The organism is Catellatospora sichuanensis, from assembly GCF_007483665.1.
Lineage (GTDB): Bacteria > Actinomycetota > Actinomycetes > Mycobacteriales > Micromonosporaceae > Catellatospora > Catellatospora sichuanensis.
Genome location: NZ_VIQO01000012.1, coordinates 112,746 through 168,897, shown reverse-complemented (window position 1 = coordinate 168,897; position 56,152 = coordinate 112,746). Strand labels below are relative to the sequence as shown.

Below are 56,152 nucleotides of genomic sequence, written 5' to 3'. Positions count from 1 at the left end.
TGATCACCGTGGGTGCCATCGTGTCGACCGTGATCGGCACGGTCATCCAGCTGCCAGTGACGATGTTCCAGTTCGCCGGCATCCTGCTGGCCTACACCGAGCAGCGGGGCTACGAAGGCGCGACGACCGCGCACCTCAACGCCGAACTGCGCTGACCGGTAGCGCTGCCGTCGCGAAGGCGGCCTCCGCAACCGTGGAGGCCGCCTTGCCTGCCGCCAGGGCGACGAGCCGGGCGTGGGCGTACTCGTGGATCACCGCGTGCTCGTACACCGCACGCGGCACGTCCAGGCCGCTGTCCACCCGCACCACCACCCCGCCCGGCCGCCAGCGCAGGAACGTGTCGTCACCGGTCAGCTCCGCCAGCACCGTCAGCAGCGACTCGTCCAGCCGCATCGAATGCACCGCGCGCCGGTACTCCTCCGGGGTCAGGCACAGCGCGAACGGGATGTTCATCAGGCACAGCGCGGTCTGGATGTCCAGGCGCAGCAGCCGCCGCAGCCCAGGCGACGCGTCGACCGGGGGCAGCGCCAGCATCGAGAAGTCCAGCGGCCCGCGCGGCCCCGGCCGCCCGGCGCCCAGCGCGATCAGCACGTCGTACACGTTGACGTCGTGCTCGATCACCGCCCTGTCACCGAGCCCGGCGAGCGTGGTGGGGCGCAGCCCCGGTTCGGTCACCCCGACCACGCCGCTGTTGCGGGCGATGAACGCCAGCAGGTTCGTCTCGATGAGGAAGTGCCGGATCAGCAGCTCACCGGCCCGCGGTGAGACGAACCGGCGCAGGAACCACACGCACAACCGGTCCATCGTCGTATGCGCCGAGAACGTCCACGGCAGCAGCCCCTTGACCACCCGGATCAGCCACACCGCCACCCGCGACACGATCCGGGCCGGCGGGTACAGCCAGCGACGGGTCCACTGCCGCTGGTCGGCCACCACCATCCGCAGCACGTCACGGTCGATCGGCACGGTCGGATCGGCCATGATCGCCGTCCACACGGTGGGGCCGTTCACGCGTCCACCTCGGCCAGCTGCATCGCGTACAGCCGCGCGACCACCTCGGCGGTGCGCACCACCCGGGCCGCGGCCGCCCGGTCCGGGACCGCCTCACGCAGCAGGTGCGCCAGCTCGGCGAAGTGCGCGTCGTCGGCCTCGCCGTGGTAGCTCAGGAAGCTCACCTGGTCCTCGCGCAGGTCCAGCTGCTCGCGCAGCGCGCGGGCCCAGCCCAGCACCAGCCCGGCGCCCAGCCCTTCGATGACGAACATCGCGCCCAGCAGGTCCACCGGGTCCGGCTGGCTCGCCTGGTGGAACACGTACGCCGACAGCGCCTCCGACCCGATGTTCTTGCGCGCACCCCGGATCTGCTCCAAACTGCCGCCGACCGCGCAGAAGTCGCGCTCGAGCAGCTGGTAGTCGCGGTGCTCCTCGGCCGCATGCTTGATCGCCGCGCTGCGCAGCGCGAACATCTCGACGGAGAAGTTCGACGCGGCCCGGCTGATCCAGCGCCCGCCCTCGACGACCTGCTGGCGCAGGTGCACCAGCAGCCGCCGGTAGTCGTCGAGCGTCGCCGTGCCGGTGTCGATCCGGCGCACCAGCGGGGTGGCCCGCACCTGCCGCTCGAACGCCTCCCACACCCGGGCCAGCTCCAGCACCGTCCACCGCACCAGCTCGCCGTCGCCGTCCTGCGCCACCAGCGGCGACGGGGTCCCGGAAAACTCCGCGGACTGCTCCGCCGCGCCCGCGGCCGCCGCGGCGACCCGCACCGGACCGCCCATCCGAGCCGGTGCCGCGGTGCCGCCCACGCCGTCCGCCTCACCGGCGGCGACACACGTGAGCTGTGCAAACGCGAGCGAGTAGCGGCCAGACTCCGGCACGATCAGCAGAATCCGCTCGCCGGGGGTGAACCGGCCCGACCGCCACGCCTCCTCCAGCATCACGAAGATGCTGGCGGCCCCCGTATTGCCGCGCGTGTGCAGGTTCGTGAACCAGCGCTGTTCGTCGATCATTAGGTCCGCCTCCCGCAACAGCCCGAAGATCTCGCCGCGGAAATGCTCGGCACTGTAGTGGCACAGCACGTGGTCGATGCCGTCCGGCGTGAACCGGCCCGCCCGCACCAGCCCCATGTATTCGCGCAACCCCAGCCGGAACAGCGCGGGCAGCGACTTCACGTCCTGGCGCAGCCGCACCAGCCCGGCCCGCTCGGCCGTCGCCACATCGGGTCCGTCCAGCCACGTCCGCCCGGCCACCGGCTCGCCGCCCGCCGACATGCACACCGGCCGCTCCCCGGCATACGACACCAGGTGCATCCAGTCCAGGCGCAGGCTCAGCCCGTCCGGGCGCGGGCGCGGCTCCAGCACCACCGCGCCCGCCCCGTCCGACAGCGTCCAGCGCAGGAACTCGGCGTCGAAACTCGCCCGGTCACCCTCGTACCGGCTCTGCCGCAGCGAACGGCTGACCAGCTCTGAGCCGACCACCACCGCCGCGTCGTGCTCACCCAGCCGCACCGCGCGAGCCGCGGCTGACAGCGCCGCCATGCTCGACGCGCACACCCCGCCCGCCGACAGCACCTCCATCGGCGGGCCGCCCAGCCGGCCGTGCACCATCGAGCCGAATCCCGGCACCAGCAGATCGCCCTGGGTGGTGCCGGCGGCCAGCATGCCGACCGACTCCAGCGGCAGGTCCCGGTCCTTCAACGCCTCCTGCACCGCGGCGGCGGCCAGCTCCTCGTTGAGCATCGTGACCGCGCCGTGCTCGTCCAGCGCGTAGTGCCGGGTCCGGATGCCGTTGGCGGCCAGCACCCGGGCCCGCAGGCCCGCGCCGCGTGCGCCCGCGCCGAGCCGCTGCGCGATCTGCTCGGCGTCCAGGGGCTCGCCGGGCAGGTATGCGCCGAACCCGGTCAGGTACACGTTCGGGAAAGCAGTCATGCACCCGATTCAGCCAGCCGGGCGGCGCGGGCGAATCCGCTCAGGCACTCAACCGCGATGTGCGCAGTACTCAGCGCACGCTCAGTCGTCCAGGCCCTGCTCGATGGCGTAGCGCACCAGTTCCACCCGGTTGTGCAGCTGCAACTTGCCCAACGTGTTCTGCACATGGTTCTGCACCGTGCGGTGCGACAACGTCAGCCGCTCGGCGATCTGCCGGTAGGTAAGCCCTTTCGCAACCAGGCGCAGCACCTCGGTCTCGCGTTCGCTGAGCCGAGGCGCGTCCGGGCCGTCCCCGGGCGCGGCGGCCAGCCGCCGGTACTCGCCCAGCACCAGGCCCGCGAGCCCGGCCGTGAACACCGCATCGCCCTCGGCGGTACGCCGCACCGCGTCCAGGAACTCCTCCCGCGCCGCCGACTTCAGCAGATATCCGGCCGCGCCGGCCTTGACCGCGTCGAGCACGTCCTGCTGCTCGCCGCTGGCCGACAGGACCAGCACCCGCACCTGTGGCAGGACCGCGACCAGGCCACGGATGACCTCCACCCCGGACAGGTCCGGCAACTGCAGGTCGAGCACGACGACGTCGGGGCGCACCGACGGGCCGATACGCACCGCCTGCCCGCCCTCGCCCACCGCGGCGACCACCGTGTAGCCGGCGTCGGTGAGGTCACGGGCCACACCGTCGCGCCACATCGGATGGTCGTCGACCACCATCACGTCCACCACGACGGTCAGCCTAGTCGGGGCAGCGGCACGCGCAGTTCCACCTCGGTGCCCTGGCCGGGTCCGCTGGTGATGGCGACGGCCCCGCCGAGGTCACGGATGCGGCCCTGGATCGACTGCGCCACCCCGAGCCGGCCCGACGCCGCGGCCTCAGCGAGCCGGCCCGGCGCGATGCCCGGCCCGTCGTCACGGATGGACACGGTGACCGCGTCCGGCTCCTGCTCGACCAGCACCCAGGCCCGCGCCCCGGGACCGCAGTGGGTGGCGACGTTGTCCAGCGCGGTGCCGGCAGCCGCGGCCAGCTCGGCCGCGACCGCCGCAGGCAGCAGTACGGGCGTCGCGGGCATGGCGACGGTGACCCGCGGCGAGCCGTGCCGTCCCAGCAGCAGCCGCAGATCGGCGCTGCCCGCGGTCGGGGCCGTATCGTGCACGCCCACCAGCGCGCGCAGCACGGCCTCCTGCTCCCCGGCCAGCCGTCCCAGCTCGGCGGCCTCGCCGCCCAGTTCCGTGCCGCGCCGCTGGACCAGCGCCAGCACCTGCAGGACCGAGTCGTGGATGCCACGGGCCAGCCGCTCGCGCTCGCGGGTCGCGGCTTCCAGCTCCGTGGCCCGCTGCAGCCGCGTCTCGGCGTCGTCGGTCAACCGGGACACGTAGCCCATGACCCCGCCAGCGAGCAGCAGCAGCACCGTGCCGTTGACCGTGGCGGAGGTGACCTCGCCGCGCAGGAACAGGTCGGCCGCGCCGATGATGAGCGCGGCGATGCCGCCGGCGCGCCGTCCGCCGCGTAGCGCCCAGACCAGCACCGCTCCGGCGACCCAGGCCATCGGCAGGGTGGGCCCGCCGGTGCCGAGTTTGGCGGCCGGCACGACCAGCGTGGACGCGAGCAGGCACACCAGGGTGACGGCCAGGTCGGCGGCCAGCCAGGTCCGGTTGCGGCCCGCGGGATCGTGGTAGCGCACGCCGGTGACGGCGGTCCAGGCGATCATCGCGGCGAGCACGGCCCAACCCAGCCAGGGGCGGGTGAAGTCGCGGAAGCCGGCGAGCATCAGGACGGTGGCGTACACGAGCGCGGCCACCCGGAACACGGTGACGGCCCGCCACAGTGGCGCCTGCAGTCCCATCGGCGATCTCCCGTCTCCAGCCGTTGCCTGCCGCACCGGTGCTGGATCATCGTCGGCAGCCAGACAAGAGGATCCGTCGTCGCGTGTCAACCGGGCCTGGTCGGGCGCGCGCCCGTGCCTGGTTTGCAAAAGCGGCCGTCAGGGCACTGCCCGTACATGGGTGAGCAGGTGGACGCGGTGGTCATCGGACTCGGCGTGGCCGGTCAGGACGTCGCCCACCGGCTGCGCGACGGTGGGCTGACGGTCGTCGGCGTCGAGGAGCACCTGCTCGGCGGGGAGTGCCACAACTGGGCCTGCGTGCCGACGAAGATGATGGTCCGCGCGGGCAACGTGCTGGCGGAGGCGCACCGGGTGCCGCGGCTGGCCGGTGCCGCCACGGTCGCGTCGGACTGGTCCATGGTCGCCCGGCGTATCCGCGACCAGGCCACACACGACTGGGACGACGCCGAGACGGCCGCGGAGCTGACCGGCAGCGGGGTGCGGCTGATCCGGGGCAGGGCCCAGGCGCCGGTGACCGGCGAGCCCGGGTACGACTCGCCTTCCGATCGTTTCCGGCAGACCTGTTCGGCGTTGATCCACCGAACGTTGCGCGGCGGACGGTATGCAAGCGCATGTGCGGGGTAACTGGAGCGCAGGAGGTGGAGCGATGTCGCTGCGTTCGGAGGAGCAGGAACTTCTGGAAGGGCTGGCCGAGTACACCCGCGCCAGTGATCCGGTTTTCGTCGCGGGTATGAGCAACGGTGTCGCCTTCGCACCGGTGGAATACCGCAGGCAGCACCTGGTGCGATTCGGGCTCGCCATGACCGCTGCCGCGGTGGGGCTCTTGATCGTCATGCTGGCGGTGGGCACGTTTGGCGCAGGGCTGGTCGGCCTGTTCGTCGAGACGAGCTCGGGCATCGCGGTCAGGGTGTGAAGGGCTCGCATCGAGCGGGGCTTGCCGGGTCGTAGTGGTTCGGCGGCGGTGCGGGCCCGTGGGAGTGCGGCAGGCCCGCACCGGTCGGTGGTGGCCGGACTCAGAGTCCCAGGAAGGCGGCGATGCCGCGGGCGTGCCCGCGGGCGGTCGCGGTGATGAAGTCGGCGCGCTTGAGCAGGTTGGCGTTGGCGACCGTGTCGATGAACAGGTTCTCGGTGAGCACGGCGGGCATGTTCGACTCGCGCAGCACGTGCAGGTTGGCGGTCTTCTGGCCGCGGTCGGTGACCGCGGCGACCGAGCGCATGTTGCTGAGCACGTTGCTGTGCACGAGGCTGTGCAGGCGCTGGGTGGTCGCACCGGTGCCGGGATAGCGGTAGCTCTCGAAGCCGGTGCCGCCGCCTGCGTTGATGTGGATGCTGACGAAGATCGTGGCACCCCAGGCGTTGGCGTCGTCGGTGCGGTAGGCCAGGCTGCGGGTGATGTCGGTGGTGCGCGACATGCGCACGTCGACGCTGTAGCTCGCCTTGAGGATGTCGCGGGTCTGCAGGGCGATGTTGAGGGTGAGGGTCTTCTCCTGCAGGCCGTTGGCGACCGCGCCGCCGTCGGTGCCGCCGTGGCCGGGGTCGAGGTAGACCTTGGGCACGGCCGCGAAGGCCGGTGCGGCGGCGAAGGGTGCCGCGGCCAGGCCCGCGGCCGCGGCGAGCAGAGTGCGCCGGCGCAGGCTGAAGCTGCCGTTCATGTGTTCACCTCTGGGGGAGAGGGACGGGGACGGCGTGAATCTATTACATGTCAATCCATCTATGAAGATGTCTTACGTAAAAAGTTTGCCGTATGGCGATTTCCTACACACCGCGGACGGTTCGGTGGGACGGCCAGGACAAGGCCCGCCCCACCGGACTCAGGTCAGGGTCCGGTCAGCTGAGACCACAGGTCTTCAGGGACTTCTCGTAGCCGGAGAAGAACGCATCGGTGCGCTGGGCGACCGTGCCATGGGATTCGGGGGCGAACCAGGGCTGGTCTTCGGGGTCGCCGACGGCGAGCAGCCCGCTGCGGAACTCGTCCAGGTCGCCGTCGGCAAGGCTGAGGTCGCCGCGGCGGACCGAGTCGCCCAGGTAGGCGCCGGCCATACAGTCGGCCTGGAGTTCGTGGTCGATGCCGTAGCGGTGTTCGACACCCAGGCGGGCCTGGACGGCGTGCGCGTACTCGTGGCCGAGCAGGTAGAAGACGAACGCGTCGCCGATGCGGCGGAAAGCGGTGACGGCCCAGTCGGCGTCGTAGGCGATGAAGTCGCCGGCCGGGCAGTAGACGGCGTTGTCGGCGGGGATCGGTTCGCGGCCGCAGGCGAGGTCGCCGCTGTCGCGATACGGCCGGACGGCGCCGACGGGCCGGAAGGTGACGCCGGAGGCGTCGAACACGGCCGACCAGTAGCTCTCGGCGAGGTCGACGGCGTCCTTGGCGTCCTCCTGGAACTCCGCGACGGTCTTGGTGCCGTCGACCTTGGCGGTCGGGGTCGTCTGAGGCGCGGTGGGCGGGGAGGTGGGGTCCTCGGGCAGCGTCGGGTCAGGCAGCGTGCCGCAGCCGAGGGTCAGCACGGCGGCTGCGGTGAGCGCGACGGTCCAGCGGGTGCGGGAACGGGCGGGCATCGGCTCCGTCCTTTCACGGGGAGTTCCATGTTGCAACCCGATGCCCACTCTGGCGCGTGTTCAGTCGGTTGCAGTGCGGTGAGATGCACCGCTGCCATACGCTCGCGACGTGAAGGGGTTCGCGCGGCGGGAGTTCCAGCTCATGCTGCTGCGCCGCATGGCCGATTTCCAGCCTGAGCTGGTCGAGGCGGCCTGTGCTGAACTGTCGGCCACGCATGCGGAGTACATGGCGGCGCACAACCGGTGGCAGACGTTGCAGCGGTCGAGGTCGGCGCCGAAGGGCCTGGCGTTGTACGAGGCGGTGCTCGGCCCGGCCGAACAACGGCGGCAGGTGCCCTACGGGGACGCGATGCTGACGGCGCACCAGTGGCGGCTGCCGGGCCTGTGGCCGGACCTGCGCTGGGAGGCGCTGGTCGGCACGGAAGGCTTCGTGCTGCACGGGTGGCTGGTCCGGTCGGCGGACGCACTCGTGCCGGAACTGGGCGCGGTGGACCGGCTCGCGCCGTGGTCGTGTGTGGTGGGGGACGTGCTGGCCAGGTTCCCGGACGCACGACAGCGCGATCCTGAGGTGCCGGCCCGCTGGGGAGTGGACGTGCCCGACGCTGCGGGCGCGGTGCACCGGCTGATGTTCGTGCACGGCTTGTTGCAGCAGGTGGCGCGCTAGGTCTCGCGGCACCTGGCACCCTGCGCCCGGCGCAGCCGCGGGCCGTCGTACCCGGCTCATAGGATCTTGTTCGTTTCCTGGCGGGTGGTGAGAGGACGGGTCCGGATGGCGATCGTTTTCCCGGTCGAGGTCGATCGGTTCATCGTGGCTGCCACGCAGTTGAGCGCGGACGACATCGACCGCGTCGACGAGGCGCGGATGGAGGTCTTCCGGGCGCACGGCAGACTGCCCGCGCCCAAGCTGTCGGCGGCGGCGTTCAGCAAGCTGGACGGTCGCATCCGGGCCGACCTGCGGGCGCGTGGGCCGCAGTTCTGGTCCTACCGGGTCGGTGCGATCAGCGGTGCGATCGGTGCCACGCTGAAGGCGGCCGCCGCGCTCTGGAAACCGGAACAACTGACCGCCGAGCAGTACCGGTTGACCGTCCACCCGTTCGAGCTGGTCGGGCTGCCCGTCCGGGCACATCCGGACGAGTCCGCCGACGATTGAGGCCGGCGATGCTGCGGGCGGCTGCGGGCACGCCGTGCCGACGCACCCGGCTGGGACGGCCGCTGCGCTCGGTTCGCGGCTCGGCGATGATGGCGGGCAGGTGCACCGTCCGTACACAGTCCGACATGGAGGCCGACCGTGCCGAAGAAGATCGTCAATGCTGAAGGGGCGGCGCCGCCCGGCGGGCCGTACTCGCACGCCGTGGTCGCCGGCGACTTCGCGTTCCTGGCCGGCGCCTGTCCCGTGCTGCCGGACGGCACGTGGGTGACCGGCGGCTTCGCCGAGCAGGCCAGAGCCGCTTTCACCAACCTGGCGACGGTGGCGCGGGCCGTCGGCGGCGACCTGAGCCAGGCCGTGCGGGTGGGGGTTTACCTGCGCGACTTCGCCGACTTCGCGGCCATGAACGAGATCTATGTCGAGTTCTTCGGCACCACGAACCTGCCCGCCCGCACCACCGTGCCGGTGGCGCTCGACGGGTTCGACATCGAGATCGACGCGGTCATCTACCTCGGCGGCTGACCGCCCGCCACCGCTGATCCGTGGACCGGCCGCGAACGGCCGTAGTGAGGCCGTGACCGTCCACGGGTCAGCGCCGTCGGTGCCGGTGGTGTGGTTCTCAGCTGATTCCCAGGGTCTCCTGGCGGGGTCTGGAGAATCGCCGCTCACCCTGGTTCGCGTTGACCTGCTGGACATCCTGGGTCCATCAGCCGTTCACCCGGTGCCGGGTGGTGGCGGGCCCTCGGACGAGAGGAAGGCACACGCATGCGTCTGCGTCCCCGCTCCGCGCCGCCGGGATCCGGCCCTGACCCGCTGCCCCGGACGGCCGACGACCGCGGCGGCCACGCCCTGCGCGCGCCGAGCACGCTGCACGCGTTCAACCGCTACGAGATCAAGTATCTGGTGCACACGTCGCGGCTGCCTGCGATCCGCGACGAACTGCGGGCCAGGCTCGATCTCGACAGCCACGCCGTCGGCGGCGGCTACGGCGTGTGGAGCGTCTACTACGACACCAGGCTGCTGCGCTTCTACTGGGAGAAGATCGAAGGCCTGCGGTTCCGGCGCAAGTTGCGCGTCCGGCACTACGGCGACCGCGTCGCGATCGACGACGACACCACGGTGTACGTGGAGATCAAGCAGCGGGTCAACCGGGTCACGCAGAAGCGCCGGGTCGCGCTGCCCTACGGCGATGCGCGGCTGCTGTGCGACGGCCGGCAGATGGTCCGGCACCGGCCCGGGGAGACCGCCTTCGTCCAGGAGGTTCTCGGCCTGCTGCAGGGGCTCGACCTGCGGCCGGTCGCGATGACCGGCTACCAGCGCGAGGCCTACGTCGGCCACGACGCCGACCTGGGTCTGCGGGTCACCCTCGACCACCGCGTGCGCGGCCGCGACCGCGAGTTCCACCTGGGCTCCGACGCGCAGAACCGGCTGATCATCCCGGCGTCGATGTCGGTGCTGGAGGTCAAGGCCAACGACCGCGTGCCGTACTGGCTGACCGACCTGGCCGCCCGCGCCGAGCTGTCCGTGGCGCGGGTGTCGAAGTACTGCCAGAGCGTCGAGGCGTTCGGCCGGGCGCCGCGCTCGGTCTTCCATGTGCCCGACCACGACGCCGACCCGCCCGAACCGCACCTTGCGACCCCCGACGCCGCCGCCGCGGCGGCCCCGAGCACGAAGGCATGATCGGAATGAACTTCGAACTGCAGGACCTCACCGGCACGTTCAGCGTCACCGACATCGTCCTGGCGATGGCGCTGTCGTTTCTGCTCAGCGCGGTCATCGGCTGGGTGTACCGGGCCACGCACCGCAACGTGTCCTACAGCCAGTCCTACGTGCAGACGCTGGTCGTGCTCGGCATGCTGGTCTCCCTGATCATGCTGGTCGTCGGGTCCAACATCGCGCGGGCGTTCGCGCTGGTCGGCGCCCTGTCGGTGGTCCGGTTCCGCAACGCGATCAAGGAGACCCGCGACGTCGGGTTCATCTTCCTGGTGATGGCCGTCGGGATGGCGGTCGGCACACGCTTCTACAGCCTGGCGGTCATCGCGACCGTTTCGATCTGCCTGGTCATCTTCGTGATGTTCCGGTTCAGCTGGTTCCGGCTGTCGGTGCAGCGGCAGGTCGTCAAGGTCCAGGTGCCGCCGGAGGGTGAGTACACCGCTGCGATCTCCGACGTGCTCATCCGTCTCACCACCGAGTTCGAGCTCGTCAGCATGGAGTCGATCCGCGGCGGGGCGCTCACCGAGCTGATGTACACGGTGCGGCTCAAGAAGGGCAGCGAGCCCGGCGACCTGATCAGCGCGCTCGGCGAGCTGACCTCCGGGCAGCGGGTCACCGTGCTGACCGGATACGACCAGACGGATCTGTGATGGCCGAGCCCGGATCCCGGCCGCCGTCGGCGCGGCTGCGGCACCGCATCCCGGTGCGGGTGCGCCACTACTGGAAACTGCTGGCCACGTGCGTGGCCGCGATGGCTGCGCTGGTCCTGCTGGCCGGCAACGTGCAGGTCACGCCGATCGTGACCAGCCAGGCCGCGGGCTCGCACGACAAGGTGGCCTTCGACGTCCCGGGCAGGGTCGACCTGTTCGACGCGTCCATCGCACACACGCTGACCGTCACCTACACCGAAGCCGACTACCAGCGCATGTTCGACGAGTACATGGCGACGGGGGAGAAGGAGTACGTGCGCGCCGACGTCACCGTCGACGGCACCCTGATCCGCGACGTCGGCATCCGGCTCAAGGGCAACTCGACGCTGATGGGCCTCACCCATGAGGGGCAGACCGCCTCGTTGCGGGAGGACCGCGGCGGTGTGCGGGTGGACGGCCCGCCCGGCGGCGCACCGCAGACGCGGCCCGGCGGCGGCCGTCGCGGCGGGTTCGGCAGGGTCAGCCTCGACAGTGCCAGACCCGAGGAGCTGCCGTGGCTGATGAGCTTCGACGAGTTCGCCAAAGGCCGCCGCTACCAGGGCCGCAGCGAGATCGCGGTCCGGGTGTCCGGGATGGGCGGCGGCGGCGCGGTGCTCAACGAGGCCGTCTCGCTGGCCGTGCTCGCCGCGGCCGGGCAGCCCGCGCAGCGGTACGCCTACGCCGGGTTCCAGGTCAACGGCCGGCCAGTCAAGGCCAGGCTGCTGGTCGAGCACCCCGACGAGAACTTCGCCGACAGCCTCGGCGACGGCGTTCTGTACAAGGCGCTGAGCACCGGCCGGTTCGCCTATCAGGGCGATGATCCGACCGTGTACGCCGACGACTTCAAACAGGTCGACGACAAGGGCAGCCACGACCTGAAACCTGTCATCGAGCTGCTTCGGTGGGTCGACGGGGCGTCCGATGCGGACTTCGCCGCGCACCTGGCCGACCACGTCGACGTCGGCTCGTTCGCCGCCTACGTCGCGGCGCAGAACCTGCTGCTCAACTTCGATGACATGGCCGGCCCGGGCAAGAACTACTACCTCTGGTACGACCTGCGCACCGCGCGGTTCCGGGTGGTCAGCTGGGACCACAACCTGACCTTCAGCGGGAGCGCTGCCTCGGGCCCGCACGACGCCCTCGGCATGGGCGGCCCGGGCGGCGGATTCGGCGGCCCGGGCGGCGAGTTCACCCCGCCCGAGGGCACGCGGCTGCCCGAGGGGTTCAACCCGCCGGGCGGCGGCCGGGGCGGTTTGATGGCCGGCAACAAGCTCAAGGAGCGGTTCCTGGCCGCGGACACGTTCCGAGACGAGTACGAGGCCGCCTACCGCGACCTGTACCGGGTCATCTACGCGCAGCACAGCGCCGAGAAGGCCCTGGACCGGCTCGCCGCCACGCTGACCGGCGTGGCGGGCAACGACGCCGCCGCGACCGGCAGCGACGTGGACAGCTTGCGCTCACTCATCCAGGAACGCGCGAAGGCACTGGCCGAGCACGAGGTGATCAAAGGCTGATCCGCTGCGTACGAGGAAACAGGAAGAAACGGCGGCAGGTGTCTAATATGGGCCGATGATCGAGCCGAGCGCCCCACCGTCTGCTTCGTCCACGGCCACACCGATCGAGCGTCCGCCGTGGACGCTCATCGCGCCGGGCTTGAGCGCGATGTTCGCGGCGTGCCAGCTCGCCGTACTGCTGAGCCCGGTGCGCAGCGCGCTCCAGCGCGACCTCGACGTCACCGCCGCGGGCCTCGCGGTAGCCGTCGTCTCTCAGCTGGTCGCCGCGATGCTCGGTGCCGCGCTGGGATATGTGCTCGGTCGGCGCGCGCCGACGTCGGTGGTGGGGGCGGGTCTGACGCTGATGCTCCTCGGAGCCGTGGTGACGGCGCTGTCGAACACGTCGGCCATGGTGGTGGCTGCCGGGCTGGTCGTGGGGTTCGGCGCGGGTGCGGTGCTCGGTGCCGCCGCCGGTCTGACCGGTCAGGTCGGCGAGCGGCGGGGGCAGGTGCGCCTCGCACTCGGGCTGGCCGTATGCGGTGGGCTGGTCGGCGGGCTGTTGCTCGGCTGGTTCGTCTCCACCGTGCTGAGTTGGCGGTTGGTGTATCTGTCGACGGTGGTGCTGATCCTGGCCGCACTGGTCGCGACGGCGGTAGGCGGTGTGGTCGCGTCGACGCGTGCTTCCCGGTGACGGGGCGCTGGAACCATCCGGCGCACGCACGGCCACCGGCGGTGCCGGCCGCCGCCTACACTACGTCGCATGGTTTTCCGGAAGCGGACACGATGCAGTTGCTGATCAACGGCCGGCACCACGAGATCGAGCACGGCGACGAGCCGTTGCTGTGGGTGCTTCGCGACGAGCTCGGTCTGACCGGCACACGTTATGGCTGTGGCGTCGGGATCTGCGGTTGCTGCACCGTTCTGCTGGCCGGGCGGCCGGTGCGAAGCTGCCAGATCACCGCTGCGGAGGTCGGCGACCGTCCCATCGTGACACTGGAAGGTCTCGCCGAGCGTGATGCCGACGGCGAGGTCGTCGCGTTGCATCCGGTGCAGCAGGCGTTCGTGGAGAACCCGCTGCAATGCGGATGGTGCCTGCCTGGCCACGTGCTGACCGCGGTCGCACTGCTGGCCCGCGATCCCGCTCCGGACGAGGCCGCCATCGCCGAAGCCGCGAAACCCAATCTCTGCCGTTGCGGCGGCTACAACACGATCAAGGCGGCGGTCGCCCGTGCCGCCGAGCTGGCCCGCGAGTCATGAGCGCTGCGAAAGCCGATCCGTCCGATCCGGTCGGCCGTCCCCGCCGCTGGCGGGTAACGCGTCGCCGGCTGCTGATCGGGGCCGGGGCGACGTTCGGGTCACTGCTGGTGGGCGCGCCGATCGTGGTGGAGTACGGCCGGCCGACGCTGGTGCAGTGGATGCTGGAACGGGGCACCGGCCCGACCGAGATCCCCGAGTCGTCGCTGGTCTGGTTCGAGCTGACCCGCGACGGCATCACCCTGCACGTCCCGAAGATCGAGATGGGGCAGGGCATCCACACCGCGCTGGCGCAGATCGCGGCCGAGGAACTGCGGGTGCAGCCCAGCCGCCTGACCGTGGTGCAGGCCGACACCGCACGCGGGTTCCCGGCGGCGACGATGTTCACGTTCGGATCCACCTCGGTGGCGTCCCTGTACACCCCGATCCGGGAAGCGGCCGCCGCCGTGCGGGCGATGCTGGCGCTGGCCGCGGCCGGGCAGCTCGGCGTCGAGACACAGCAGCTGACCGCCGCCGACGGCACCTTCCAGGTCGCCGGAACGGACCGCAGGATCGCCTACCCCGACGTGATCGCCGCACACCACGGGCCGTGGCAGGAGCCGGAGGAACAGCCGGCGCTGCGCCCGGCCGGCGAGTTCACCAGCATCGGCCGGTCCGTGCCCCGGGTCGACATCAGAGCGAAGCTGCTCGGCGAAGCGACCTACGGCTACGACGCCCGGCTGCCGGGCATGGGCTACGGCGCGTTCGCCGTGCCGCCACGCTTCGGCGCCGAGCTGCAGAGCGCCGAACCGGGCGACGCCGCCGGCATGCCCGGCGTGCAGCAGGTGGTCATCGACGTCGAGGCCGGATTCGCCGGCGTGGTCGCCGACACCAGGACCCGCGCCTGGGCGGCAGCGCGCGCCCTGAAAGTGGACTGGAGCGACGGCACCCGGGTCGACACCGGCGCGCTCGAACGGCAGGTCACCGCCGGTGACGGCGTGGTGCTGCGCAGGGACGGCTCGATTCGCGACGCCCTGTCGCGGGGCCGGATCGTCGAAGCGGAATACCGTACGCCGATGGCGGCCCACGCCCACCTGGAGCCGCTTGCCGCACTGGCCCGGGTGGAGCCGGGGGCGGTCGGGAAGGTGGAGGTCTGGGTGCCCACCCAGAGCCCGGAAAGCGTGCTGGAGGACCTGCACGCCGCGCTCGGGGAGGACCGGGAGGTCGTCGTCCACGTCACCCAGCTCGGCGGCTCCTTCGGGCGAAAGGGCGGCCAGCACCTGGCTGTCGAAGCCGCGCGGCTGTCCGCGGCCACGGGCCGTCCGGTGCACGTCGGCTGGACCCGCGACACCGACCTGCGGCAGGCCTTCTACCGGCCGCCGACGCACACCACGATGCGCGGTTCGATCGGGTCCGACGGCATGATCCGGGGCGTGGAGCAGCGCAGTGCCGCCGGCGACATCATCTGGGCCGTCGCGGGCCTGCCCGAGCCGGTACGCAGCCTGCTCGGGTTCGATCCCGGCGGCCTGCTGGGCCTGTTCCTGCCGTACGACCTGCCCGCCTATCGGCTGGTGAACCGCCGTGAGCAACTGCCGGTGCCGACCGGGCCGTGGCGCGGGCTGGGCCTGATGCCCAACACGTTCGCGCTGGAAAGCTTCCTCGACGAGCTTGCCGAGGCCGCCGGGACCGACCCGCTGACCTACCGGCTGGCACACCTGCGCCAGGCCGGCGAGCAACAGGAGCGGCTGCGGACCGTCCTGCGTACCGCGGCGCAGATGGCGGGCTGGAGTGAGTCGCTGCCGGCCGGACGCGGGCGGGGTATCGCGTGCTCCGGTGACGTCGGCACGGTCGTCGCCGTGGTCGCCGAAGTCGACCTGTCGGACGGGCGGCTGCGCGTCACCGGCCTCGACGTGGCGGTCGACTGCGGCCTGGTGGTCAACCCGGCAGGGGCGAAGCTGCAGGCGCAGGGGTCAGTGGTGATGGGTCTCAGTTCGGCGCTGCGCGAGGAACTCCGGATCCACGACGGCCAGGTCGTGTCCGACAACTTCGACAGCTACCAGATCCTGGGTATGGCCGACACGCCACCGGTGCGGGTGAACTTCGTCGGCGGCGGCGAGGTGCCTTTCGGAATGGGCGAGCCGGTGGTCGGTCCGGTTCCCGCCGCGGTGGCGAACGCGGTCCGCGCGGCTGGTGGGCCACGGTTGCGGAGCCTTCCGCTGCGCCTGTGACGGGGTGGCGGCACCCGACCGCCCTGTCGCCTGTCGACGGATCAGCCGGTTCGGGACCGCCGTGCGTCGGTCGCTTTGATCGACCGCACCTGCTGCCAGACCTGGTCCGGACAGCACGCCCGCAACGCGGGCAGGATCTCGGGGTGGGTGATGGCTGGCGCCGCGACTCCTGGCTGAGCAATCGCCGGATACGGCGCCGGGCATGGATCCTTCAATCAGCCGTGCCACAGCGGGCGGAATTCCGCCCGGCGCGCTTCTAATCGCGCCTGCGCCCCGTCAGTCCGCCGACGATCGCGAGAGTGATGCCGGCGAGGATGAGCCCGTAGAACAGGAGCTGCAGGATTCCGCCGCCGATGTTGGGGCCGCCCCAGGTCGTGGGGAATTCACGACTTGCCCAGAAATTGACGAGCGCGCCGACCAGGCCGACAACTGCTGCGATCGCGCCGAGTCTGATCAGCCGCATCGTAGGTCTCCTTCCAGACGATCCGGCCCGAACCGCCGCATGGTCGGCAGGCTATCGCGTGGACGCTCGCGATGAGGGACTGCGACGGCAAGAATGGTTCAGTGCGAACGGCATTCGGGGCATGCGACGGTTCGTGCACCCGATCGGGTCGCCCGTCTGTTGCGTCCGGCACCCGACGGCAAGGATGTTGGTCATGGGCGTTCGCATCGATACTCGACATAGGCGCCATCGAGCGCGGATCCGGGCCCGCACCAATCGACGGAAGGAACGGCCGACGTGACCGACAGCATGGCGGACGCGAGTCGCGCGACGAAGGCTGCCGTCGACAAGGCTTTCACCACATACGACATCCAGGCATGTCTCTACGACGTCCGCCGGGTCCGTTACCTTCAGGCGGCCATCGCGCAGACCGTCAGTCCGGGTGATGTCGCGGTGGACGCAGGCAGCGGCACCGGCCTGCTGGGGTTGTTCGCCGCGAAAGCGGGCGCCGAACGGGTCTACTGCCTGGAGTTCAATGCGGACCACATCTCGCTCATCGAGGAGAACGCCCGGCGTAACGGGCTGTCGGACCGGATCATCGCGGTGCACGCGGACGCCACGAGCTACGAGCTGCCCGAGCAGGTCGACGTCGTCATCAGCGAGGTGATCAGCGCCGGGTATTTCTACGAGCCGCAGCTGCAGATCACCAACAACCTGCGCCGTCATCTCAAACCGGGCGGCGCCATGATTCCCCTGGCCATGCAGAACTTCGTCGAGCTCATCTGCGCCCAGGAGGACCTCTACGGCCTGAAGCTGAACTTCGACACCAGGTTCACCGAGCTCGACGGGGACCGCTCGCTGACCGACAGCCAGATGTACCTCGGCAACCGGTTCGAGGACTGGACCGATCCTGTGATCAGCGGACGAGTCCGGCTGACGGCGACGACGAGCGGCCGGGCGAACGCCGTCAAGATCGCATACCGGATCGACTTCGCCCAGGGGATCTCCGGAGACAAACCGACCGACTTCCTGCTCAACCCGCAGATCGTCTTTCTGGAGCAGCCGATCGACGTGCGGGCCGGCCGCGAGTTCGACATCTGCCTGGACTATGTCGCCAGCAACAGCCCGTTGGAGGCGCGCATCACCGTCGCCGCGGCCGGTGCCTGAGCGACGTCCGGCCTAACAACTGACGCTCGGATCGGCGCCGACGTAGTTCAACGGGCCGGCCAGGGCCGTGGCCGCGATGGTCGTGACGCGGTCGCAGTCGGCAGGCGTCCCGGTGAAGTAGTCGCGCTGCGCCGCCGCCACCACGCCGACGATCAGCCACAACACGAGCCCCACCGTGATGATCCGGCGCATTCCGACCTCCCACGACCAGGTTATTCGATCAGTCGTGCGCGGCGGTCTCGGCTGACGAACTACGGCCCCATTTGTTCATTGCGGCGCGCTGCCACCTGATCGGGATCAGGGCGGTTCGGCTACGTGTCGGCCAAGCCGGTGCCGGGCGAAGGGATGCACTCCCTCGCCCGGCACCGATCCGCGTGCCATGCCCGCCGGCAGCAGCGGCGGGCCGCCGATCTGCTACTCGGCCCGCAGGGCCGTGGCCACCCGGGTACGTGCCGCCCATCCGGCGGGCAGCAGCGCGCCGAGCACCGCCAGGGCGATGCCCGCGCCGCCGAGCAGCAGCAGCTCATCGAGCTGATAGACGTCCATCGCGGACTGCGGCAGCGCGGTGCTCGCCGCCTCGCCCATGATCGGGATGACGGCGTGGTGCAGCGCGATGCCCAGCGGCACCGCGATCACCCCGGCGACCAGCCCCAGCCCCACCATCGACGTGACGACCATGATGCGGGTCTGCCGCGGCGTCATGCCCAGTGACTTGAGCACACCGATCTCGTGGATGCGCTCGCGGGTGGTGAGCACCACCGTGTTGAGCACGCCGAGCGCGGCGACGACCCCGAGCAGCAGCGTCAACGTGGCGATCAGCCCTTGAATGACCAGGATCGTCTCACCGTCCTCGCTGACGGTGCGGTCCTCGATGTACACCCCGGAACTCTGCTCCGGGAACTTGGCCTGCAACGCCTGCGCGTACGCGCCCGGGTCGGTCCCCGGCGTCAGCGCGATCTCGACCCGGGCCATCATCGGCTCGGTCACCAGCGAGGCGTCGCCGATCACCGTGTACCGGTCGCTGCCGTCGATGACCTCCCCGGCGATGGTCACCACGCGGCCGCCCGGCATGGTGAGCCGGTCGCCGACCGTGTACCCGGTCTGCCGCAGGAAGTACGACGAGACCACGACCTCGTCCGCGCCGGAGTACCAGCGCCCGGACGCGAGGCGGTACCCGTTCCAGCTCGCGTCGCCGGTGTAGCCGTTGAGGCTGACCTCCTGCCCGATGCCCGCGACCCGGATCTCGCCCTCGCGCAGCAGCGTCGAGTGCGCGGTGCCCGGCATCGCGGCCGCCGCCGCGGCGACGTCGGCGGGGTCGGGCGGGTCGATCGGGCCGCCGCCGGGCCGGGCCATCACCGGGCCGAACGCTCCCTTGATCATGACCTGCGCTTCCACGGTCACGGCGTCGGTGCGGGTGAACGCGGTGTTCACCTCGGTCATCGACGCGGACAGGCCGCTGGAGAAGACCAGAGTGACGGCCCCGAGCAGCAGCGCGACCAGTGTCGCCACGGCCCGCGACGGCCGCGCCAGCGGCATGCCGAGGCCGAGCGCGATCGGGCGGGGCAGCGGTGAGGCGGTCAGCGCCCGGCGGGCACGGAAGCCCCGGCCGGTACGCGGCGCGCGCCCGACGCTGATCGCCTGGTTGGCAGGCAGCCGCCCGGCCCGTGTCGCCGGGCCGATGGCGGCTAACGCGACCAGCAGCGGCGCGGCGAGCAGCACCAGCCCGACCACCCACAGCGGGACGCCTGCACCGTCGCCGGGCAGGCCGTACGCGTCGTCGGTCTCGGTGAGCAGCGGCACGGCGAGCCCTGCGCCGAGTGCCACCCCGAGCAGCGCGCCGACCACCGCCGGGGCCAGCACCTGCGCGAGATACACGGCGACGACCTGCCCGGGGGTGAAGCCGAGGGTCTTGAGGATGCCGATGGTCCGGAATCCGGAGACGACCGCGCCGTTGACGACGTTGACCGTGATCAGCACGGACAGCACGATGCCGAGCACCGCGAACGCGACGACGAACGGCGCGATCGCGGAGATGGACCGGTTGAGCGCCTGGCGGACCGTCAGGTACGTCGTCACGCCGGTGACCGCGCCTTCGGGCAGTGTCGCGGTGACCGTGGCCAGGGCGGCCCGCAGCGCGGTGTCGTCGACGCCGGGGGAGGCGAAGCGGTAGAGCATCTGCCGCGCGGTGTCCTCGCCGTCGAGCACGTCGCGCTGCGTGGGCCACACCCAGGCGTCGGCGGTGCCGGTGACCGACGCGGCGACACCCACTATGCGCAGCTTCACCCCGTTGATCGTCACCTCGCTGCCCACGGTGGTACGCGGTCCGGACGTGCGCCGGGTGAGCACGATCTGCCCCGGCCCGCTCAGCCATGTCCCGGTGCTCAGGGTCAGCCGGTCCACGGGCCCGTTCTGCTCGCTGCGGCCGGCGATCACCGATTTCATGCCGCGTGGCCCGAAGATGCCTTCGATGGGTGCGGTGACCTGGTCGAACGGGCCCGCGGCGGCGGCGATGCCGGTGGCCTTGCCGGTGGCGGCGACCTGGTCGGCGGGGGTGTCGGCCCGGATGACGGCGGTGGCGTGGGAGCCCTGCGTGTCGGCGAACGCGTCGTCGAACGGTCCGTGGGAGGCGACGAGCAGCCCGACGCCGAGCACGGCTGTGGCCGCTGACAGCAGCACGACCACGCCGACGATCAGGGTCTGCAGCCTGCGCCGCGCGACCGCGGACCGGGCCGCGGCGCGGACCGCGCTGCCGCCCCGTCCGCGTCGCGGCACGTCGGGCCGCGTGGCCGGGGCGTCGCGGCGAGGGCCCGGTTCGTCCGGCCCGGTCGCCACGTCTTGCTGGGCGTCGTCGGTCAGCTCGGTGCTCACGCGGGCACCGCCTCGGTGGCGTGGCCGTCGCGCATGGTGATCAGCCGGCGTCCGGCGGCCGTGGCCAGCTGCGGATCATGGGTGACCAGCAGCAGGGTCAGCCCGTCGGCGGACAGTTCGTGCAACAGGTCGCGTACGCCCGCGGCGGCCTCCTGGTCGACGGCGCCGGTGGGTTCGTCGGCCAGCAGCAGTTGCGGCCGGTTCATCAGCGCGCGGGCGATGGCGACGCGCTGGCGCTGGCCGCCGGACAGCCGGGCCGGATACTCGTCGGACTTGCCCGCGATGCCGAGCCGTTCGAGCAGCTCGTCGGCGCGCGAGCGGGCCTGGGCGGGGCGCGCCCCGGCCAGCCGGGCCGGCAGCAGCACGTTGTCGCGCACGGTCATCTCGTCGAGCAGGTGGAAGAACTGGAAGATGATGCCGACGTGGGCACTGCGGAAGCGGGCCAGCGCGGTCTCGGACAGCTTGTCGACGCGCACCCCGGCGACCTCGACGCTGCCGCCGGTGGGCCGGTCGAGCCCGGCGATGACGTTGAGCAGGGTCGACTTGCCGCTGCCGGACGGGCCCATCACCGCCACGGCCTCCCCGGCGTGCACGGTCAGGTCGACGCCTGCCAATGCGGGCGGCCCTGCCGCCTCGTACGCTTTCGCCACGTCGCGCAGGCGGATCAGTTCGGTCATTGTCTATGGCCCCTTCCGGGTCGGACTTCGGACCTGGTGACCGTAGGAAGCGGCGGCGCGGCGGCGCGTCCGGCGCGGGGGCGAACCTGGCCCGGTGGCGTCCGCCACGATGATGAGGCGCGTAGTCATCGCGGCGGACGCAGTACCCGGCCGACCTGGGCACAATGGGCGGCGTGCCGATAGACCTGCGCCGCCTGCCCGACCGCCTCGGAGTGCCCCGCACCGACTTCGCCCTCGCGGCGGTGCTCGTGGTGGCCGGGATCGTCTGGGCGGCGACGAGTGGGGGACTGCGGGGTGACGCGGCAGCACCGGTGCAGCTGGACCTGCCCGGCATGGGTGTGCGGCCGCCGTATCCGCAGATCCCCGAGATGCCGCCGATCCCGGACGTGCCAGGGGTGGGCCGCGTGCCGATGCCGCCGCCGGACTTCCGCCCGCACGAGGAGGGCGACGGGACGTCGGTCGGCATGCTGGCCGTCAACATGATCGCCGGGGCGATGGTGGCGGTGCGCCGCAAGTGGCCGATGACCGCGCTCGCCGTCGCGTCCGGGGCCGTGTTCGTGATCCAGGACGGCCTGCTCTGGCCGGGCTTCCTGGCGATCCTCATCTGCGCGTACTCGGCGGTCGCCTACGGCCGCTCGGTGCGCTGGGCGGCGGTGCTGCTGGTCGTCGCGGCGGTGGTCTCGGCGACGCTGTTCGCCCAGTCGATCCCCCAGATGCCGGGGTGGGCGAGCCCGTTCGCGGTGCTGGTGCCCGCGGGCCTGTTCGCCGCCGCGCTGCGCAACGCCCGCGACCGGGCCGACGCGGCCGCTCGCCGCGCCGCCGCCCTCGAGCAGGAACAGGCGGCGACGGCCCGCGCCGCCATCGCCGAGGAGCGGGCCCGGATCGCCCGCGAGCTGCACGACGTGGTCAGCCACCACGTCAGCGTCATGGTGGTGCAGGCCGGGGCCGCCGGAAAGGTCATCGACAAGCGCCCCGACCTGGCGGCGGGCGCGCTGAGCGCGATCGAGGACAGCGGCCGGGCCGCGATGGCCGAGCTGCGCCACCTGCTGGGCCTGATGGCGCCGGTCGACGACCGCCTGCACCCGCAGCCCGGCCTGCGTGAACTCGACACCCTCGTCGACGCGGTACGCGCCGCGGGCCAGCCGGTGACGTTGCGCCGCGACACTGCGGACGTGCCCGAGGGGGTGGACCTGACGGCGTACCGGGTGGTGCAGGAGGGGTTGACCAACGCGCTACGGCACGCGCCGGGTGCGCGCACCGCGGTCGACATCCGCCGTGACGGGCAAGACCTGCTCGTCGAGGTGAGCAACGAGGTCCCCACGGCGGAGCCGGGCGGGCCGGGAGCCGGGCGCGGTCTGCTCGGCCTGCGCGAGCGGCTTCGGCTGCACGACGGCACCCTGCACGCCGGTGCCGCGCCGGGCGGCGGGTTCCGGCTGACCGCACGCATCCCGGCGGCATCATGAGCGAGCAGCAGGTGCGCGTCGTCGTCGCCGACGACCAGGCGCTGGTCCGCAGCGGGTTCACGATGATCCTCGCCGCGTCGGGCATCGACGTGGTCGGGGAGGCCGCCGACGGCGAGGCCGCGCTCGCGGCGGTGCGGCGGCTGCGCCCGGACGTGGTGCTGATGGACATCCGCATGCCGGGCATGGACGGACTGGAGGCGACCCGCCGACTGCTGGCGACCGGGGCGACGACCACCGCCGGTGAACCCACCCGCGTGATCATCCTGACGACGTTCGACCTCGACGAGTACGTCTACGCGGCGCTGCGCGCCGGGGCCAGCGGCTTCCTGCTCAAGGACGTGACACCGGACCACCTGGTGCACGCGGTGCGCCTGGTCCGCGACGGCGACGCACTGCTGGCGCCGTCGATCACCCGCCGGCTGGTCGACCGGTTCAGCTCGACCTCCGGCGTACGCGAGGACTACGGCGCGCTGCCGACGCTGACCGCCCGCGAGCGGGAGGTGCTGGTGCTGCTGGCGCGCGGGCTGTCCAACGCGGAGCTGGCCGCGCAGCTGCAGCTCGGCGAGGCGACCGTGAAGACGCATGTGGCCCGGATCCTGGCCAAACTGCAGCTGCGCGACCGGGTCCAGGCAGTGATCTTCGCGTATGAGAGCGGCCTGGTCAGCCCAGGTTCCTGACCTGCGTGGCCGCTACGTGCCCGCTCCTTCGGCAGGTCGCGCGCCGGCTGAGGCGAGGGTGCGCGGGTGTCCGCGCGCCCGGTCTTTCCGCGACACTGTGCCGATGGAGAACAGGGCTGTCGACGAGTTCACTGTCGAGGTCGACCGGGACGCCGTGATACGGGCCAGGATCACGACACTGCGGGCGATGACGATCTCGGCATGGGTGAGCCTGGCAGGTGCGGGCATGATCGCCGGCCTGGCCGCCGTACTGGTCGCCATCGCAGGCCCGATCGGCCTGGTCAACGTGCTGCCCGCCGTGCTGTTCGGCGTGTCCGGGGCCCGGACCCTGCGCAATGTCCGCGAGCTGCGCGCCTTGTGGGCCGGCCAGGGCGTCGCACCGGTGGCGATGCGCCTGTCGGAGGCCGGATTGCGGCTGAGCATCGACGCGGCACCCGACTCGATCTTCCTGCCGTGGGCCGCCGTGCAGGGTCTGCGCCTGGTGAGCCGGCTCGGCCGGCAGGTCCTGGTGGTCGATCTCGCGCCGGGTGTCGGGCCCGGCTCGCCCGGGGTGACCGGCCTGGAGCACCCGGACGTCCAGCGCGTGCTGACCAACAAGGTGCTGGGCGTCAAAGGGCTGCGGACGGCGGTGCGGGTGCTGCGTCAACCGGTCTCCGCGATCGACCAGGCCCTGGCGGGCTACACCGCCGGCCGGGTCCGCGTCCGCTGACCGGCCGACGGCCGGCGGGTACGGCGCAGCGTTCCTCGCGCAGCTCGGCGCCTCTGATGCGGGGGCGCACACGTTGCCGCGAAAGCATAGGGTGTCGCCGTGATCGAGACTGCGGTGGCGGGCGCGAACGCGGTGACGCGGCGATGGGTGGCCACGATCGAATCCGAGGCCTCGGCAGCCGTGTCCGGGGCGGGGGTGTGGCCGCTGCTGGCCTACCTGGCCCCGGCCGCCGACGGCGACGGCCGCGACGAACTGACGGCGGCGATCGGGCTGCCCGCCGACGAGGCGGTCGCAGGCGCGGCCGCACTGGTCGCACTGCTGCAGTCGGCGCCCGGGTTGCGTGCCGCGCTCGGCACCTGGGTCCGCCCCTGGCTTGAGCTGCGTACACAGTGGCGCGACAGCCTGCCGCCCGGCACCGTGGGCGTGCTCGGCGAACAGGAGGCGCTGGACGCCTGGGTGCGCGAGCAGACCGACGGCCTGCTCGACCGGCTGCCGCTGACCGTCGACCCCGACACGCTGCTGATACTGGCTTCGGCGCTGGTCGCCCGGACCCGGTGGAAGGACCCGTTCGACGACGGCAGGCTCGTCCCCACGGCAGGACCGTGGCTCGGGCAGCACCTGGCCGGCCTGCACCGGACCACCGCCGACCGCGACCTGCTCGCCGTGTACGAGACCCCGGCCGGTCCGGTCACCGTGCTGACCGTCGAAGGCACCGACGGCATCGACGTCGACCTGGCCATCGGCCTGCCCGACACCCCGGCCGCCGCGGTGCTCGCCGCCGGTATCGACGCCCCGTCAGCCGTGCCGGGCAGGCTTGGTTCGCAGTTCGCCGAGGGCGACACCGCGCCGGGCGTCACCGTCGGCACCGGCTGGGCCTACGACGACACCTCCCGACTGCGGGCGAGCGTGCCCCGGTTCACGGTGACGTCGTCGCACGACCTGCTCGCCCACGCCGACGTGTTCGGTCTGCGTACCGTGTCGGACCTCAGCCGTCAGCGGCTGCCCGGCGTGAGCGACTTCCCGCTGGGCGTCGGCGCGGCGGCGCAGGACCTGACCGCATCGTTCACCGCGGACGGGTTCGAAGCGGCGGTGGTGACCGCGTTCGGCATGCGCGCCGGTGGCGCCATGCCCGCAAGAAACCCACTTGAGGTGCGTTTGCTGCTCGACCGGCCGTTCGGGTTCGTGGCCCGGCACCGCCCGTCGGGCCTGGTGCTCGTCGCGGGCTGGGTCGCCCAGGGCGAGCCGTCGGCCGGGCCGGGTTTCGGCGCCGCCGGGTGACCGCCGCCGAGCACGTGCCCACGCACAGAGCCGCACCCTGACCTGGTGTGACGCCGCCCGGTCGCGCGCCGACACCGCGATAATGGGAGGGTGCGACGGGCGGCAGCCTTGAAGATCGGCATCGGCTCGGTGCTGATGGCGGCCTCCTGGCTGCAGGTGGTGGTGCCCGCGTGGGTGTTCGCACCACCTCAGCAGCGGATGTTCGGGCTCGCATTCGTGCCGGTCCTCGCCCTGGGTCTCGGCTCGGCGCTGTTCGCGGTCGGCGCCATCGTCGCCGGTGAAGGGATCTGCAGCGCCCTCGGCAGCACATCCCTGTGGGACATCGTCGTGCGCGACCCCTTCATGCTGCTGCGGCTGCTCGCATGCGGGGTCGCCGCCGGGCTCGTGCTGGAGATCGTCGCGCAGTGGCTGGGCCGGCTCTGGTACTACCCGTGGTGGACGACCTGGTTCTACGTGCTGGTGCTCGTTCCCGGTTTCGCCCTCTACTGGCTGTTCATCGTGGAGAGCTACCTCGCGGCCAAAGCCGTTCTCGACGCCGCCGTACGCCGCCGGCCGGTCCTTCGGTCCGTGCGGCTCTGGCCGGCCGGAGTGGCCGTTCTCGCCGTCTTCGCCGCGCTGTCCATCCGGTGGTACGCGCAGCGCGACTTCACGTTCGACGTCACGGGTCCGACGCCGGCCGCCCCGCCGTTCGGCTACGCCGTCCTTGCCTTCACCGGCGTCGCCCTTCTCGACGGGGGGCTCGTGACCGCCGTGTCACGCCGCTACTGGGTGCCCTTCGCCGCCATCGTGCTCGCGGCAGCGGTCATCTCGGTGGCGTTCGAGGTTCCCAACACGGTGCACTGGCAGTGGGCGTACGACCATTTCCCCGGCCCGGTACTGCCGGGCGGCCTGCCGCTGACGGTGTTCCTGGCATGGCCGCTGCAGTACGCGGTCTTCCTGGCCGTGCCGAGCGCGATCCTGCCCAGCCTGGCCGCCCTGTTCTGGCAGCCGCCCGCCCATGCGTCAGCCTCGCCTGTGCAGGCGTGAAAGATGGTCGGACCCGGTGTCGATCAAGGGCGCGGGCCGGCGATGGCGCAGGTGTCAGGAGAGCTCGGCGACGTCGAGACCGAGGGTTTTCAGCAGGCCGGCGTTGGCCCCGACGTCGATGACATCGGGAAGCTGCCGGTCCACGAAATCGGCTCGGCCATCCTGGCCCCTGCTGCGGAGGGCCGCCAGGACCTTCGCCTTGTCGATCTTCGTGGGTCCTGCGTCGGTCTGCTGAGCGAATTTTTCGGACACGGGGGCTCCTTCACAAGCGCGACGAGCGGTTCGACCAGCACGGTCTGCAAGTGAGTGCCAGAAACGCCATGGGCGTGAAATGGATCAAGTGATCAGGAAGAACTGTACCTTCATGCGACGAAGCCCGGAAATTCGTGCCGCGGGGGAGTGACGCAGTCCTTGCGCTCAGAAGATGGAGTGATCATCTTCGGCGAGCGTCGTCGGCTGCTCGATCCGAGCGATCCGCTAGATCAACCCCGCCCGCATTCGAACCCGAAAGGGCATCGGCGGGAACGGATCATGAGCTGCCGGTGGTCCGCAGGCTGCGGACCACCGGCAGCGCCTTTCGTCGCTAGATCCTGCCGGTTCCCACGCCGTTGCCGTTCCAGATGAACAGGCTGGTCATCCACGAAACGTGGTCGTAGAAGGCCGCGATGTCGATGTTGCCGTCGCCGTCGAAGTCGCCGGTCAGGGGTGTCATCGCGGGCTGGGTGAGCTGGCCTTCGGGGGTTTGCCACAGTTTGACGTGGTCGTAGCCGCCGTTGCTGTTGCGGGTCCAGGTCCACAGCCCGGTGCTGGAGTTGTCGTAGTCGAAGAACGCCGCGAGGTCGGTCTTGCCGTCTCCGTTGAAGTCGCCGGCGGTGTACTTGGCCTGGCTCGAATTCCAGCCGTCGGGCGTGTACCAAGGCTCCGTCTGCGGACCGAACGTGCCATCGCCGTTGCCGTTCCAGATGAACAGGCTGGTCATCCACGAAACGTGGCCGTAGAAGGCCGCGATGTCGATGTTGCCGTCGCCGTCGAAGTCGCCGGTCAGGGGTGTCATCGCGGGCTGGGTGAGCTGGCCTTCGGGGGTTTGCCACAGTTTGACGTGGTCGTAGCCGCCGTTGCTGTTGCGGGTCCAGGTCCACAGCCCGGTGCTGGAGTTGTCGTAGTCGAAGAACGCCGCGAGGTCGGTCTTGCCGTCCCCGTTGAAGTCGCCGGCGCTGTACTTGGCCTGGCTCGAATTCCAGCCGTCCGGTGTGTACCAAGGCTCGGCTTGATCGTCGAAGCCCGTCCAGGTCTGTTCGGCCGTCCAAGCGGCGATGTCGTCGACGCGGGTGTCGGTGACGGCGGTGGTGCCTGCCGTGGTGTCGAAGCAGTCGGCCTGCCCGGAGTGGGTGCGGATGGCGACGACGTCGCCGTTGGCGTTGAGGACAGGGCTGCCCGCTGCGCCCTTGCACACCGGGCCACCGGAGAACGTTCCGACGAGCGTCGTGGCGGTGACGGCGGTGACGGTGGTGGCCGCGGTCTGCTGGGTGTCGGTGGTCCAGGTGGTGGCGGTCCGGCTGTAGCCGGTGCCGGGCAGGACCGCGCCGATGGCCGGGGTGGTGTGGGACAGGTGCAGGGCGGCGACGTCGGTGACCGGGGTCGCGAGCTTGGCCAGGACGGCGTCGCGGTCGGTTCTGGGCAGGAGGTGTGTGATCGCGATCGGGGTCTTGCCGGGTAGGACGAGGTGGGTGTCACCGGCCGGTGGGCCGTCGACCAGGGTGCCCTGGGCGGAGTTCGGGGTGAGGCAGGTGGCGGCGGTCAGGGCCCATTCGCGGCCGATGAGCGTCGCGGTGCAGCTGTGGTCTGCGGTGACGAGTTTGCCGATGGCCGGCTGGGTGCCGGCGACGGGTGCGGGGCCGTCACCGGCGCGCAGCTGCAGCAGGATGGTCGGTTCGTTGTCGGGGTCGGCGCCGAGGCCGACCTGGGTGCTGCCGTCGGGGTCGACGTCGACGGTGATCTGGTCGCCGGTGTCGGTGGTGAGTTCGGCGGTGACCTCGTGTCCGGTGCCGGTGCTCTGGCCGTCGCCGCGGATCTCGTACACGCCGGGGACTTCGAGGTTGAGCCAGCCGGCGGCGGCGTTGACCTTGAAACAGACCCGGCCGATGCCGTCGGCGCCGATGGTCTCGTCGGTGGTGTACACCTTCAGCACGCCGAAGCCGCCGGACGGCGGCGTGGCGCAGTCGGCGATGATGATGTGCCCGTCGCCTGCGAGCAGTCGTACGTTCTGCGTGGCGAGGATCGCCGCCGCGCCCGGGTAGGCGCCGTCCTCGACCAGCGAGGCGGCGGGTGGATCGGCGTGGGCGGGACCTGTCACGGCCAGCACGCCGAGAGATGCCGTCAGGATGGCGCTGGAAAAAAGCGCACAGCGGTGCCTTGTTCTCATGTATTGCCCCCGTGTATCTGCCGCAGGCCTGATCGCTGCGGGCGCGGGCAAGATACCGCCCGACACACATGAGCGTCAATGGCTCAGGCGGACATCGGCCACAATGGACATTGCACTTCACGCCTCATGAGCTTCGGACATCGTCACCTCCGCGGTCGGTCTCCGTGGCGGCGTACGGGCTTCGGTGACCAGCTATTCTGCGGCGTAACCCAGCCGCTCCGCCAGGTCGCCATACCGCGCCCGGAAGGCTCTGCGGTGCCGCTCGGTGAAGTGGTTGCGCCAGTCCCCGGGGACGCCGTTGCGGTAGTGGTTCATCTCATCCACCTCACCGGGCCTGCGGTCCGAGTCGGACAGCCGGGTGAACGTGTAGTGGCCGACCGCGAGCGGCACGTACGAGCGGGGCAGCCGGTCCAGGCTGAACGCGGGCAGCGCACGGCGCAGCCTGGCACCGCCGGGCTCGGCCCGCAGCACGCCCAGGCGCCATCGCACCGCGGCCTTACGAACCCACTCGCCGACCGCCCGGGGCGGCACCAGCAGCCCATAGTGCTCGAAGATCTGCGTCCACACGGCCACCTGGTCGCTGATCTGGTTCTCCATCTGCAGCTCCAGCACCTCCGGCTGGTGGTAGTCCCAGGTGCTCATGTGGTCGAGGAAGTAGCCGCTGAAGTCGATCTCCTCCAGCAGGCCGTCCGGGACGTCCAGCTCCAGCAGGCGTTTGCGGTGGTCGATGAGCTCGTGCCAGGTCACCCCGAGCGCGTGCACGCCGTGGGTGTTGCGATGGCTGAAGTATCCGGAGACCACGATGTCGCGTGGGTCGCGGATGACGTTGACGGTGCGCCGCGGTGGCAGCGTCTCGTAGTGCCGCTGCTCGATGTTGGTCAGCGACAGGAGGTCGACCCGTTCCTGCCGGACGAGTTCGGCCAGCGAGCCGTAGGGCGCCCACTGCTCCGGTGCGATGACGGTGACCATATTCAGGCCGAGCAGGGCGGCGGCCTCTCGGAGGATGGCGCGCGACCAGCTGGACGCCGCCTTGTGGCGGCCGGAGTAGACGAGCAGCACGCGACCTCCAGAGCCGTTCCCTGATAGGCACCAGCGACGCCGTCGACAGCGGGGCATCGAGAGTGATCGAAGACAGACATCTTGCAACATTCCTAACTGATAGACAAGCGGCCCCTGGGCCGCTTCTTGGCCGAGACGACGACGACCGCCGCTTCGCAGGTGCTGCTTATGAGCTGCCGTTTGACCTGCTGCCGGCCTTAGGGCTTCCCGATGCCGACGAACCCCACCCGCATGCGTTCGACCTCGACGAACCGCCGTATTGCGCCGTGATCGGATTCCCACGGCATCGCCAGGCACGCACGGAACAAGATCTTTGAACGCGCACGCGACGGACTCATCGAGCCGGAACAGCCCTGGGAAGCTACCGCGGTCGATCTCGAGCCAAGCTCTGGGCGGCGCTGCACCGCCCCGATACGGACACGGCAGCACTGCGGGAACGCCTCGAACAACTCTGTGCCACCTACCAAACTGCCCGCCGGGTGTCCGCGTTCGCCGGCAGCGACCTGGACCTGCTGCTGCGCGCCCAGTGGATCGAGCACCTCATGCTGACCGGGATCGCCACCAGCGGCGTCGTACTGTCGACACTGCGGCAGGCCGCAGACCTGGACTACCGCCTCACCGTCCTGGCCGACGGCTGCCACGACAGCGATCCCGAGGTGCATGCCGTGCTCACCACCAAGGTTCTTCCCGGCCCAGGCCGAAGTCTCCACGATCGTGCTCTGGGCCGGATCGCTCGCGTCGGGTGACGCCCTGTCATGGATCGGTGACTGGTGAGGGCCGACTGCCCACACCCCGCTTGCCGTAGGAGAGGACACCGATTTCAATAGATCGCGGTCGTCGCGCTGCGGACGAGGACCACCGCGCCCGCGGGCAATCGCGTGACGACATTGTGTGATCCGTTCACGGAGTTGACCAGCACGATCTCCGCTCTGTCGACACGCCAGTTCAGGGCGACCTGGCCGCCGGCCAGGTCGGCCTTCACCGCCCACATCGACGTGAACTTCGTCTTCTTCCGGTCGGTGCTCGGCGGAGGGACATCATGACGGCTGATGAGATGTCCGGAGGTCAGCTCATACCGGAGCAGGCCCGTCTGAATGGCGTGCCACACCGGGGCAACCCCGGTTTCGACGTTCTGTCCCAGGTCAGGCGCCCAGTGAGTCTGGTGTGCCCACAGTGGGAAGCTGACCTCGCAGCCGCAGGGTGCCAGCAGGAACTGCGCTGAGGCAACCTCCCAGTCCTTCGGCATGCCGGTCCGATCGATCTCGATGCGGCGCTTCTCCCGCAGGGTCGCCGCGTCGACGATGCGAAGCCGAACCACAGGCGGGTCTCCCTCGGGGCCGGCCAGGATCACATCGCCGGTGTTCAGCACTTGCGCGACGGCCTCCCGGGTGGGGGACGGCGTGTCGTCGTGCGGGATCGTCACCGGTGCCGACGAACCGTCCAGCGCCACCCGGACGTAGGTTCGTGGTGCGTCTTCATGCCGGACCACGAGAACGTACCGGCTGTCGGGCGACCATCCGGCGGCGCTGAGTTCACGGCCCGCGCCGGGTACCTCGACATCCAGCGCCGTGCTGCCCTGCAGGTCCCGAATCCGATACTGCTCACCCGCGTCCCAGCCGAGGTAGCGGCCATCCGGCGACAGGGTGTACTTGCTTGTGGCGTGCAGGCGATCCGCCAGCGGCGGCATCAGATACTGGTGTCCGTCCGGTATCACCAGATACTCGGGACACCGGTCAGGGTGAGGGCAGGGGCTGTAGAGGAACGCCGCTGCGCCGACGGGTCGATCGGCCGGAAGCAACTCTGCCGACTCGGGCGGTACGACCTTCGGCGGGTAGACCGGATGGGTCCGGGCGGGTGCAGCCGGTGGCGACGACTCGATCCGGTCCCAGGTCCACGGACCCGCCAGCAGGAAAGCCACGACCATGGCAGCAGCGCCGGTCGCCCGGAGTGCACGTCGACGGCGGGCGACGCCGATCGCCTGCCGGGCATCGGCATAGTTGAGCGCGTGGGCCGCAGCCTCGTCCAGCAGTGTGCCGAATCCGTCCTTCACTTGAGTGCTCCTTCCGCGAGCATCGCGGGAGCCACCGCGCGGAGTCGGTTCATGGCATCGTGCAGTTGCGACTTGACCGTGCCGACGGAACAGCCCAGCTCTTCGGCGATCTGCGGCTCGGTGAGGTCCTCGAAGTAACGCAGCACCACCGCGGCACGCTGCCGAGGAGCGAGCGTGGCCAGCGCGTGGAGGACAGCCAACCGCCTGACCACCGATTCGGCCTGATCCGGCCCCTGTTCGCGACCCAGCGCCTCATCGACAGCCGGAACCTCGATGACCTTGCGGCGGCGCCACCACGACGTCCGCTCATTGATCATGGCGCGGCGGACGTACCCCTCCGGGTTGCCGCCCTTGCTGACCCGCGGCCAGTGCACCGCCGTCTTCGCAAGCGCCTGTTGCAGCAGGTCTTCCGCAAGATGGTGCGAACCGGTCAGCAGGAACGCGGTTCGCGACAGCGCCGCACCCCGCGCCTGCACGAACTCGTCGAACCCCGCATAGCGGTCCATCGGCACCTCCTTCACGCAACACAACGTCACCCGGTGCCGAACGGTTGGGTGGATCCGCGGGCATTCTGCGGGCCAGCATGACGGCAGGCACCACCGCGCGTCAGGGCCGGGGGCGACCGCGACGGCTGCGCCGACGACGCATTGTGGTTTGCTCGTCGCCGTGACGACGCAGAGAAGTGAGTTCTCCGCCGTGCCGGGAGAAGTGTTGCTGGCCGAGGCGCGTGACGTGATGTCGGCCGACCCCGTCGACGCCGCAGTGCTCGAGAACCTGTGCGGCGAGATCGATCGCCGGATCATGCGTGGCGACATGATGATCGGCATCCTGCCCGTCGAGGCGTCCGGCGTGATGGTGCAGGGATACGCGGCAGCCGCCCTGGCCGGGCGCGCTGGCGCCTGGGTACGGCTGGGTCGGTATTACCTGAACGCCGAGCTGCGCACGGAGCCCGTTGCCTGGCCGTCAGCGGTTCCGTTTCCCGATTCCGGCGACGAGCCCGTCGGCGCCGCCCTGCGGTGCTTCGCCGAGGCGGCCGCATGCGGCGACCGGACGGGCGCGCTGATGTTCGCCAGTGCGTGCCGCCATGGCTCGAAGGAGGCGCAGCGGTTCGCGTTGTCGCTGCTCGACCCGCTGCGCGTCGACGACTCCGGCGGCGTGGCCACCTACCGGTATGCGCTCGTGCAGTACGCGCTGGGCGACGCGGCCGCCGCCGCCGCCACCCAGGAACGGGCTGCTGCGGCCGGCAACGCCGACGCGATGTTCGAGCTGTACGTCCTGCATGCCACCGGCGAGGGCGTGCCACGCAGCGCCGAGACGGCGCATGACTGGCTGGTACGTGCCGCGGACCGGGGGCAGCCGAGGGCGTTGTACAACGTCGCGGCCGGTCTCGCCACCGGCCAGGGATTCGCGAAGGACGAGGCGGCCGCGGCCGCCTACTACGAGCGCGCCGCGAACGCAGGCAACGTGCAGGCCGCCGCCACTCTCGGCGTCATGCTCCTGACGGGACAGGGCGTCGGGCCTGATCCGCTGGCCGCGGCGCGTTGGCTCGACCGGGCGGAGGCCGGCGGATCCGACGTGGACGACTGGCTCGATCGACTCGGCCTGCAACGCCCTGCGTAGGTCAGAAGGTCCGAATCGCGATCTCGGCCGGTGCGGCAAGGCCGGTGACGATCTCGTCGTCGAGTTTGACCAGGGTCAGGGAGGCGCCGGCCATGTCGAGGGAGGTGCAGTATTCCCCGACGTAGTTGCGCCGCACGTGGATGCCGCGGGCCTCGAGCTGCTCGTGGGCGCGGCCGTAGAGCAGATACAGCTCGCCTATCGGGGTACCGCCCAGTCCGTTGATCATCAGGGCGACGTCGTCGCCTCGCTCGTAGGGCAGGTCCGTCACCACCGCTTCCAGCAGCTCGTCGATGATGGTGTCGGCAGCGGCGAGCTTCTCCCGGCGACGCCCGGGCTCGCCGTGGATCCCGACGCCGATCTCCATCTCGTCGTCGCCGAGTTCGAACAGCGGCGAACCTTTCGCCGGCGGCGTGCATGAGGTGAGGGCCATGCCCATGGTGCGCGTGACGGAGTTGACCTTGTTGCCGAGCCGCACGAGTTCGTCGATGTCGGCACCGGCCTCGGCGGCCGCGCCGACCACCTTGATCACGAAGAAGTTCCCGGCGACGCCGCGTCGGCCGATCGTGAACGTGGAGTCCGCGACCGCGACGTCGTCATCGACGAGCACCGTCCGGATCTGCACGCCTTCGGCCTCGGCCATCTCCTTTCCCATGTCGAAGGCCATCCGGTCACCGGTGTAGTTGTTGATCAGATGCAGCACGCCCTTCGGCGTGGCGAGCAGTTTGCTGGTCTCCAGCACGTAGTCCATGGGCGGGGCGGCGAACACGTCGCCGGGGCAGGCGGCGTCGAGCATGCCCTTGCCGACGATCATCACGTGGGCCGGTTCGTGGCCGGAGCCGGAGCCCTGGATGACCGATACCTTGTCGTCGCGAGGGGCGTCGGCCCGCATGATCAGGTTGTATTCGGGCACGTAGCGCAACGTGTCCGGGTTGGCCAGGGCCACGCCCTTGAGCATCTCGGCGACGAACTGGCGGGGATCGTTGACGAACTTCTTCATGACGGGCCTTCCTTCAGGATGCGGCGGGCCAGGCGTCGGCGACGGCTTCGAAGATGACGGCCACGGCGACCGCCCCGGGATCGACGCTGCCGATGCTGCGCTCGCCGGTGTAGCTGGCCCGGCCGCGGCGGGCCTCGAGCTTGGCGGTGTCGTCCGCGGCGGCCCGGGCCACGGCTGCGGCGGCGCGGACCGTGGTCGGTCCGTCGCTGCCGAGGCCAACCTGGCGGGCGATCTCGTCGGTGGCCGGCACCAGCGCGTCGAGCAGGGTCTTGTCGCCGAGGCTGGCGCTGCCGCGGGCCTGGATGCCCTCTGTCGCCGCACGCAGCATCGCGACGACGGTCTGCCCGTCGAAATCGGTCTTGCCGGTGGCGGCGGTGGCCGCACGCAGGAACGCGGTGCCCCACAGCGGTCCGGAGGTTCCGCCGATCCGGCTGGTGATGACGACCGCGACCTTGCGCAGGAACGTTGCGGCGTCGGTGCGGTCGAAGGTGTCCCAGTCGGCGAGGACGATCTCGAAGCCGCGGGCCAGGGAGTAGCCGAAGTCGCCGTCGCCGACGACGGCGTCGAGGTCACCGAAGTACTTCTCGTTCGCGACGGCGGTCTGCGCGATCGTGCGCACCACGAACTCGACCTGCGGCAGCGGGTTGTCGGTCATCGCGTGTCCCTTCCGACGAGAACGGCCGCGAGGTCGGCCAGCGTGACATACGTGCCGGGCGAGGCCGGGCTGTCGTTGGCCAGGACCGTGACCGGGCCGGTGTCCGGTTCGCCGAGCGAGTCGACGACGAACGCGGCGCCGGTGAAGTCCTCGTCGGCCGTGTAGTCGTTGACCGTGACGACACAGGCGATTCCGGCCGCGGCGGCCGCGGCCAGGCCGTTGTGGGAGTCCTCGATGACCACGGCCTGGTGCGGTGCCAGCCCGAGCCGGTCGAGTGTGAGCAGGTAGATGTCGGGCGCGGGTTTCTTGCGCGGCACGACGTCGCCGGCGAGCACGGTGAAGTCGCGGGCCCGGTCCGGGCCGACGGCGTGTTCGAGCACCGCCCGCACGGACGGTTCGGCCGATGTCGAGGCGACGGCCAGCAGCCAGCCGGCGGCGTGGGCCTGCTCGGCGATCCGGGCGATGCCGGGGCGGGCCGGTAGGTCGCCGGCGGCGACCATGGCGGTGTAGATCTCGGTCTTGCGCCGGTGCCAGGCGGCGACGGCCTCGGCCTGTCCGGCCGGGTCGTGCGGCAGCCCGGCGGCGGCGACGAACTCCGGTGTCAGCAGGCTCGCCATGCGTTCCTTGCCGCCGCCGATGGCGAGTTTGCGGCCGTACTCCTGTTCGTCCCACCGCACCGGCAGCCCGAACTCGGCGAACGTCTGGTTGAACGCGGGCAGGTGCCCGTAGCGTTCGGTGTCAGCCAGGACACCGTCGCAGTCGAAGATCAGGGCGGTCACCATGCCCGCCCCGTGCTGCCGAAGCGGTCGGCGTAGCCGGCGGCCATCGCGGTGACGTCCGCCGCGACGTGCTTGAACAGCGAAGGCGGGTCCCACTTGCCCTTCGTCTCCGTGTCGCGCAGGAACGCCAGGTTCGATGTCATGTAGGTGATCTTCAGTGCGGTGGACACGTTGACCTTCGCGCAGCCCCGGGCGATCAGGTCGCTGAACTGCGCGTCGGTCAGGCCGGTGCCGCCATGCAGCGCGATCGGCACGCCGGTCGCCGCGACGATGTCGCTGACCCGCTGGCCGTCGAGGTGCGGCTCGGCCGAGTAGACGCCGTGCGCGTTGCCGATCGACGGCGCGAACACGTCCACGCCGGACGTTTCGACGAAGTGCACCGAGACGTCCAGCGTCTGGCGGTGTGACGCCTCGTCGCTGCCGATGCCGTCCTCGACACCGGTGATCGCCTCGATCTCGCCCTCGACGTGTGCGCCGTGGGCGCGGGCTTCGGCGACCACCTCGACGGTCTGCCGCAGGTTCTCCTCGACCGGCAGGGTGGAGGCGTCGAACAGCACCGAGTTCCAGCCCTTGGCCAGGCACTCGGTGATCACCGCACGGTCGGGGCAGTGGTCGAGGTGGAGGCTGACCGGCACCTCGATGCCGGCCGTCATCGCCCGCCACATCGCGATGAGCACGTCGGACCGGATCGAGAGCACCGTCTTCACCGAGGTCTGGACGATGACAGGTGATCGGCGCTCGACTGCGGCGGCCAGCACGCTTTCCATCGTCAGGTCGTTGACGATGTTGATGGCGGGAACGCCGTACCGCTCGCGCATTGCCCGGTCGACGATCTCCTTGAGCGGCACGACACCCATATGGCGAAGGGTAGAACCCGAACGGATCCCGGACCGTTGAGACGCGAAACCCCAGTCGGCGGTATGGACCCGTCATGTCGCGTCTGGGCCCAACGCCCGATTCTGGTTCGCGTAGCTGGTGCAGCGCAAGCGGCGGGGCCACCCGGATGGTCCCGGGTGGCCCCGCCGGGGTGTCGTCAGTGCGCGACGGGACAGCCGCCGGTGAGCTTGCCGAGGAACTGGTTCGGGTCGTAGTAGTGCTCGACCTCCAGCAGCTTCAGGTCGTCGCTGACCTTGGCGACGCTGATCCCGAACATCTCGATCGTCTTACCGTCCGGCTGGTGGCCGTGGTACTCGCCCTCGAACGCGCCCCAGTGCCGCCACTTGAACGTGACGACCGGCGGCGGGCTGATGACTTCCAGGACCTCCCAGTAGAACCCGCCCGGGAAGGCCTTGTGGAAGATGTGGTGCGAGGACTCGAACGACTCCTGGCCGCTGCGGTAGAACGGGCTGTCGCCGATGAGGATGTTGTAGCTGCCGATGTCGACGATGTCCTGCGCGCTGGCCCACGCTCCGCCGTTGACGTTGGTCCGGAAGTGCTCGGTCACCATGGACACCCAGGTCGCCGGGTCCTTCTTGTACGAGACCTCCATCTCGAAGACCTGCACGATGCTTTCGACGATCGCCTCGAGCGAGTCGGGTGCGTGCTGGGTGGTGCGCTGACCCGGCATGACGGTGTGGGAGAGGTGGTAGTCGGGGGTGGCACCGTCACGCCAGGCTGACTGGTCGGCGGCGTCGATGACGGCGGTGCGGCCTTGCAGCCACAGAGGGGTTTCGGACACGACGGGTTTCCGTCCTTTCACGAGCGTTTAGGGGTCACGGCAGGCCGGCCGCCTGCCGAGAGTCTGGGATGGGGCTCATTCGACCGCGAGCCGCCTGCGACCACCGCCGGTGCAGGGTCGGCTCGGGCGGCCCGGTCTCGCCAGCCGGTACCCGCCACGTCGCACCCGGTCCGCGCCGGTGCGTCAGTTGTGCGGCGACCGTTTGATGCTGCCGCAGATGGGCATGCCGCAGGAACGTGCAGACATCGGCGTGGCCGTCGCGGTGCGCGGCGACCGTAGATGACCGGCCGACGCCCGGAACCGGCTCCCGCACAGGTGGCAGCGGACTCGGCCGCCGTCGCTGAGCAAACGTCCCACCGGTGCGCAGCACGGTGTACCGTCGCCGGGGCGCCCGGCGTTGGTGCCGGTCCGCGTCCGCGGCTGGCAGGCGTCAGGCCCACCGAAACCTCCCCCGCTCGGCAGTCGCAGTGAGACTATCCATGTTGGGCCATCGGCGGAACCCTGAAAGTTGATTGGCCTTCGGGCCGGTGATGATCTCGATTCGTTCCGGCCGCGTGTGGGCTGCTGGAGTGCATGGATGCGGTGGCCTGCCGGCCGCCGACCAGCGTGTCCATCCGCGACACGAGCGGTGGTCAAAGTGGAGGGTAGGCCTTGCCGTCGTCATGTCCCACACCCGCCACGGTCCGGCCGCCATCGCCCTCAACGCCCTTGTCGGGCGCCTCCATTGACAAACGTCAGTCGAAAATGGCGCAATAGCGCGTGTTGAACAGCGTTCCGCCCGGTTGGACGAGCGAGCACGGCTCGCCATCACCCGGGCTCATCTAGCTGTGTCCCACAACTTCTGCCGCGATCGTCGAAAGTTGTGATCAAAGTTTAAGAACATCTGTACATGTCGAAAAAAGAATTCTAAAGTTTCTATGCCAGGCATCGGCGTGCCAGGTCGCTTCAGGACAAACCACGCGTCCGTCCAATGTCCTGGCACGCCGCTGCGAGCGGGATGCCTCGTCGACGAACGGTGCGCAGCAGTCCCGCTCTCACTGGAGGAAAAGTGTTAGCTCCGTCCCGATGGGCGCGCCTGACCATGGCGAGCGCCCTCACCGCAGCGGTCGTCGCCGCGACTGGGTGGCTGCCCGCCACCGCGGCAGCCGCCGCCCCGCCCCCGCAGACACCCGGTATCACGCTGCGGACTTTCGACCTGCAGGTCGCGCTGAGCGCCCTCTGCAACCTCAAGCCGGCGCAGACCCCCAACGTCGACAAGCTCATGTCGACGATCGACTGGACCACGGCCGCGCAGTTCGGTCTGGAAGACAACTTCTACACCCAGGCCCTCGGCTACGTGAACATCCCCACCGCCGGCAGCTACAACTTCCGGCTGATCAGCGACGACGGCTCCCGCCTGCTGATCGATGACAACGTGGTCATCAACCACGACGGCCTGCACGGCGCGACGGCCAAGGACGGTGCGGTCACCCTGACCACCGGCTACCACGCGCTGCGCATCGACTTCTTCGAGGCCGGTGGCGGTCAGCAGCTGACCCTGCAGTGGCAGACGCCCGGCTCGTCGACGTTCGTGACCGTGCCGAACTCGGTGCTCAGCACCGACGCCGGCGTCGTGCGGGTCACCGCCCCGGGCCGCAAGGAGTGCGAGGGCACCGGCGACTCGCCGGGCGACGGCCTGCCGCTGACCTCGGTGCACCCGAACTTCACCCTCACCAACCTGCGCCCGAGCGGCTTCGAGCCGCGGGTGACCGGCATGGACTGGCTTGCCGACGGCCGCCTGGTCATCTGCACCTGGGGTGGCACGAACGACTCCGGCACCTCGCAGGCCGGTGAGGTCTGGATCCTGGGCAACACGGGCGGCACCACCACTCCGGGTGCTGTCACGACCAAACGCATCGGCAGCAACCTCAAGGAGCCGATGGGCCTGAAGATCGTCGACGGGGTGGTCTACGTATCGGAGAAGATGCGGCTGACCAGGCTGGTCGACACCAACGGCGACGAGGTCGCCGACCAGTACCAGCAGGTCGCGACCTGGCCGTACGGCGGCACGTTCCACGAGTTCGCGTTCGGTCTGGTGTATGAGGCCCCGTTCTTCTACCTCAACCTGTCTGTCGGCATCGACTACGGCGGCAACACCACCAACCCGCAGGTGGTCGGCAACCGCGGCACCACCATCAAGATCAACAAGGACACCGGCGCGTGGACGTACGTCGCCGGCGGCCTGCGGACCCCGCACGGCATCGGCTGGGGCCCGGAGAACGGCCTGTTCGTCACCGACAACCAGGGCGGCTGGCAGCCGGCCTCGAAGCTGGTGCACATCAAGCAGGGCCGCTTCTTCAACCACTACCTGAACCCGGCCGGCCCGTTCGACAGCGCCCCGGTCACCCCGCCGGTGATCTGGCTGCCGCAGAACGAGATCGGCAACTCGCCGAGCACCCCGAAGTACATGACCAGCGGCCTGTACGCCGGGCAGTTCGTCATCGGTGACGTCACCTACGGCGGCCTGCAGCGCGCCGCGGTGGAGAAGATCAACGGCGAGTACCAGGGCGCCCTGTTCCGCATGACGCAGGGCCTGGAGGCCGGCGTGTCCGAGGTCAACGTCGGCCCGGACGGCGCGATCTACGTCGGCGGCATCGGCGGCGGCGGCAACTGGGGCCAGTCCGGCAAGCTGAACTTCGGCCTGCAGAAACTCGCCCCGAACGGCGGCAACGCCTTCGACATGCTGAACATGAAGGCTCTGTCCAACGGGTTCGAGATCGAGTACACCCAGCCGGTGTCGGCGGCGACCGCCACCAACCTGGCCACCAAGTACCGGGTCAAGCAGTGGCGCTACGTCCCGACCGCCGCCTACGGCGGCCCGAAGATCGACGAGGAGACGCTGTCGGTGTCGTCGGCGACCCTGTCCGCCGACGGCAAGAAGGTCACCCTGGTGATCAACGGCCTCAAGGCCGGCCGGGTGGTGCACATCCGCTCGCCCAAGCCGTTCGGCTCCAGCAACGGCCAGTCGCTGTGGAACACCGAGGTCTGGTACACCCTCAACAACATCCCCGGCCAGGCCCCGTCCAGCAACCTGGCGCTGAACAAGCCGGCCACCGCCGACAGCTCCTGCGCCACCTCCGAGGGCCCGGCGCAGGCCGTCAACGGCACCGTCAACGGCGGCAACGCCGACAAGTGGTGCTCGCTCGGCACCAGCAAGTGGATGCAGGTCGACCTCGGCACCACACAGACCGTCAACCGGTTCGTCGTCCAGCACGCGGGCGCCGGTGGGGAGGACACGGGCTGGAACACCCGTGACTTCAACATCCAGACGTCCACCAACGGCACGAGCTGGACCACGGCGGCGACCGTCACCGCGAACACGGCCAGCACCACCACCCACAACATCACGGCGGTGCAGGCCAGATACATCAGGCTGAACATCACCGCGGGCGGCACCACCGGCAACCTCGCGGCCCGCATCTACGAGTTCGAGGCGTACGGCACGACCGCACCGCCGACCGGCAACCTCGCGCTCAACAAGGTGGCGACGGCGGACAGCTCCTGCGGCACGACCGAAGGCCCCGCCAAGGCGGTCAACGGCAGCGTGTCGGGCGGCAACGCGGACAAGTGGTGCTCGTCAGGCGCGACCAAGTGGCTGCAGGTCGACCTCGGCTCGGCACAGACGGTCAGCCAGTTGGTCGTCAGGCACGCCGGCGCAGGTGGCGAGAACACCGCCTGGAACACCCGCGACTTCAACCTCCAGGTGTCCACCAACGGCACCAGCTGGACCACGGTCGCGACCGTCACCGCCAACACGGCCAGCATCACGACGCACAACATCACCGCGACCCAGGCCCGCTACATCAGGCTGAACGTCACGACTCCGGCCAGCGACGGCAACGGCGCCGCCCGCATCTACGAGTTCGAGGCCTACGGCACCACGACCCAGCCGACCCGGATCGTGCTGTTCGACGGCACCAACATGAACAACTTCCAGCACTCCAACGGCGCCCCGGTCACCTGGCCGCTGGGCAACGGCGGCGTCGAGGTCCTCGGCGGCGACATCAAGTCCAAGCAGGCGTTCGGTGACTTCAAGCTGCACGCCGAGTTCTGGCTGCCGCTGCTGCCGGGCGACGTCACCGGCCAGCAACGGGCCAACAGCGGCATCTACCTGCAGGACCGCTACGAACTGCAGGTGCTGGACTCGTTCGGGGACACCACCCCGGCCAACAACGAGTGCGGCGCGATCTACGAGAAGATCGCACCGTCGGTCAACGCGGCCACCGCGCCGCAGACCTGGCAGACGTACGAGGTGACCTTCCGTGCGGCCCGGTACAACGGGACCACCAAGACCGAGAACGCCCGCGTCACGGTCGTCTGGAACGGCGTCACCGTCATCAACAACGCCGAGATCAACGGTCCCACCGGCAACGGCGCCGCGGAGACCTCGGCACCCGGCCCGCTGCGGTTCCAGGACCACGGCGACCCGGGCGCGAACCTGTACTACCGCAACATCTGGGTAGAGCCGGCGGTCTGACCCACCGCAGAAATGGGGGAGCTGGCCCGGATGCGCAATCCGGACCAGCTCCCTTCCTCTTGTGCGTGGACCGGCCTCGGTCACCTGTGCGTGGACACGCTGTCAGGCGACGTCCTGGCGCCAGCCGGCGGTGATCAGTGCGCCGCTCGCGAACAGGTTGTTGACCTTGGTGATTTCCTGAGCGTTGGGGAAGGCGCTGGTGCAGGAGGTGCCGGCGCTGCTGCCGGACATCAGCTCGGAGCAGATGCCGGTGCGTCGGTCGGGCAGGCCGAGGATGTGACCGAGTTCGTGGGCGGCGATGCGAGTGGGGTTGTGGCCCTGGGCGGTCGCCTGGCGGCCCATGTACACGGTGCCGTTGCCCAGGGAATTGACGTAGGCGCGCGGCCAGCCGTTGTCGGCGTAGACGCGGATGTTGACCGGGCGACCGGAGGTCCACCGTTCCAGGCGCACGTTGCCGACTCGGGCGTTCCAGTTGGCCGCGCCCTGATGTACGACGTTGACGAATTCGGCGGCCTGGCTCGCGTCGTAGTAGAGCACCCGGACGGCGGCGGGTGCGGGAGCCGCGGTGGCGGTGCCGCTGCCGACAAGCAGGCTGGACAGGGTCATCGCGATCGCGGCAAGGGTGGCCGCTGCGATTCGCGCGAGGTGAGATCTCATGCACACACCATCACGCAAACCATCAGGCATTTCAATATATGCATTAGTTTTCGGCATGCTGCGGCAGCGGAGGTGCGGCGTCGGTGCGCTGTGCGAAGGGCAGCGGGCCGTCAGGTCGCGATGCGGCGCAACCGCCGCGGCGGCAGCCCGGCGGCGAGCGCCGCGACGTCGCCCAGGTGCGTCACGTCCACCAGGCACCCGTGGCGGACGTTGCCCAGCAGCACCTGCTCGCCCTGCTCCACGAGCATCGCGTCGGCGTATGGGAAGCCGTGCACGGAACCGTCGGCCCGTACCTGGTGGATTCCGTCGGCGGCCAGCACCAGGTGCTCGTCGGTGCCGCGCATCCTGCGCCACAGCGACGGCCGCAGCACCTGCCCCTGCGGCACGTACGACCCGAGCGGGCACCCGACCCGCGCCAGCCCGTCGAGCCCCACCTCGGTGCCGACCGGCACCACCACCAGCGCCGTGCCCAGCCACGACGCGACCGCCGCGCGCACCTCGGCCGGGGACAGCTGCGCCATGGCGGCGACCTCGGCGGGCCCGGCGCCGTCGAAGACGCCCAGCAGGCCGAGCCGTGCCACCGTGGCCACCCTGCCGATCGTCGCCGCGTCGCGCACCGCCTCGGCCAGGCCGAGCCGCTCGACCGTGCGCCGCACTTCGTCGGGCAGGTCCAGCGGGTCGCCGCCGTGCCAGGTCACGGCCTCGGCGAGCTCGCTCGGTGCCGCCGGCTGCGCGGCCAGCGAGCGAAGCTGCTCCCACAGGACCGCCGCGACCCGCGCCGAGTCCCGGCCGCGCTGCTGCGTGAAGTGGAGGCTCAGGCCGATCTCCACCGTCGCGGCGGTGGCCGGGGTGTACCAGGGCGTCTGCCAGCACTTGAGCCCGGCCTTGTCGAGCGCCGCGGCGACCCGTCGGTTCAGCAGCGCGAGCACGAGCTGCGCGTGCGGTCCGGCGGGCGCGGTCACGGCGATGCCGGGTGCGACGACCTCGTCGGCGTACCAGCCCCCGCCAGGCCGTACCGCGACCGGGTCGGGGCGGTCGGGCCGCTCGCCGGCCGGCAGCGGCAACCGCAGGCCCGGCCACGGCGCCCGGGTGAGCGCCAGGGCGGCATTGCCGCCGCTGAAGTACCGCGCGACGTGCGCGCGCACCTCGTCGGCGGTGAAGTCGGTGTAGTCGACCGGCGGCCAGCGCAGCACCCCGGCCCCGGCGGCACCCAAGCGCCGCGCCAGCAGCGAACCCCACGGGTCGCGGCACGGGTCGTCCATCTCGACGTCGAGCGAGATCGCCCGATCGCCGGCGTCGGCCAGCGCGGCGACCTCCGCGAGGTCGTCCAGCGGCAGCGCGGCCAGGGCGGCGCAGCACTCGACGAGGTGCTCGGCGACCTCGGCCGGGGTCCCGGACGCGGTGAACGCGGTGTCGAGCAAGCTGGTCGACTGGTCGGCCTCGGTGCTGACCGCTTCCAGCACCAGCATCTGCACCAGGTGGTTCAGCCCGATCCGGTCGACGTCCTCATCACGCGCGCCGACGCCGAACACCAGCGACGCCTTCACGTCCCCGGGAAGGTCCTGCCACGTGACGGCCACCCCGTCGAGCTCAGCTCCATGCATGGCCGGGAGCATACGTCCCCGCGACAATGCGGACCCGTGGCTGGAAACAGGGTGATCGGCGTGGGTGCGTGCGGCTAGGGTGCGGACGGTGACCAGCTTTCCCAGCGCCGCCCGGCGCGTACGCGACCACGCAGTGCCGGTGGAGCGCCGGCTCTGGGCGCTGCGCGGGTGTGCGCTGGCGTTCGGGCCGTACGGCTACCGCGCGACCTGGCACCACCTGCTGGTCAGCGCTCGCATTCCGCGCCGCCTCGACGACGATCCCGAGTCACTGGTCCGCGCTGTCGACGAGCTCGAGGCCGCCCGGCTGCTGTGGCGGGCGCAGGAGGAGCAGCACCGCCGGGACAAGGCGGCCGACCGGGCCCAGGCGCAGGCTCAGGTGTGGCGCGTCCAGCTGTGGCGGCTGGCGTACTGCCCAGATCCGGAGGTCCACCCGCACGAGCCGCTCCCGGTGGTGGTCGGGCGCCTGATCCGCGCATACGCCTCCGGCGCCGACTGGTCGGCGGTGTGCCCGGTCTGCGGCAGCGCCCGCTCGTTGCGGCAGTGCTGCCCCGGCTGCGGCGTCGATCCGCGCGGCCCCGGCGTGCGGTCGCCGGACCCGACCGAGCACGAGCGGTGGCGCCGGATCTGGTCCCGCGCCGACCGCACGTGAACCGGCCGGCGACCGATGCGGCCCGGCTACACCGCTCTGGCGATCGTGAGCTTCCCGCGGCGGTGGAAGCGGGGCGCGCGGTACTCCACGACCGTCTGAGCGCCCAGCTCGACGATGGCCCTCGCCTCGGCCTGGCCGAAAGGCTCGCCCTTCTTCGGGACGATCTGCACCACGACCCGGTGCGGCCCGGCGGCGACGGCCACGGTGTGGGTACCCCAGCTCCGGACCAGCTGGTCCACCCCGTCGACGCTCAGCCGCGGCGTGCTCGTCCGGTACAGCCGGGTGAGCGACGGATACGCCAGCGTCACCCGCAGCATGCCCTGACCGATCGACACGGTCACCTCCTCCAGCACCATCATCACCGCCAGCGGCGTGCGGGCGGGTCAATTCGCGGACGAATCGGTGACCAGCTCTTCCAGGCTGGACCGGACCTCCCGCGAGCCGCTTGTGCAGGTCGGCCAGGGGAGAGGCGGCACCCTGCTGCTTGCCCGAACGGGTGTGCGAAGTCCTTCCGGAAGGTCTCAGCGTCGATGCTCGGCTCGCCCGCCGGCATGGCTGAGCAGATTAGGACGGATGGCCGTCACTAGGGTCGCTGGCCGCAGCGTCGCAGCATAACGTGCTTACCTGTCCCAAAGCGACACGGCTGAGCGGACGCTGGAGGTGCTCACATGCAGGTGAGGCTTCTTGGGCCCGTCGACGTCGCGGCAGCGGGTGTGGCCACGGAGGTGCCGGGCCTGCGCCGCAAGGCTGTGCTCGCGGTTCTCGGCCTACATCCCGGACAGATCGTCAGCAGCGACCGCCTCATCGATGTGGTCTGGGGCGGCAAGGCGCCGGTGACCGCGCTCAACACCCTGCAGCGCCACATCTCCTACCTGCGCGACGTGCTCGGCAGCAAGTCCTCGATCGTGGCCAGGCCACCGGGCTATGCACTGAACCTGCCGGGTGAAGCCACCGACGCCGAGGCCGCGCAACGGCTTGTCCGGCTGGGGACGCAGTCACCGGATCCGGCCCAGGCGCTCGACCATCTTCGTGGCGCTCTGGCCCTGTGGCGTGGCCGGCCATTGGCGGATGTCGCCGAGCTTCGCTGGTTGGGGGAACAGGCTGAACGCTTCGATCACCTGGAGCACGAGGCAACCCGGGCGCTCATCGACGTCCGCCTCACCCTGGGCGAACATGCCCGGCTGATACCCGAGCTCGAGCAGCTGATCGCGGCCCGGCCCTTTGACGAGGATCTCCAGCGGCAGTTGATGCTCGCGCTGTACCGTGCCGGCCGGCAGGCCGAGTCACTCGCGCGCTATCAGCGGCTCAAACGGGCTCTGGCCGATGAACTGGGCATCGACCCGGGGCTTGCGCTGCGGGAGCTGGAAGCCGCGATTCTGCGCCAGGATGCCTCCCTCGAAGCGCACGCGCCTTCCGTCGCCGTGGCGGCCGTCTCGACCAGCACGGCGCCTCCCGCGCAGCTGCCGCTGGCCATCCCCGCTTTCGCCGCGAGGCAGTCGGAAATCGCGCGGCTGCACGCGATGATCGCCGGCCAGGGCCCGGCGTCGGTGCTCATCGCCACCGTGTCCGGCACAGCGGGTGTTGGCAAGACGACACTGGCCGTGCACTGGGCGCACCAGGTGCGGCAGTCCTTCCCCGACGGACAGCTCTATGTCGACCTCCGGGGCTTCGACCGCGGTGGGGCCCTGGTGGACCCCGCCGTCGCCTTGCGCGGATTCCTCGACGCCTACGGCGTCCCGGTGCAGCGGATCCCCGCGGGCCTCGACGCCCAGGCCGCCCTGTACCGCAGTGTCCTCAGCGGAAAGCGGGTGCTGGTCGTGCTGGACAACGCCCGCGACGTGGCGCAGGTCCGGCCGCTACTGCCTGGCTCACCCGGCTGCGCGGTGCTCGTCACCAGCCGAAATCAGCTGACCGCACTGGTGACGGCCGAAGGCGCCGTGCCGATGACACTCGGCCTGCTGACCGATGACGAAGCACGCGATCTGCTCACCCGGCGGTTGGGCGAAGACCGGGTGGCCGCCGACGCAGGCGCCGTCCGGGAAGTGATCACGCAGTGCGCCCGGCTGCCGTTGGCACTGGCGATCGCCGCAGCGAGCTGTGTCACCCGCCCGGAGGTGCCGGTCGCGGGAGTGGCCGCGCAACTGCGCGACTCGGCAGGGACGCTGGACGCCCTCAACAGCGCCGATACGGATACGGACATAAGGTCGGTTTTCTCCTGGTCTTATCAGGCCCTCAGCCCGGACTCTGCCCGGCTGTTCACATTGCTGGGCCTGCATCCAGGACCGGATGTGAACGAGTCGGCGGCTGCCAGCCTGGCGGGCCGTTCCGTCGCCGGAGTCCGGCCGCTGCTCGCCGAGCTGATCCAGGCCAATCTTCTGCTGCAGTCGAATCCGGGGCGGTACGCCTTCCATGATCTTCTTTGGAGCTACGCCGCCGACTGCGCACAGGAAGACGAGCCGGAGCAGCGAGTTCAAGCCATGCGCCGCCTGCTCGACCACTACCTGCATACCGCCCTGTCGGCTGCGATGCTCATCCACCCGCACCGGGATCCCATCGCTGTCCCTGAGCTCAGCCCCGGCACCGCGGTGCAGCAACTCGCCGGCAAGGAGGAGGCCACGGCCTGGTTCACCGCTGAGCGAGCGGTGCTGTTCACCGTGATCAGGCGGGCCGCCGCCGACGGCTTCGACCGCCATGTCTGGCAACTGGTCTGGGCACAGCAGGATCACCTGGATCGTGGCGGTCATTGGGAGGAACATGCGGCCAACCTCGGGGTTGCCATCGAAGCCGCCGGACGGCAAGGCGACCAGGCCGCGCAAGCACATGCCCACCAGAGCCGTTCCACTGCCTTCGCCCGCATGGGCCGCTACGAGGAGGCGCACACGCACCTCAGCGAGGCCCTCGAACTCTATGCGGCCCTCGGCGATCGCGGCGGCCAGGCCACCGTGCAATACCAGCTCGGCTGGTTGGCAAACCGCCAGCGCAATCACGACCAGGCGATTCGTCATGCGCGCCGGGCATTGTGGCTCTATCGTGCCGCGGGAAAGCCGATGATGGCCGCCCGCGCGCTGAATTCGCTGGGCTGGGCATACGCCCTACGCGGCGACTATCGCCGGGCCCGCCCGCGATGTGAGCATGCGCTGGCGCAGATGCGCGAGCTCGGCGATCTGACGTTCCAGGCCGGGACCTCGGACAGCCTCGGCTATATCCATCACCATCTGGGCGATTACGAGTTGGCCGCAGGTCACTACCGGCGGGCGCTCGCCCTCTTTCGTGACCTCAACGACCGTTACTACGAAGCCGATACGCTCAGCCATCTTGGTGACACTCACCGGGCGGCCGGCGACCTTCAGGCCGCCCGGATCGCGTGGCAGCAGGCGTACGAGATCTTCAGCCGGCTAGCGCATCCGGATGCGCTCGGAGTGCGGGCGAAACTCGACGGCGCACAATGACATCGGTTGCTCCGACCACCAGTCCCAGGGGTCGCTGCAATCGGTGGTGAGCACACCATCGGGCAGCTCACACACGTATATCGCGGCGCCGAGGTAACCGAAGATGCCGCCCGCGTACTCGCACTCATACTGTAGCGGCGGGTTCTCCAGGCGGTTGGCATGGCCGCATCTGCCGTCCCGGCAGAGGATCTGGCTATCGGTGAAGTCGCACGAATACGAGGCCCGCTGTTCCGCGTAGACCCCGCCGAGGGTCTTGCAGATGGCCTGCAGCGTTTCGGGGCTGAGGACCCGCGGAGGATCGCCTGCGGCGGCCGGGCCCGCCACGCCGGCGACGAAGCCGGTGATCGTCAGTGCCGAGATGACGAGAAGCCGGAGCCACTTGCTGACATGGTGCACGGTGGGTTACTCCTTCGGTATGAAACCAGAGCGTGCGTACACCATGGCGGCTCGGCCTGAAACGGTGCTGAAACGGGGCCCCGCGGTGAACGCGGAGCCCCGGTGAGCGCGGTCAGGCCCGGAGCACGAGCGGCCGGCAGATGTAGATGACCCACGGCGGCCAGTAGACGACGATACATTCCCACAGGACGACGTCCCCGACGCCGATCTGGCGGGCGACCTGGTCGACCGTGGTGTCAGGTGCCGGGGTGTCGTAGTCACCCAGTCGCTTGACCCCGGCGGCGTCCTTGCCGGACGCCAGTGCCGTGATCTGATCTGTGGTGAGCTCCCGCTCCGAGGCCACGAGCGTCACCTGCGAGGGTGCGGGCAGTCCGCCGCGGAGCTTCTTCTCTGCTTCGGCCTGGATCTGCGCCACCGCGGTTTCGGGCTTGAGATCCTGGATGGTGACGATCTGCATCCCGCGGTCACCGGCTGCGGCCGGACCGGCCACCACCGCGACCGCGCTGACCACCGCCATGGTCAGCAGGGTCAGCCTCCTACTCAGTTTCATCGCATTACCTCTCCTCGATGCGGCAGGCGGGTGCTTCAGCGCCCGTGGCCACACCGTGGCAGCGGGGCCTGACGTGGTTCTGAAGCGCGGCTGAAAGGCGAAGCTGACAGCTTGCCGGCCTGCGCCGCGCCGATCCTCCGGCCCAGGTTCGTAGCGGTGCATTCGAGCGTCGGGCAGGTGGCCGCCATGGCGTCACATGCGTGAATGTCACAAGATGTCGCATATCGTCGGCGTGTCGAAAACACTTACACCCTGGTAACGCCACGCTGCCTTAACTGGCGGCATGCATCGGACCGCACCACCAGCACGAACGAAGACCCCACCGGATTCGCCGGCATATTGCCGTCGGGTCTGCCAGCTGTCGTGGCAGTGACCACCGCAGCCCGCGTCTGGCCGGGGTCGAAGTCCTCGGCCTGCCGGTCCTCCGCCGTGTCCTCGCCCTTCCGCCGTCCTGGGCCGTCGCACCCCGAAGCGATCGACGAGGGCTGCCCGAGTATGTTTGCCGATCCCGACCAGGACCCGAGGATGCAGCAGTGACCTGCAGCGAGCAAGGACAGACGATGACGCAGGCGGACACGGCAGAGACCGCACAGGGCGGCACCGGCCGCCGGGAGACCGGCTCCGGCTGGCACGCGGGCATCCGCCGGGCGGTACGGGCCGCCCGCCGGCCGGGCCCCTGGAAACGCGGCCCGGTGCTCGGGGCGCTGGCGCTGCTGCTGGGCCTGTTCATGCTCATGCACGCGAAGATCCCGAACCGGGTCGGGAACCTCGGCAGCCTGGTGGAGAACTTCCTACCGTGGTTCGGCCTGTTCATCCCGGTGCTACTGGCCGCGGCGCTGTGGCGCCGCTCCGCCACCGCGGTGGCCGCGCTGCTGCTGCCGGTCGTGGTGTGGCTGAACCTCTTCGCGGGGCTGCTCGGCGACAAGTCCCACCCGGGCAGCGACCTCACGGTGGCCGAGCACAACGTCGGCGCCGACAATCCCGACCCGGCCGGCACCGCCCGCGACCTGGCCGCCTCCGGGGCGGACGTGCTCGCCCTGGTGGAACTGACCGAGCAGGACCGGGGCACCTACGAGGCAGGACTGGCTCAGGCGTACCCGTATCACACGGTGCAGGGCACGGTCGGTCTGTGGAGCAAACTGCCGCTGTCGGACACCCAACCGGTCGACATGAAGCAGGATGTCGGACCGCTCGGGGACACCAAGTCGGCCGAGGCCAAGCTGCCCTACAACCGGGCGCTGCGTACCACGGTGGCCACGGGCCAGGGTCCGCTGGCGGTGTATGTCGCCCACCTGGGGTCCGCACGGGTGAATCCCAGGGCGGGTTTCTGGACGGCCGACCGAGACAGGAACGCGCAGGCGCTCGGCGAGGCCGTCGCCGCCGAGCAGAACGAGCGGGTGGTGCTGCTCGGCGACCTGAACGGCACCATGGACGACAGGGCCTTCGCCGGCCTCACTTCGCAACTGCGCTCGGCCCAGGACGCGGCCGGGAACGGCTTCGGTTTCAGCTGGCCGGCAGAGTTCCCCGTGGTGCGGATCGACCAGATCCTGTTCAGGGGCGTAGTGCCGACGAGCTCGTGGGTGCTGCCGGCCACCGGCAGCGACCACCTGCCGGTCGCGGCCGGTATCAGCTGGTGATGTTCCATGGGCCGGTGCAGACAGCTGGACATTTGTAACGTCCCACAAAGCAGCGAGGTACCTGACCGAACCTCTGGCACCTTCCCGAGCAGGGCGCTACCGCAGTCTCACGGCACCTGGAACGGCTCGCCGCAGAGGACGGTCTGCGGGCTGTCGGGCGGGTAGAGCCCATCGGCTGCGGGTGGGTCGTCGTCGGTCACCTCGGTGAACCCGATGCAGAAGACCACCTCCCGCCCGGCCAGCGAGATCGGCGTACGCTGGGCGGACACCGGATGATCAGGCTCTACCTGGAGCGGTACGCGGAAACTGTGCGACCTGCTGGCACCCGCTTCGAGCACCGAGCCGCGAATCCGCACGGTGGGTTCGCGTGCGCCGCCGCAGTCACTGGTGTCCGGGGTCTGACAGGGGTGGATGATGCGCTGGGAAAGCTCGACCACCCCGTCGTCGCGGACGCTGACCTCCACCGGCCCCCGCGACCAGCCGGGCTGTTGCGGATCGGTCCACCCTCCGTCGTAGACCACGACCGGCGCACCCGACCGGTTGGCCAGTGTGTACTCGACCGCGACGTCGCCGCCTGCGACGGCGGTGCGCACCGTCAGATCCAGGTCCGGGTCACCCGAGCAGGCGGCCAGCGCTGTCGTGACGAGCAGTAGGCCGACGACGCGGCGCATTCTCGTCACCAGCCGTCTCCCTGGTAGGTGCGGTAGGTGTCGCGTTCGCGCATGCCCATCTCCCGGCGCAGCCCGTTCTCGGTGTATTGGATCGGGTGATCGGGGTCGAGCCGGTCCGGCGTCGAGGAGTCGTCGTCGTGGTCGAAGGGAAGGCCCGCCGCCTGCCGCTCGCCCTTCTTGATGCCGTCGTCGGGCCCACCGACGATCTTGTCTTCTTCGAAGGTGTCGTTCCAGTAGTCGTACACGTGCCCGAGCTCGTGGTAGAGCACGACCGACGGTCGGCCGCGCTCGGCGTCGAAGGTGAAGGCGGGGTTGTACTGGATGACGGAGTCCGAGTTGGCGAGCTTGTGGCCCTTGGAGGCGTAGCCGTTCTCCTCGTCGAGCTCCTTGATGGTCAGCGTGTTCTCGCCGAACAGGAAGTTCGGGTCGCGCTTGTCCTGGAGGTTGTCCAGCATCTGCTGGCCGGTGGGTGAGGCGCGGTACATGTCGAGATCGGCCAGCACCCGTTCCTTGAACTCGTCGGAGCCCTCGATCTTGATGAACTGCGCCTTGTCGCTGATCTCGACCTTGACATCCGAGGCCACGCCGTCGACGGTGTCCTCGTCCTGCCGGTAGGCGGTGTCGCTGCCGCCGCCTGCGGTGATGCGGTCCTTGCCGTGCCCGCCGTAGTAGACGTCGTCGCCGGTGCCTCCGGCCAGCCTGTCGTCGCCGTGACCACCGGACACGACGTCGTTGCCGGCGCCGCCGTGCAGCGAGTCGTCGCCCTTCGCGCCTTCGAGGTAGTCGTCGTCCTCGCCGCCGGACATCTGGTCGTCACCGCCCAGGCCGTACAGGGTGTCCTGGCCGGAGCCGCCCGACAGCACGTCGTTTCCGTCCTGGCCGTCGATGTAGTCGATGCCGGAGCCGCCGGAGATGTAGTCGTCGTCCCTGCCGCCGTAGAGGTCGTCCGTTCCGCGTCCACCGAAGATCTTTTCGGCGCCGTCACCGCCGCGGATGGTGTCGTCTCCCGCACCGCCGAGCAGCGTCACCCGGATGTTGGAGCCCTTCGGGACCTCGATGGTGTCGTTGCCTTCGCCGCCGCGGATGGTGACCGGGGTGCCCGGCGGGTAGTGGTGGTCCGCGCCGTTGACGGTGATGACGACGTCGCCGGTCTTCGGGTCGATCCTGACCTTGACGTCGTCGTTTCCGGTGCCGGTGTTCACGACCGCCCGGCCGTCCACCATGATCACCGAAACGCCGTCCGTCGCCTCCGCGGGTAGCGTGAACGGGTCGGTCGTGCCCGCGACGACCGCGCCCCAATCGGCGGCGATGGTGTCCCAGCCCGATCTGTCGAAACCGCTGAGATTCTGGGCGAGCGCCTGCTCCAGCTCCTTGCGCAGGGTCGCGGCCTCGGCGACGGCGCCGCTGATCAGCTTCTGCTCTTCTTCACTTCGGGGATGGAACGTGCCGCCGACGTCGCGGAACTTCACCTTGTCGTATTCGGCGTCGAGCAATCCCTGGTACCGCTGGAGCAGGTCGGCTATGCCCTCGAGCTGACCGGCGAGCTTGCCCGCGTTGTCCTGCAGCGCGTCGACGCTGGAGATCAGCTTGGTCCGGTGCTTCACATAGCTGTCGCGGGCCGGGCCCGACCACTGGGAGCCCACCAGCTTCTTGCCGTCTGCGTCGATGTCGTCGCCCAGCGACGTGGCGGACTTGCCGAACCGTCGCCACGCCGACGCGGCGCTGTGGATCCGCCCCGGGTTCGCGTGCAGCTGCCAGGTCGATTCGGCCGCCGTGATCGGCGGGAAGTGCTCCTGGTCCTCCGGTGGAATTCCCATCGGCGACCTCCCCGTGGTCAGATCGGAATATTGCGGTGCTTCTGCCGCAGCTTGCGCTCGGCTTCCTCATCTGCCTGCTGGTAGGCGAAGGCCACCCGGAGCAGGCTCTCGTTGTCCACCTCGAGCACCGTGACCAGCCGCTCCGTCGCCGTGCCCGCGCTGCCCTCCACGCCGTGGTAGGCCTCGCTCTGCCTGCCCGCGTTCGCCACGTTGCCGAAGTCGGACGTGGACAGCACCGTGTCGGCCCTGACGGTGCGCAGCGCCGTCGCGAGATCCTGCGAGCCGTCCAGACAGGACTGCGCGACACGCGCCAGCTCGACCGGATCGGCCCGTACCTCCCCGCTCATGCAGGCACCCTACAACGCCGCCGCACCGCGAGCCGACCGGTGGGGTTGATTCGGGGGATGCCTGCTGCCGGCAGACGCGCCTACCCGTTCTCCGGCAGCTGTTTGCGGGACGAGGTCAGGCGGCCGACGACAGATATGAAGGCGGCGAACACGGCCAGGACGGCGAACCAGCCGGGCAGGGAAGTCCAAAGCGGGGTGGAATAGCCGTCGGCGGTGGCGATCCGCTCCGGGTGGTCTGGGTCGACGTAGACGGTGAGGGCCTGACCTACCGGAATTTTGGGGATCACCCAGGGGTATCGCAGATCGGCTGTGCGGGCCTGCCCCTGCGCTGTGTAGCTCACGGTGTACCAGTGATCACGTTCGTCGTTGTGTTCGGAGGTGACGATGGCCTGGGTCGGGCTGCCGTGATCGACGATCCGTTTCCGCTGCTGTTCGCCGACGAGGAAGATGCCGACGGCGATCAGGCCGAGGGCGAAGGCGATCGCCAGACCGGTGACCGTGCGCCGCTTGGTGAATATCATCGCTGCCCTCTCGCGTAGCGCCCGCAGACGACGCTACGCGCAAAGAGACCGGCGCTGTGAGTCGGTGATCGGTCAACGGCCAGAACCTGCGCGGCTCGGGCCCGCGTGATCATCCTTGCGGAAGACGACCGCCCCCACCGGGGAGAACGCCGTGGCTGCTCATGGGCTCGCCAGGCGATTACCTTGATCGACTGGTCTATGCTGCGGCATGCTGTTCACTCCCCGGGCCGCGTGGGCCGATGCGCCGGCGCCGCTGCAAGCAGCCATCGCCGACGCGCTCGGCACCGCCGTCACCGGCCACACGGATCTGCGCGGTGGCATGTCGCCCGGACCGGCCGCCGCACTGCGGCTGGCTGACGGCCGCACAGTGTTCGCCAAGGCGATGTCGGTCGAGGTCCGGGCGCACAACCACATGCTGGTCCGCCGAGAGTCGGCGGTCCTGGATGTGCTGCCGGAGTCCGTGCCGGCCCCGCGCCGCCTCGCGACCGTCGCATGGGGACCGTGGATCGCGCTGGTCACCACCTGGGCCCCCGGCGCCGCCGGAGGGCTGTGGACCGATAAGTCGATCGACGCCGTCGTAGACGCGTGCCGGACCGCGAGTGGGCACCGGGCACCGGACGGGTTGCGCCCGGTCGCCGAGCGAATCTTCGACTTCGACGGCTGGGAGCGCGTCGTCGTGGCCGGGCCGGAGGACGAGTGGGAGGTGGACTACGCGGACCGGGCCGCCGATATCGCCGCGGACTGGGCGCGGTGGACGGCCGGCGATGCCCTGGTCCACCGGGACATCCGCGCCGACAACACGACGGTGGACGCGGAGACCGGATCGGCGACGCTGTTGGACTGGGCCTATGCGGCCGCCGGCGTGCCGTGGCTGGACCTGGCCCAATTGGCCGCGGACATCGTCGGCACCGGTCACTGCCTCGGCGGTCAGGCCGCCACGGACCGCGCGTACCGCCTGATCCAGACCCTGCCCACCGACGCTGCGCGGTTCGTGGTGGCCTTGACCGGCATGTGGCGGATCCGAGCCGCGACGATCCAGGACGCCGTGCTGCCGACGATCTCGACCTGGCGCCGTGAGCGGGTGCAGGCACTACGCCCGCTGGTGACCCGCCTGATCATCGACCTCACCGGCCGGCCCTGAACGGTTGGTAGGCCACCCTCCAACGACCATGTTCCAGAAGTCCGATGACGACGGCCGTAAGATCAGGCCGTGGACGATTTGCCCGGCACGGATCATCGAACCTACGTGAGCGACTGGGCGCGGCTGTCCGTCAGCTACAACCAGTACGAGGTGTCGACTGTGCCGGGCGCGTCGGGGCTGGATATCTACCTCCTCGGCGACTCGCTGCTGCACGTCGGCGGGCCGAACAACTGCATCGGCTTCTGCGGTGTGCACACCGGCTGGATCGAAGCACGTGTCCTTGTCCTACCCGGGCCTGCGGGGGAGGTCGACGCCGGTTGGGACGCGATCAGCGAGGTGACGCTCTGGAGTCCCAGCGGCCGGCTGTCGGTCATCGGCCTGATGAGCGGCGCCGCGGAGGGCATCGCCGATGTCGCCGTGCCGCGAGGGCTGATCCGGGTTCGGGTGCACGCGCGCGACCGCCTGCAGGAGCCCGTACGTGGCGACGACGACCCGCCCGAGCGGCACGAGCTGCACATCTGGCCGGTGTCCGAGGAGGCGCCGTGGCGCACCGTGCTGGCCGACCCGCAGCGACGCGCCTGGGAGCAGAAACCGGCGAAGGCCGCCGAGTGGGCGATGCTGTCGCTGGCCCCGCGCCCGTCCAGCCGTCCGGCCATCCTGGCGCCGGTGCCACCCGACCCGTACGAGGACGACACCGGCCTGCCGCGAGTGGCGGTGGTCCGCTGCCGGCCAGCGCCGGTCGAGGTCCCGGTGGGCGTGCTGCCCGCCGGCGACCTGGAGGTCCGGCTCGAGCGAGCCGACGGCGAGAC

The 56,152-nt window shown here is 70.4% G+C and carries 55 protein-coding genes (2 of these 55 only partly in view); 26 read left to right on the top strand and 29 right to left on the bottom strand.

The annotated features are described in order from the left end of the window. Positions 1-155: the 3' end of a hypothetical protein gene (locus tag FLL47_RS24085; protein WP_144122832.1), read on the top strand. 808 nt of this gene lie to the left of the window's left edge; 155 of the gene's 963 nt are visible here — the last part of the coding sequence; its start codon lies off the left edge, out of view; its stop codon occupies positions 153-155. Here the strand turns inward: FLL47_RS24085 and FLL47_RS24080 are convergent. From FLL47_RS24080 to macS, 4 genes are all read right to left on the bottom strand, one after another. Next, positions 136-1,011 carry a DUF6999 family protein gene (locus FLL47_RS24080; protein WP_186315880.1) on the bottom strand — a complete coding sequence of 292 codons (876 nt, stop codon included), beginning with the start codon at positions 1,009-1,011 and terminating at the stop codon, positions 136-138. The genes FLL47_RS24085 and FLL47_RS24080 overlap by 20 nt on opposite strands. Then, the gene (locus FLL47_RS24075; protein WP_144122831.1) at positions 1,008-2,921 is read right to left on the bottom strand and encodes a 3-oxoacyl-[acyl-carrier-protein] synthase III C-terminal domain-containing protein; all 1,914 of its coding nucleotides are present in this window, start codon (positions 2,919-2,921) and stop codon (positions 1,008-1,010) included. The genes FLL47_RS24080 and FLL47_RS24075 overlap by 4 nt, the downstream gene beginning before the upstream one ends. An 81-nt stretch (positions 2,922-3,002) precedes the next feature. Next, complete coding sequence (locus FLL47_RS24070) at positions 3,003-3,632, bottom strand: response regulator (RefSeq protein ID WP_144123005.1); 630 nt, start codon at positions 3,630-3,632, stop codon at positions 3,003-3,005. A 17-nt stretch (positions 3,633-3,649) separates the two neighbouring features. Beyond that, on the bottom strand, positions 3,650-4,762 hold the full coding sequence (gene macS, locus FLL47_RS24065) for a MacS family sensor histidine kinase (RefSeq protein WP_144122830.1): 1,113 nt from the start codon (positions 4,760-4,762) through the stop codon (positions 3,650-3,652). Between the two features lie 156 nt (positions 4,763-4,918). On the opposite strand from macS, the gene FLL47_RS45220 reads away from it, so the two are divergent. Together FLL47_RS45220 and FLL47_RS24055 are read left to right on the top strand one after the other, a co-directional pair. Then, positions 4,919-5,386 carry an FAD-dependent oxidoreductase gene (locus tag FLL47_RS45220; protein WP_144122829.1) on the top strand — a complete coding sequence of 156 codons (468 nt, stop codon included), beginning with the start codon at positions 4,919-4,921 and terminating at the stop codon, positions 5,384-5,386. A 22-nt stretch (positions 5,387-5,408) separates the two neighbouring features. Next, positions 5,409-5,675, top strand: coding sequence for a DUF3040 domain-containing protein (locus FLL47_RS24055; protein WP_186315879.1), 267 nt, complete (start codon positions 5,409-5,411; stop codon positions 5,673-5,675). A gap of 100 nt (positions 5,676-5,775) precedes the next feature. Here FLL47_RS24055 and FLL47_RS24050 read toward each other — a convergent pair whose 3' ends face one another. Together FLL47_RS24050 and FLL47_RS24045 are read right to left on the bottom strand one after the other, a co-directional pair. Further along, positions 5,776-6,414 (bottom strand): N-acetylmuramoyl-L-alanine amidase, encoded by a 639-nt coding sequence (locus tag FLL47_RS24050; protein WP_144122827.1) that lies wholly within the window; start codon positions 6,412-6,414, stop codon positions 5,776-5,778. 175 nt (positions 6,415-6,589) lie between these two features. Then, on the bottom strand, positions 6,590-7,318 hold the full coding sequence (locus tag FLL47_RS24045; RefSeq protein ID WP_144122826.1) for a neutral zinc metallopeptidase: 729 nt from the start codon (positions 7,316-7,318) through the stop codon (positions 6,590-6,592). A 109-nt stretch (positions 7,319-7,427) separates the two neighbouring features. Here FLL47_RS24045 and FLL47_RS24040 point away from each other — a divergent pair, with 109 nt between their 5' ends. The 9 genes from FLL47_RS24040 (at position 7,428) to FLL47_RS24000 (ending at position 15,821) form a co-directional block, all read left to right on the top strand. Continuing rightward, a complete protein-coding gene (locus FLL47_RS24040; RefSeq protein ID WP_144122825.1) occupies positions 7,428-7,982 on the top strand; it encodes a hypothetical protein in 555 nt (184 codons plus the stop codon). Positions 7,983-8,087: 105 nt separating this feature from the next. After that, the gene (locus FLL47_RS24035) at positions 8,088-8,468 is read left to right on the top strand and encodes a hypothetical protein (RefSeq protein ID WP_144122824.1); all 381 of its coding nucleotides are present in this window, start codon (positions 8,088-8,090) and stop codon (positions 8,466-8,468) included. A 138-nt stretch (positions 8,469-8,606) separates the two neighbouring features. Beyond that, a complete protein-coding gene (locus FLL47_RS24030) occupies positions 8,607-8,987 on the top strand; it encodes a RidA family protein (RefSeq protein ID WP_144122823.1) in 381 nt (126 codons plus the stop codon). A 243-nt stretch (positions 8,988-9,230) separates the two neighbouring features. Continuing rightward, positions 9,231-10,145 carry a polyphosphate polymerase domain-containing protein gene (locus FLL47_RS24025; RefSeq protein ID WP_144122822.1) on the top strand — a complete coding sequence of 305 codons (915 nt, stop codon included), beginning with the start codon at positions 9,231-9,233 and terminating at the stop codon, positions 10,143-10,145. Then, positions 10,142-10,828 carry a DUF4956 domain-containing protein gene (locus FLL47_RS24020; RefSeq protein ID WP_246158515.1) on the top strand — a complete coding sequence of 229 codons (687 nt, stop codon included), beginning with the start codon at positions 10,142-10,144 and terminating at the stop codon, positions 10,826-10,828. Before FLL47_RS24025 ends, FLL47_RS24020 begins: the two co-directional genes overlap by 4 nt. Next, a complete protein-coding gene (locus tag FLL47_RS24015) occupies positions 10,828-12,381 on the top strand; it encodes a CotH kinase family protein (RefSeq protein WP_144122821.1) in 1,554 nt (517 codons plus the stop codon). The genes FLL47_RS24020 and FLL47_RS24015 overlap by 1 nt, the downstream gene beginning before the upstream one ends. Positions 12,382-12,436: 55 nt before the next feature. Then, complete coding sequence (locus tag FLL47_RS24010) at positions 12,437-13,051, top strand: hypothetical protein (protein ID WP_144122820.1); 615 nt, start codon at positions 12,437-12,439, stop codon at positions 13,049-13,051. 92 nt (positions 13,052-13,143) lie between these two features. Next, positions 13,144-13,617 carry a (2Fe-2S)-binding protein gene (locus FLL47_RS24005; protein WP_144122819.1) on the top strand — a complete coding sequence of 158 codons (474 nt, stop codon included), beginning with the start codon at positions 13,144-13,146 and terminating at the stop codon, positions 13,615-13,617. Beyond that, positions 13,614-15,821: a xanthine dehydrogenase family protein molybdopterin-binding subunit gene (locus tag FLL47_RS24000; RefSeq protein WP_144122818.1), complete on the top strand. Its 2,208-nt coding sequence runs from the start codon at positions 13,614-13,616 to the stop codon at positions 15,819-15,821. The genes FLL47_RS24005 and FLL47_RS24000 overlap by 4 nt, the downstream gene beginning before the upstream one ends. A gap of 256 nt (positions 15,822-16,077) precedes the next feature. Here FLL47_RS24000 and FLL47_RS23995 read toward each other — a convergent pair whose 3' ends face one another. Further along, the gene (locus tag FLL47_RS23995) at positions 16,078-16,284 is read right to left on the bottom strand and encodes a hypothetical protein (RefSeq protein WP_144122817.1); all 207 of its coding nucleotides are present in this window, start codon (positions 16,282-16,284) and stop codon (positions 16,078-16,080) included. 276 nt (positions 16,285-16,560) lie between these two features. Here FLL47_RS23995 and FLL47_RS23990 point away from each other — a divergent pair, with 276 nt between their 5' ends. Then, positions 16,561-17,430: a methyltransferase domain-containing protein gene (locus tag FLL47_RS23990; RefSeq protein ID WP_144122816.1), complete on the top strand. Its 870-nt coding sequence runs from the start codon at positions 16,561-16,563 to the stop codon at positions 17,428-17,430. Between the two features lie 12 nt (positions 17,431-17,442). Here the strand turns inward: FLL47_RS23990 and FLL47_RS23985 are convergent, their stop codons facing one another. The 3 genes from FLL47_RS23985 to FLL47_RS23975 all read right to left on the bottom strand — a co-directional run bounded on the left by FLL47_RS23985 (position 17,443) and on the right by FLL47_RS23975 (position 20,975). Beyond that, entirely contained in the window at positions 17,443-17,622 is a 180-nt protein-coding gene (locus FLL47_RS23985) for a hypothetical protein (protein ID WP_144122815.1), read from the bottom strand. A gap of 222 nt (positions 17,623-17,844) precedes the next feature. Beyond that, on the bottom strand, positions 17,845-20,298 hold the full coding sequence (locus FLL47_RS23980) for an FtsX-like permease family protein (RefSeq protein ID WP_144122814.1): 2,454 nt from the start codon (positions 20,296-20,298) through the stop codon (positions 17,845-17,847). Beyond that, complete coding sequence (locus tag FLL47_RS23975) at positions 20,295-20,975, bottom strand: ABC transporter ATP-binding protein (protein ID WP_144122813.1); 681 nt, start codon at positions 20,973-20,975, stop codon at positions 20,295-20,297. Before FLL47_RS23975 ends, FLL47_RS23980 begins: the two co-directional genes overlap by 4 nt. A gap of 173 nt (positions 20,976-21,148) precedes the next feature. On the opposite strand from FLL47_RS23975, the gene FLL47_RS23970 reads away from it, so the two are divergent. From FLL47_RS23970 to FLL47_RS23950, 5 genes are all read left to right on the top strand, one after another. Beyond that, a complete protein-coding gene (locus tag FLL47_RS23970) occupies positions 21,149-22,438 on the top strand; it encodes a sensor histidine kinase (protein WP_144122812.1) in 1,290 nt (429 codons plus the stop codon). Continuing rightward, positions 22,435-23,115 (top strand): response regulator, encoded by a 681-nt coding sequence (locus FLL47_RS23965; RefSeq protein WP_144122811.1) that lies wholly within the window; start codon positions 22,435-22,437, stop codon positions 23,113-23,115. Before FLL47_RS23970 ends, FLL47_RS23965 begins: the two co-directional genes overlap by 4 nt. Positions 23,116-23,218: 103 nt before the next feature. Next, positions 23,219-23,824: a hypothetical protein gene (locus FLL47_RS23960; RefSeq protein ID WP_144122810.1), complete on the top strand. Its 606-nt coding sequence runs from the start codon at positions 23,219-23,221 to the stop codon at positions 23,822-23,824. Between the two features lie 99 nt (positions 23,825-23,923). Beyond that, positions 23,924-25,102, top strand: coding sequence for a serpin family protein (locus tag FLL47_RS23955; protein ID WP_144122809.1), 1,179 nt, complete (start codon positions 23,924-23,926; stop codon positions 25,100-25,102). Between the two features lie 90 nt (positions 25,103-25,192). Beyond that, positions 25,193-26,128 (top strand): hypothetical protein, encoded by a 936-nt coding sequence (locus FLL47_RS23950; protein ID WP_144122808.1) that lies wholly within the window; start codon positions 25,193-25,195, stop codon positions 26,126-26,128. A gap of 54 nt (positions 26,129-26,182) precedes the next feature. Here the strand turns inward: FLL47_RS23950 and FLL47_RS23945 are convergent, their stop codons facing one another. From FLL47_RS23945 to FLL47_RS23935, 3 genes are all read right to left on the bottom strand, one after another. Further along, complete coding sequence (locus FLL47_RS23945; RefSeq protein WP_144122807.1) at positions 26,183-26,380, bottom strand: hypothetical protein; 198 nt, start codon at positions 26,378-26,380, stop codon at positions 26,183-26,185. Positions 26,381-26,711: 331 nt separating this feature from the next. Beyond that, a complete protein-coding gene (locus FLL47_RS23940; RefSeq protein ID WP_186315878.1) occupies positions 26,712-28,481 on the bottom strand; it encodes an FG-GAP-like repeat-containing protein in 1,770 nt (589 codons plus the stop codon). Positions 28,482-28,742: 261 nt separating this feature from the next. Further along, positions 28,743-29,609: a sulfotransferase domain-containing protein gene (locus FLL47_RS23935; protein WP_186315877.1), complete on the bottom strand. Its 867-nt coding sequence runs from the start codon at positions 29,607-29,609 to the stop codon at positions 28,743-28,745. 353 nt (positions 29,610-29,962) lie between these two features. Between FLL47_RS23935 and FLL47_RS23930 the strand changes: the two genes are divergently transcribed. Then, the gene (locus FLL47_RS23930) at positions 29,963-30,355 is read left to right on the top strand and encodes a cysteine hydrolase family protein (RefSeq protein ID WP_222106193.1); all 393 of its coding nucleotides are present in this window, start codon (positions 29,963-29,965) and stop codon (positions 30,353-30,355) included. Between the two features lie 74 nt (positions 30,356-30,429). Here the strand turns inward: FLL47_RS23930 and FLL47_RS23925 are convergent, their stop codons facing one another. Both FLL47_RS23925 and FLL47_RS23920 read right to left on the bottom strand, forming a co-directional pair. Then, complete coding sequence (locus FLL47_RS23925; protein ID WP_144122804.1) at positions 30,430-31,659, bottom strand: TolB-like translocation protein; 1,230 nt, start codon at positions 31,657-31,659, stop codon at positions 30,430-30,432. Beyond that, the gene (locus FLL47_RS23920) at positions 31,656-32,165 is read right to left on the bottom strand and encodes a SigE family RNA polymerase sigma factor (RefSeq protein WP_144122803.1); all 510 of its coding nucleotides are present in this window, start codon (positions 32,163-32,165) and stop codon (positions 31,656-31,658) included. Before FLL47_RS23920 ends, FLL47_RS23925 begins: the two co-directional genes overlap by 4 nt. Positions 32,166-32,313: 148 nt before the next feature. Between FLL47_RS23920 and FLL47_RS23915 the strand changes: the two genes are divergently transcribed. Beyond that, the gene (locus FLL47_RS23915; RefSeq protein ID WP_144122802.1) at positions 32,314-33,279 is read left to right on the top strand and encodes a tetratricopeptide repeat protein; all 966 of its coding nucleotides are present in this window, start codon (positions 32,314-32,316) and stop codon (positions 33,277-33,279) included. A 1-nt stretch (position 33,280) separates the two neighbouring features. Here the strand turns inward: FLL47_RS23915 and dhaK are convergent, their stop codons facing one another. The 5 genes from dhaK to FLL47_RS23890 form a co-directional block, all read right to left on the bottom strand. Further along, complete coding sequence (gene dhaK, locus FLL47_RS23910) at positions 33,281-34,276, bottom strand: dihydroxyacetone kinase subunit DhaK (protein ID WP_144122801.1); 996 nt, start codon at positions 34,274-34,276, stop codon at positions 33,281-33,283. A gap of 13 nt (positions 34,277-34,289) precedes the next feature. Further along, positions 34,290-34,931, bottom strand: coding sequence for a dihydroxyacetone kinase subunit DhaL (gene dhaL / locus FLL47_RS23905; RefSeq protein ID WP_144122800.1), 642 nt, complete (start codon positions 34,929-34,931; stop codon positions 34,290-34,292). Then, a complete protein-coding gene (locus FLL47_RS23900) occupies positions 34,928-35,713 on the bottom strand; it encodes an HAD-IA family hydrolase (protein WP_222106169.1) in 786 nt (261 codons plus the stop codon). Before FLL47_RS23900 ends, dhaL begins: the two co-directional genes overlap by 4 nt. Continuing rightward, complete coding sequence (locus FLL47_RS23895; RefSeq protein WP_144122799.1) at positions 35,707-36,567, bottom strand: class II fructose-bisphosphate aldolase; 861 nt, start codon at positions 36,565-36,567, stop codon at positions 35,707-35,709. Before FLL47_RS23895 ends, FLL47_RS23900 begins: the two co-directional genes overlap by 7 nt. A gap of 176 nt (positions 36,568-36,743) precedes the next feature. Next, positions 36,744-37,388, bottom strand: coding sequence for an ester cyclase (locus FLL47_RS23890; RefSeq protein ID WP_144122798.1), 645 nt, complete (start codon positions 37,386-37,388; stop codon positions 36,744-36,746). Between the two features lie 1,081 nt (positions 37,389-38,469). On the opposite strand from FLL47_RS23890, the gene FLL47_RS23885 reads away from it, so the two are divergent. After that, entirely contained in the window at positions 38,470-41,904 is a 3,435-nt protein-coding gene (locus FLL47_RS23885) for a discoidin domain-containing protein (protein ID WP_144122797.1), read from the top strand. Between the two features lie 102 nt (positions 41,905-42,006). On the opposite strand, the gene FLL47_RS23880 is transcribed toward FLL47_RS23885, so the two are convergent. Both FLL47_RS23880 and FLL47_RS23875 read right to left on the bottom strand, forming a co-directional pair. Further along, a complete protein-coding gene (locus tag FLL47_RS23880; RefSeq protein WP_144122796.1) occupies positions 42,007-42,561 on the bottom strand; it encodes a snapalysin family zinc-dependent metalloprotease in 555 nt (184 codons plus the stop codon). 110 nt (positions 42,562-42,671) lie between these two features. After that, entirely contained in the window at positions 42,672-44,165 is a 1,494-nt protein-coding gene (locus FLL47_RS23875; protein WP_144122795.1) for a hypothetical protein, read from the bottom strand. An 88-nt stretch (positions 44,166-44,253) separates the two neighbouring features. Here FLL47_RS23875 and FLL47_RS23870 point away from each other — a divergent pair, with 88 nt between their 5' ends. After that, positions 44,254-44,814 (top strand): hypothetical protein, encoded by a 561-nt coding sequence (locus tag FLL47_RS23870; RefSeq protein WP_144122794.1) that lies wholly within the window; start codon positions 44,254-44,256, stop codon positions 44,812-44,814. 26 nt (positions 44,815-44,840) lie between these two features. On the opposite strand, the gene FLL47_RS23865 is transcribed toward FLL47_RS23870, so the two are convergent. Continuing rightward, positions 44,841-45,149 carry a hypothetical protein gene (locus FLL47_RS23865; protein WP_144122793.1) on the bottom strand — a complete coding sequence of 103 codons (309 nt, stop codon included), beginning with the start codon at positions 45,147-45,149 and terminating at the stop codon, positions 44,841-44,843. 333 nt (positions 45,150-45,482) lie between these two features. Between FLL47_RS23865 and FLL47_RS23860 the strand changes: the two genes are divergently transcribed. Further along, complete coding sequence (locus FLL47_RS23860) at positions 45,483-48,263, top strand: AfsR/SARP family transcriptional regulator (protein ID WP_144122792.1); 2,781 nt, start codon at positions 45,483-45,485, stop codon at positions 48,261-48,263. Here the strand turns inward: FLL47_RS23860 and FLL47_RS23855 are convergent. Further along, positions 48,210-48,659, bottom strand: coding sequence for a hypothetical protein (locus FLL47_RS23855; RefSeq protein ID WP_144122791.1), 450 nt, complete (start codon positions 48,657-48,659; stop codon positions 48,210-48,212). The genes FLL47_RS23860 and FLL47_RS23855 overlap by 54 nt on opposite strands. Positions 48,660-48,771: 112 nt before the next feature. Continuing rightward, positions 48,772-49,209, bottom strand: a complete 438-nt coding sequence (locus FLL47_RS23850) for a hypothetical protein (protein ID WP_144122790.1) — start codon at positions 49,207-49,209, stop codon at positions 48,772-48,774. 560 nt (positions 49,210-49,769) lie between these two features. Here FLL47_RS23850 and FLL47_RS23845 point away from each other — a divergent pair. Then, the gene (locus tag FLL47_RS23845) at positions 49,770-50,846 is read left to right on the top strand and encodes an endonuclease/exonuclease/phosphatase family protein (protein WP_144122789.1); all 1,077 of its coding nucleotides are present in this window, start codon (positions 49,770-49,772) and stop codon (positions 50,844-50,846) included. Positions 50,847-50,953: 107 nt separating this feature from the next. Here the strand turns inward: FLL47_RS23845 and FLL47_RS23840 are convergent, their stop codons facing one another. The 4 genes from FLL47_RS23840 to FLL47_RS23825 all read right to left on the bottom strand — a co-directional run bounded on the left by FLL47_RS23840 (position 50,954) and on the right by FLL47_RS23825 (position 54,202). Further along, the gene (locus tag FLL47_RS23840; RefSeq protein WP_144122788.1) at positions 50,954-51,526 is read right to left on the bottom strand and encodes a hypothetical protein; all 573 of its coding nucleotides are present in this window, start codon (positions 51,524-51,526) and stop codon (positions 50,954-50,956) included. Beyond that, positions 51,523-53,334: a M91 family zinc metallopeptidase gene (locus FLL47_RS23835; protein WP_144122787.1), complete on the bottom strand. Its 1,812-nt coding sequence runs from the start codon at positions 53,332-53,334 to the stop codon at positions 51,523-51,525. The genes FLL47_RS23840 and FLL47_RS23835 overlap by 4 nt, the downstream gene beginning before the upstream one ends. A 17-nt stretch (positions 53,335-53,351) precedes the next feature. Beyond that, positions 53,352-53,681 carry a hypothetical protein gene (locus FLL47_RS23830; RefSeq protein WP_144122786.1) on the bottom strand — a complete coding sequence of 110 codons (330 nt, stop codon included), beginning with the start codon at positions 53,679-53,681 and terminating at the stop codon, positions 53,352-53,354. 80 nt (positions 53,682-53,761) lie between these two features. Further along, a complete protein-coding gene (locus FLL47_RS23825; protein ID WP_144122785.1) occupies positions 53,762-54,202 on the bottom strand; it encodes a DUF3592 domain-containing protein in 441 nt (146 codons plus the stop codon). Between the two features lie 208 nt (positions 54,203-54,410). Between FLL47_RS23825 and FLL47_RS23820 the strand changes: the two genes are divergently transcribed. Together FLL47_RS23820 and FLL47_RS23815 are read left to right on the top strand one after the other, a co-directional pair. Continuing rightward, a complete protein-coding gene (locus FLL47_RS23820) occupies positions 54,411-55,343 on the top strand; it encodes a phosphotransferase (protein ID WP_144122784.1) in 933 nt (310 codons plus the stop codon). A 69-nt stretch (positions 55,344-55,412) separates the two neighbouring features. Next, positions 55,413-56,152 carry the 5' end (the start) of a hypothetical protein gene (locus tag FLL47_RS23815; RefSeq protein ID WP_144122783.1) on the top strand. Its footprint extends 799 nt past the window's final position, so the window shows 740 of its 1,539 coding nt (coding positions 1-740); the start codon lies at positions 55,413-55,415; its stop codon lies beyond the right edge, outside the window.

Excerpts from the sequence above, each read along its gene's own strand:
- FLL47_RS24075 (WP_144122831.1), bottom strand. The coding sequence starts at position 2,921 with ATGACTGCTTTCCCGAACGTGTACCTGACCGGGTTCGGCGCATACCTG.
- FLL47_RS24070 (WP_144123005.1), bottom strand. The coding sequence starts at position 3,632 with ATGGTGGTCGACGACCATCCGATGTGGCGCGACGGTGTGGCCCGTGAC.
- macS (WP_144122830.1), bottom strand. The coding sequence starts at position 4,762 with ATGGGACTGCAGGCGCCACTGTGGCGGGCCGTCACCGTGTTCCGGGTG.
- FLL47_RS45220 (WP_144122829.1), top strand. The coding sequence starts at position 4,919 with ATGGGTGAGCAGGTGGACGCGGTGGTCATCGGACTCGGCGTGGCCGGT.
- FLL47_RS24055 (WP_186315879.1), top strand. The coding sequence starts at position 5,409 with ATGTCGCTGCGTTCGGAGGAGCAGGAACTTCTGGAAGGGCTGGCCGAG.
- FLL47_RS24050 (WP_144122827.1), bottom strand. The coding sequence starts at position 6,414 with ATGAACGGCAGCTTCAGCCTGCGCCGGCGCACTCTGCTCGCCGCGGCC.
- FLL47_RS24045 (WP_144122826.1), bottom strand. The coding sequence starts at position 7,318 with ATGCCCGCCCGTTCCCGCACCCGCTGGACCGTCGCGCTCACCGCAGCC.
- FLL47_RS24035 (WP_144122824.1), top strand. The coding sequence starts at position 8,088 with ATGGCGATCGTTTTCCCGGTCGAGGTCGATCGGTTCATCGTGGCTGCC.
- FLL47_RS24025 (WP_144122822.1), top strand. The coding sequence starts at position 9,231 with ATGCGTCTGCGTCCCCGCTCCGCGCCGCCGGGATCCGGCCCTGACCCG.
- FLL47_RS24020 (WP_246158515.1), top strand. The coding sequence starts at position 10,142 with ATGATCGGAATGAACTTCGAACTGCAGGACCTCACCGGCACGTTCAGC.
- FLL47_RS24015 (WP_144122821.1), top strand. The coding sequence starts at position 10,828 with ATGGCCGAGCCCGGATCCCGGCCGCCGTCGGCGCGGCTGCGGCACCGC.
- FLL47_RS24010 (WP_144122820.1), top strand. The coding sequence starts at position 12,437 with ATGATCGAGCCGAGCGCCCCACCGTCTGCTTCGTCCACGGCCACACCG.
- FLL47_RS24005 (WP_144122819.1), top strand. The coding sequence starts at position 13,144 with ATGCAGTTGCTGATCAACGGCCGGCACCACGAGATCGAGCACGGCGAC.
- FLL47_RS24000 (WP_144122818.1), top strand. The coding sequence starts at position 13,614 with ATGAGCGCTGCGAAAGCCGATCCGTCCGATCCGGTCGGCCGTCCCCGC.
- FLL47_RS23995 (WP_144122817.1), bottom strand. The coding sequence starts at position 16,284 with ATGCGGCTGATCAGACTCGGCGCGATCGCAGCAGTTGTCGGCCTGGTC.
- FLL47_RS23985 (WP_144122815.1), bottom strand. The coding sequence starts at position 17,622 with ATGCGCCGGATCATCACGGTGGGGCTCGTGTTGTGGCTGATCGTCGGC.
- FLL47_RS23975 (WP_144122813.1), bottom strand. The coding sequence starts at position 20,975 with ATGACCGAACTGATCCGCCTGCGCGACGTGGCGAAAGCGTACGAGGCG.
- FLL47_RS23965 (WP_144122811.1), top strand. The coding sequence starts at position 22,435 with ATGAGCGAGCAGCAGGTGCGCGTCGTCGTCGCCGACGACCAGGCGCTG.
- FLL47_RS23960 (WP_144122810.1), top strand. The coding sequence starts at position 23,219 with ATGGAGAACAGGGCTGTCGACGAGTTCACTGTCGAGGTCGACCGGGAC.
- FLL47_RS23920 (WP_144122803.1), bottom strand. The coding sequence starts at position 32,165 with ATGGACCGCTATGCGGGGTTCGACGAGTTCGTGCAGGCGCGGGGTGCG.
- dhaK (WP_144122801.1), bottom strand. The coding sequence starts at position 34,276 with ATGAAGAAGTTCGTCAACGATCCCCGCCAGTTCGTCGCCGAGATGCTC.
- dhaL (WP_144122800.1), bottom strand. The coding sequence starts at position 34,931 with ATGACCGACAACCCGCTGCCGCAGGTCGAGTTCGTGGTGCGCACGATC.
- FLL47_RS23900 (WP_222106169.1), bottom strand. The coding sequence starts at position 35,713 with ATGGTGACCGCCCTGATCTTCGACTGCGACGGTGTCCTGGCTGACACC.
- FLL47_RS23895 (WP_144122799.1), bottom strand. The coding sequence starts at position 36,567 with ATGGGTGTCGTGCCGCTCAAGGAGATCGTCGACCGGGCAATGCGCGAG.
- FLL47_RS23885 (WP_144122797.1), top strand. The coding sequence starts at position 38,470 with ATGGCGAGCGCCCTCACCGCAGCGGTCGTCGCCGCGACTGGGTGGCTG.
- FLL47_RS23880 (WP_144122796.1), bottom strand. The coding sequence starts at position 42,561 with ATGAGATCTCACCTCGCGCGAATCGCAGCGGCCACCCTTGCCGCGATC.
- FLL47_RS23875 (WP_144122795.1), bottom strand. The coding sequence starts at position 44,165 with ATGCATGGAGCTGAGCTCGACGGGGTGGCCGTCACGTGGCAGGACCTT.
- FLL47_RS23860 (WP_144122792.1), top strand. The coding sequence starts at position 45,483 with ATGCAGGTGAGGCTTCTTGGGCCCGTCGACGTCGCGGCAGCGGGTGTG.
- FLL47_RS23850 (WP_144122790.1), bottom strand. The coding sequence starts at position 49,209 with ATGAAACTGAGTAGGAGGCTGACCCTGCTGACCATGGCGGTGGTCAGC.
- FLL47_RS23845 (WP_144122789.1), top strand. The coding sequence starts at position 49,770 with ATGACGCAGGCGGACACGGCAGAGACCGCACAGGGCGGCACCGGCCGC.
- FLL47_RS23835 (WP_144122787.1), bottom strand. The coding sequence starts at position 53,334 with ATGGGAATTCCACCGGAGGACCAGGAGCACTTCCCGCCGATCACGGCG.
- FLL47_RS23830 (WP_144122786.1), bottom strand. The coding sequence starts at position 53,681 with ATGAGCGGGGAGGTACGGGCCGATCCGGTCGAGCTGGCGCGTGTCGCG.
- FLL47_RS23825 (WP_144122785.1), bottom strand. The coding sequence starts at position 54,202 with ATGATATTCACCAAGCGGCGCACGGTCACCGGTCTGGCGATCGCCTTC.
- FLL47_RS23820 (WP_144122784.1), top strand. The coding sequence starts at position 54,411 with ATGCTGTTCACTCCCCGGGCCGCGTGGGCCGATGCGCCGGCGCCGCTG.